The sequence below is a fragment of the Algoriphagus jejuensis genome (assembly GCF_039523455.1).
GTDB lineage: Bacteria > Bacteroidota > Bacteroidia > Cytophagales > Cyclobacteriaceae > Algoriphagus > Algoriphagus jejuensis.
The window spans coordinates 1-57,142 of the sequence record NZ_BAAAFI010000036.1 but is presented as its reverse complement, the minus strand read 5'-3'; the positions used below and the strand labels follow the sequence as shown (position 1 = coordinate 57,142).

Sequence of the window (57,142 nt, the reverse complement as noted above, 5' to 3'; positions counted from 1 at the left end):
TGTCGGACGTTAAAGTAGTGACGACTGAGAAAGGACTGATCTACCAGCTTTTTGGCGACGATTTGGGTGATTTTGGTGCCAGGAGCGTCGAGCAAGTCTCCATTTACCAGAGTGATCCGCTCCGGTTCGGGGAAGCCGAAAACCACACAGGGAGGCGGAGGAGTGTTAAAAGGATTTGGGAAAAAAGTCAGATCCCAGTAGTACGCATTATCCACCATCCAGCGCAGGTAGTAGTCCCCCACCTGATCCGGTAGCGTTGCTTCAGTTCGAATCACCACTTGCGCCGCATCGGGATTGTCCTCTGAGCGGGTCCGCTCAAAGGAAAAACTCAATTCATCGGAACCAATCACTTCAGGGATAGCCTGTGGCACCGACCTAAAGTCCCAGCCTCCTGACGATACCTCCAAATAGTACCGGGCATCGGGCGACTCGTGCCGAAAGCCCTCCAGTACATATACCCCTGGATTGGGCTGTTGGTAGTACCACGTGCTTCCGGTAGTCTCATCCACCAGTTTAACCTGGGCTGCTGGAAATGGTCTTGGCTTGTCGTCCAGCGTGTAATTGCCATCAACAAGCAAGGGTTCGCGGTCAATCGATGTCGTCAGGGACAAGTACACGATCTGCGGCTCATCCAGATCGGTCAGGAGTCCGGACACAATCAGCCGCTCGTTTTCTGCCTTGTCGAGCTTGAAATCAATCTGCTCCACACAGGAATTGAACGCCAATAACACGATAAATAAACCTGTGATTTTTCGCTTAGTCATTGTCACCTCCAAACTGAATGCTGTATGAAATAGAAGGAAAAATCGAACCCAAAATCGCCAGTCGATACGGTCTCAACTGCTGGGAATCTCCATCTTTTTTCCAAAAAACCGAATAGGCATTTTTCCTCCCAAATAAATTATAAATACCAAAATTCAGACTGTCTCCTTTCTTGGAAAAGACCTTCTCTACCGTGTAGGAAATATCCACTCGAAAATAATCCGGGATTCGATATTTATTTCGCGAAGAGTAATCGGGCACCACCAGACCTCCATTCAAAATATAAGAGGCATTGACCGCACTGACGGGCCTGCCGGTGGAGTAATTGACAGCGAGGTTAAATAACCCTCGCGGATACATCTTGCGACTCAGGATGAAGTTGACCTCATGAGGCTTGTCGTAGTTAGAGGGAAACTGTTCGTTGCCGTTGATTTGCTCGTCTTCAAACATGCTTTCCGAAGTAAAAAAAGACCGTGAATAGGTGTAAGCCAGCCAGCCGGTCACTTTTCCAAGATTTTTCTTGATCAAAAACTCAGCGCCGTACGCTTCTCCCTGCCCAAAAACCAGCTCGGTTTCCATGTGTGGATTCAGGAAGATTTGCGCAAAATCACGGTACTCAACCTGGTTTTGGCTCGTTCGGTAAAAGGCATCGATGGAATATTCCCAGCTGTTGTCCTTCGAATTTTTGAATATCCCGAGGGAAAAATTATCAGACCGCTGAGGCGGGATGTAGGTGGTGCTCAGCTGCCAAAGGTCAATCGGTGTCGGACCAAACGTATTGGAGATGGACTGAATGTATTGAAAAAGCCGGGCATAGCTCAGCTTGACCGAAAGTGTGGGATTTAGGTTTTGACGCAAGGAAAACCTTGGCTCTAGACCGGAGTAGGATTTTATTTTTCCAGAGGAATAAACCTTCTCCCCGATGATCTCATCTGCGCTGATTGGGGCATTTTCCTTGTATTGGTACACCGTGTCGGGTGCGAGTTGGGAGTAAGTCGAGTAGCGCAATCCTGCCACGAAGCCGGTGTTTTTTCCCAACTCATACTCCATGGTCAGAAATCCAGAAAACTCGATTCCACGCTCCTTGCCCACCTGAACTTGCTCAACTCCAGAAGCCTCGTCAAACGGCAGCATTTGCTCAGGCTTCCCCTTATAGTAGACTCCTTCCACACCGGCGGTCAAAGCAAGGATATCATCCGCCCAAACCGCAGAAAACTTACCCTGTTGATAGCGCATGCCATTTTCTACCCGCGCAGCATCGACTCCTTCCGGATCAAAAAAGGCATTGTCAAAATTGCCGTCAGCGACTAGGGCACTGACAGAAATATTTTCCGACACGACTCCTTTGTACTTCAATGAGCTGATTCGATTCGCCCAATCGTAGCCAAACTGGTCCGCAAACTGGAACTCATCACCAGTGACCAAGGTATTCGCTTCGAGCACCTGCCCTTTGCCAAGATCCCAGCTGAGGCCGATGTACCCGTCGTAGAAGTTCAGCCTGCTGTTTTGAACGTCCAAATCCCGAGCTTGCCCCAGCAGCCAGTTCACATTGGACAGGCGCCCTCCCAGGATCAGCGAAACTTTGTCAGTCACCACGGGACCTTCGAGGAGAATTTTCGCATTGGAGGTCCCTAGGCCGACTTGGCCCTGCCAACTTTCTTTGCTGCCTGGGCGCATCAGGATATTCAGCGCCGATCCAGCTCTTCCTCCAAAGTTTGCAGGCAGATTCCCCTTGTACAGCGTGAAGATCTCCGTCACGTCGGTATTGAATCCGGAGAGAAAGCCGAGCGCATGGTTGGAACTGAGCACCAGCGCTTCGTTCATCAGGAGCAGATTTTGGTCGGCTTTGGCACCTCGGACATTAATCCCAGATGTCCCTTCGCCGACCGAGCTCACACCCGGTAAAAGTTGCAGCCCTTTGAAGATGTCTGCCTCGCCGAGAAAGGCGGGAATGGCCCGCAGCTCCGTCGTCGTCAACTTGGTAACTCCGGTGATGGGGTTGCGCACATTCCGATCCGGCTCTTCGGACAGGACAACCACCCCCTCGAGTTCGTAGGATTTCTCGACCATCGCCAGGTTGACCACGCCGTTTTCATAAAGTAGGATTGTCGTAAAAATCGGAACATTGGAAACATGACGAAAGACAACCCGATGCTCTCCCGGGGCGACCTGTAAAAAATACGTCCCAAAGCGGTCTGTGCTGACTCCGGTAAACAAACCGTCGACATGAACGCCAACTCCCTGAAGCGGCTCTCCACTTTCTTTGGCTGTAATTTTACCGGTCAGTATGTAAGTCTTGGGATGTGCTCCGTCTTTTTTTCCGAAGGAAAAAGAAAGAGAATCGGTTTGGGAATAAACGGCCAGGTGACAACTCAAAAAGAATGCAAACAGGGCAATTCGCTTCATATCCTTCCAAACTACGAAATATTCTAAACTCTACTATTCCATTCAGAAAATAGAGCGGGAAAGAAAGAGTCAAGTTATCGAGAGAAACGAAGACCTCAAAAAAGCAGGTGGTGGAGATCACAAATCCCCAATTCTCCCAAAATTCAACCCTTCAGAAAGCCGCAAATTTCAGCCCCTACAATCCTTTCACCAACTCCCGGATAATCAAACTCATCGCTGGTTCGGCTTTGGCAGCTGCGGCAAGTACATCGGACAACGCTACTTTGTGAATCCTTCCTTCGACACCCAGATCAGTGATCGCAGAGATCCCAAAGACCTCCATGCCGGAATGCCTGGCCACCAACACCTCTGGCACGGTGCTCATCCCCACCACATCCCCTCCGATGATCCTAAAGTACTTGTATTCGGCGGGCGTCTCCAGATTAGGCCCTTCAACTCCCACATACACTCCGCTGTGTATTTTAAGCCCATGCGTATCAGCTATTGTCAGCGCTTTTTCGATCAAGTCCAAAGAATACGTATCACTCATGTCCGGGAATCTCGGCCCCAACTCCTCATAGTTTATGCCTCTGAGGGGATTTTCTGAAAACATATTGATATGATCATTGATGATCATCACCTCGCCCACTTCCTGCGTCGGATTCAAGCCACCACAGGCATTGCTTACAATCAGAGTCTCCACTCCGAGCTTTTTCATCACACGCACCGGCAAGGTCACTTCCTTCATGGAGTAGCCCTCGTAGTAGTGGAATCTGCCTTTCATTGCGACTACTTTCTTTCCCGAGAGGGTGCCGAAAATCAATTTTCCGGAGTGGCTTTCCACCGTGGAAAGTGGAAAATGTGGAATATCCTTGTAGTCAATCTCTAGCTCGACCTCGATCTGATCGCCCAAATTGCCCAGTCCTGTGCCCAAAATAATCCCAATGGGAACGGCTGAAGGATGTAACTTTTGGATAAATGAAGCTGCATCCAGAATTTGCTTGAGGTAGTCCATAGCTTATATTTGATTTTAGGCTAAAGATATAAGATTGGTTCTGGCGTAGAACTTTTCGATGGGCTTGCTTGTATAGGAAAAAGAAAAAATACTCCCATGATCAAAATCATCGTAGGCACAAACCGGAAAAACTCCCTCTCGAAAGTCATAGCTCTGCTCTATCAGGAGGTGCTCGTCGCCCGAGGTGCCGAATCAGAGATTTTGGAGCTGGAGCATTTGCCAGCAGATTTCATCGAAACAGCACTCTACGAAAACAACGGAAGAAATGAAGGCTACAACGCCTTTCACAGCAAAGTAAAAGCCGGGACAAAGTTTGTCTTCATCGTGCCGGAATACAATGGATCCTTTCCGGGCATCCTAAAATCCTTCATAGACGGAATGACTTATCCGAATACCTTCCGGAACAAAAAATGTGCTTTGGTGGGAATATCATCTGGAATAGGCGGGGGTGGCATCGCTTTGAGCCACCTCACCGACATCTTCCATTATCTGGGTATGCACGTCCTCGCTCTCAAGCCGAAGCTTGCTAAAATAGAGCAAAATATGTCAGATAACCTGCTCACCAACAGGCTGTATGTGGACTTGCTACATACCCAGGCAGACATGCTGCTTGAATTTTAGGACTTAGTCCACATTATCATGCAGAAATCTGTTGTTGCCTAGAATCTCATTCTCGTCGTTCAGATTATACTTGCTGACCGCAGTTTCCGAACTGTGCTGTGGCTCATTGAGAACAACATTCTTACGCTGATACGCAGGCACGCTCATTTTTTCCTTGAGATCCTCTGGGCTTGGGTTGATCGTACGTGTTCCTTTCAGTTTTTCAAACCGCTCGTGCGCGCGCTGAATCGCTTTTTGCTTCATCTGCTCGTAGAAATCGTTGGCAAATGCAGGCTGCACCGGTTCAGCTTCTCTAGGCACTGGCTTTTTACCCGGCTCGTCATCGAGATGGAACACGATCTTTTCAGGCTTTGGTTCTTCAGCTACTGGCTCCGGCGCTTCTACTTCCTTCACCGCTGCTGTAAACTCGACTTCCTGCTCCTCTTTCTCTTCTGCTATCGGCTTGACTGGAGTTGGGACAGGAGATTTTGGAAAGCTAAACGTAAAGGTAGATCCACCTGCAATCGGCTCCTCTTTCACTTGCTCGCTCTTGCCTGAATCAAGGTTAATTACCGTTTTGACCACTTCCGGAGTAATACCTTTCTTGCTCGCTACGGGATTGGCAAATGCAGAAACCGGAGCAGCATGCTCTCTGTTTCTAGGCTTGTCAGTTAGTTTGTCCATTTCGAACCCTGTAGCAATGACAGTTACGCGTATGGCTTTGCCCAATTCAGGATCGATGCCCTGACCGAAGATCACTTCAGCATTGTCACCGGCCTTTTCTTGAATGTACTCGGTGATCTCACTGAGTTCGTCCATTGACAGCTCCTCATCCTCTCCCGACATGATCGAAAGGAGGATTTTTTGCGCCCCTTTGATGTCCACATTATTGAGCAATGGAGAAGAGATCGCTGCACCGGCGGCACGGATTGCCCGGCCTTCGCCGTCCTCAGTAGCAGAGCCCATTACGGCAGCTCCAGCGTCTTTCATGACGGTCTTCACATCTTCGAAATCGACGTTGACATCCTGATGGATGGTGATGATTTCGGCGATGGATTTGGCTGCGGTGCTCAGGATGTTGTCAGCTTTGCTGAAAGCGGTACGGATAGCGAGGTTACCATAGATTTCTCTCAGCTTGTCATTGAGGATCACGAGCACCGTATCGCAATTTTCGCGAAGGGATTCGATTCCTTGCTGTGCCACGTTCATTTTCTTTTTGCCCTCAAACATGAACGGAGCCGTCACGATGCCGACGGTCAGGATGTTCAGTTCTTTGGCGATTCGAGCGACGACCGGTGCTGCGCCGGTACCGGTGCCACCACCCATTCCTGCGGTAATGAATACCATCTTGGTATTATCGGCCAACAATTCGCGGATTTCCTGTTCCGATTCGATCGCAGCATTTCTGCCTTGCTCGGGATTGGCTCCTGCCCCCAGACCTTCGGTCAGGTTGGCACCGAGTTGCAACCTCAAGGGCACTGGACTGGACTTCAATGCTTGTGCGTCTGTGTTGACCACGACAAACTCAACATCTTTGATGCCTTGGCCATACATGTGGTTTACGGCGTTGCTGCCGCCGCCTCCTACACCAATTACCTTGATAATTGATTTCTGATTTTTTGGGAGGTCAAATCTGTAATCTTTCATGTTATCTGACATATTATTTAGTTTGGTGAAATATTCTTTGGTTGTTTTTTTTAAAAAGGGTGAAAAAAAGAAATGGAATCCTGCGCTTAGTATCTCCCTGATCATAAGTTCTAGTGCTAATATTCTTCTCCGATATCGTCTGAGATAATTGTCTTCAGACGCTCTGTGATACTTTTAAAGAAACTAGTTGCGATAGCCTCCCGCTTGACCATATTCTTGGGAAGTGCCTCTTTGGCCTCTTTTTTCTTTCGGTAGATTTCCTCGCGGTCATCCAAGGCTTTGAAGCCTGCCAATACCAGACCGACGGAGGTAGCATACATCGGGCTTTTCACCTCCTCGATCACCGTCTTGCCGAGGTGCTCGTTGGGGTGACCAATGCGTGTGTCGAGTCCCGTGGTATATTCAAACAGCTGAGAAATGAACTGCAATTGCGAACCTCCGCCAGTCAGGACGATTCCTCCCGCCAGCTTTTTGTAATAGCCGCTTTGCATGATTTCATTTTGAACGATCTCGATGATTTCCTCCATTCTGGCCTGAATGATCGAGGCCAGGTTGCGGAGGGAGATCTCTTTTGGAGATCTGTTTCGCAACCCCGGAATCGAGACGATTTCATTTGGACTTGCTTCCTCTTTGATTGCCTTTCCAAATTTGGTTTTAAGCATCTCTGCTTGGTTCTGCATCAACATGCATCCATCCTTGATATCGGAGGTGATGATATTTCCTCCCAAGGGGATGACTGCTGTGTGGCGGATGATATTTTCGTAGAAAATCGCAATGTCGGTCGTGCCACCACCGATGTCCACCAGACAAACTCCTGCCTCTTTTTCCTCATCACTGAGGACGGAAAGCGAGCTTGCCAGCGGCTCCAAGATCAGCTGTTTGGACTCCAAGCTTGCTTTTCTGACGCATTTGTTGATGTTATGGATCGCCGTAGTCTGTGCCGTGATGATATGAAAATCCGCCTCCAGACGCGTGCCAGCCATACCGACGGGATCTTTGATTCCTCCCTCGTAGTCCACTGTATAGTCCTGCGGCATCACATGGATAATACTGTTGCCCGGGGGAACGACGATGTTGCGCATATCGGAGGAAAGCCTGCGGACGTCCTCCACCGTGATCTCATCTTCCGTAGGTGTACGCATGATGCTACCATGCATGATCTTGCTCTGGATATGCTGTCCCGCGATCCCGACGATTACGTCAACAATATCTACGTCAGCCATTTCCGAGCAATCATCCACGGCTTTCTGGATCGCATGAACAGTCTTTTCGATATTGGTCACGATGCCACGCTCCACCCCATCTGACACCGCTTTTCCCATTCCGAGAACTTCGAGCTTGCCGAATTCATTCTTGCGGCCGATGATTGCGCATATTTTCGTGGTTCCTATGTCCAGTCCTACGATAAGATTGTCGTTTTCCATACCCTTGCTATTATTCACAAACAATTTGATTCTTAAATTTTACGCTGATCCGCTCGTAAGCATTCCAACCTTTTCTTGGTAATATCTCTTTGTAGAGCACTTCGATCCTTCTGAACTTGCTCTCAATATCAAGCGCATCTCCCAGCTCGATCACCTGTTTTCCGACCTGCTGATGCAGGCGGATGTCGTCTTTTTTGTTGATCTCCAACTCAGTCACCTGCGCACTCCAAAACTCATCTTCTGTCACAAAGTGAATCAAGGGCATCAGCTCCGGCATCTCATCCACACTTCCCTGATCCATCAATTTCTCCGCATAGTCGCCCTCCAGAATCAGCACACGGCTGGTATAGGTAGGTGAAGTCGGAATGATCAGACCTTCCATGGTGATGTAGCCATCCGCTCCCAAGGGTCTCGCGATCCTAGCAATCGGCTCGTGCTGCTTTATAGTCACTTCCAAGATGCCTTTATGTCCAATTGAAGCCTGTACCGCTTTAATAAAAGGATGGCCGGCAAGTCTTTTTTCCACCGCTGACAAGGGGATCTCCGTAACCGGAAGCCCAGCTTTCAAGATTGGAAAAGCCGCATAGATGATCTCCTCAATCTCCTTTTCCTCTACAAAATATACCCCGCTTACAGCCTCTAGATCGATCTCCAAACCACCAAAAGATTTATGCTGGGCCTGCTTTTCCACAAAACCTATAAACCCGACCAATACCAGGCAAAGGGTCACAAATCCGAGCGCTTTCTTCAATTTTGTCCTTTTCATGCTTCATCGGGTTTTGTCCTCGAATTCATCCAAGCCGCGATACCCGGCACCAGGCGGTCAATATCTCCCGCACCCATAGTCACCAAAACCTCAGGCTGCGATTCCTTCAGGTAATCCATCACCTTTGCTTTTTCCATCATTATTTTCTTCCCCGTATGGATGCCGTCCAGCAGCATTGCTGAGTTCACCCCTTCTATGGGTTTCTCTCGTGCGGGATAAATGTCCAGAAGAACGACCTCATCGGCGAGCGAGAGGCTTTCGGAAAATCCAGCTGCAAAATCTCTCGTCCGTGAGAACAGATGCGGCTGAAATACCACCGTTAGTCGCTGTGTTGGATACATAGCCCTAACTGAGCTGAGACAAGCCTTGATTTCTTCCGGATGGTGGGCGTAGTCGTCTATGTAGATGTGGCCCGGCACAGATGAATGAATCTCGAAACGACGCTTTACCCCACGAAAGGACTTGACGCCCGCTCGGACCTGCTCCTCGGTGACACCATGATCCACGGCAATGGCGATGGCTGCCAAGGCATTTTCAACATTGTGAAAACCAGGAATGTGCAGCTCCAGACCTTTGATCTGCACCTTCAATCCCATGTAGTCAAACAGAAATATGCCCGGCTTGGCGATGATATTGTCGGCGTGAATACCAGACGATCTTAGGCCATATTCTCTGATCGCCGCAGGAATGTCCAGCCCCTCTCCCATGCGGTACCAGGCGTGGGATTGGATGTAGAGTTTTCCTTTCTTGTCCAAAAGCTTCACAAAATCCCTAAATCCGTCCAAGATGGATGACTCATCGCCATAGATGTCCAAGTGATCTGGATCGGCACTGGTGACGACGGCTTCGTTCGGAAAAAGCCGCAGGAACGATCGGTCAAACTCATCCGCTTCTACTACCACAAGGGTAGGCTCCTTGGACTTGCCTGGCAAAATCAAGTTGCTGTTATAGTTCTGAGTGATCCCGCCCAAGAATGCCGCGACCGGCTTACCTGCTGATTTCAGCAGGTGAGCGACCAAGGCGGAAGTGCTCGTCTTTCCGTGCGTGCCTGCCACCGCTATCGTGTGGTATTCCTTAGTAATCATCCCCAAAACTTCCGAGCGCTTTTTGAGGGGATAATGCGCCTGAAAGAAATTCAACAGCACACTTTCCTTCGGAATTGCCGGAGTCCAGACCACCAAAACCTCATCGGGGTTGGTGGTGAAATCAAACGGGATCTCCACGGTCGAATCCTGAAAGCTGATCATCATGCCTTCCTTCTCCAGCTCCTCGGTCAAAGGCGATGGGGTCTTGTCGTATCCCGCAACAGGATAGCCCTCGTGTCGGAACCATCGCGCCAAGGCACTCATACCAATGCCGCCGATTCCGAGGAAGTAGACCTTATTTATACCTTTGAATGTCATTTGACCAGTTTTTCCAGTTCGTTCACAATAGCATCAGCCGCATCGGGCTTTGCCAATTCCTTCATATTTTTTCCAAGTGCACCTGCCAATTCCGGCGTTTGCACCAGTTCTTCGATCTTGCTCTTCAATTGCCCTACGGCCTCGTAATCCCGAAGCAGCAAAGCTGCCTTGTGGTTCACATAAGCCATGGCGTTTTTGGTTTGGTGATCCTCGGCCACGTTTGGAGAGGGGATGAAAATCACCGGCTTCCCAACCAGGCTGAGTTCGGATACCGACAAAGCTCCGGCTCTCGACACGATCACATCTGCGGCTGCATAAGCCAAGTCCATCTCGCGGATGAATTCCCGCAACTGAATGTGCTTCAGACCGGATTGCTCGAGTTGGGCTTGCATTTCCTTGAAGTAAAATTTTCCACACTGCCAAAGCACCTGATAGCCGCCTGCTTCGAGTTTTTTCATGTCTTTCAGCACCGCTTGATTCAGTGTTCTGGCTCCCAAAGAGCCTCCCAAAACCAGGATCGTCTTTCGGCCTGAGGTTAATCCAAAATGCTCGAATGCCTTCTCTTGCTTGCCTGACAAGTCCAGGATGTCCTTTCTCACGGGATTGCCGGTGAGCTGGATTTTTTCCGCGGGGAAAAATCTGTCCATCTCGGGATAGGCCACGCAGATTGTTTTGGCTCTTTTGGCCAACAGTTTATTGGTCAAGCCTGCATAGGAGTTTTGCTCCTGCACGAGGGTTGGGATTCTTTTCTTTTGCGCAGTATAAAGCACAGGTCCACTGGCATATCCACCGACACCGACGACGGCATCCGGGCGGAAATCCTTCACGATCCCCGAAGCAATGCTCAGGCTTTTCAACAGCTTAAAAGGAAAGCTCAGGTTGTCTACCGTCAAGCTGCGCTGCAATCCGGCAACTGGCAGTCCTTTGATTTGATAGCCTGCTTCCGGTACTTTTTGCATCTCCATCTTTCCCAAGGCACCCACAAACAAAATCTCACTGTCAGGATGTTTTTCCATCCAGGCATTGGCAATGGCAATAGCGGGATAGATGTGTCCGCCGGTGCCACCACCACTGATGAGAATTCGATATGTTGACTTGGTGTTAATGGTATTTTGGGTTTATGCTGTCCTCAATCTGTTATTAGTTCTAGTCACTTCCGGTACGGCTGTAATCACCTCGTCCGAGTGATCTCCCCTGCTCACGCTCAGGATAATCCCCAAAGCAGTTCCGGTGAACACCAAGGACGTCCCTCCCATGCTCAAGAGCGGAAGTGGCAACCCGGTAATCGGCCCCAATCCGACCGCGACGGCCATATTAACCATCGCCTGAATGACCAGGGCAAAACTCAAACCTGCGGAAAGTAATCCCCCGAAGGCCTTATTGGAATTGGCGACGATGCGCATGCCGCGATAGAGCAAAGCGAGGTAAAGGAACAGAACCGTGGCGCCGCCGACCATGCCATACTCTTCGATAATTATCGCATAGATAAAATCCGAATATGGGTGCGGTAGGGAATTTCGCTGTTCGCTATTGCCGGGTCCTTTACCGGAAATCCCACCCGTAGCAATCGCGATATAGGATTGTTCCGCTTGAAAAGGGATCTTGCTGTCGTCCTCCTTGGATTCCCAAAACGTCTCGATCCGTGACGTGAAAGTATTTCCTCTTTGACCTACCAATACCGCCATCGTAAGCCCCATTATACCAACCATTACGACCAGCCCCAGGAATTTCACCGGTACTCGGCCAATAAACATGATCAGCAAGCAGGTAACCAACAAGAGGATCGCGGTGGACATATTGGCGAGGCCAATCAGACCGCAGATCACGCCGATTGCCAAGATGATTGGAAGGAAAGTCCCTGTAAAATCCTTGATGTTACTTTGACCCTTGGCCAACATAGCCGCCAAGGCTGCGATCAGGGAAAGCTTGGCCAAATCGGAAGGTTGGAAGGCTTGATTGATCACCGGGATGGTTAGCCAGCGATTGGCTTCATTGATATTGGAGCCAAACATGTAGGTGAACAACAACAGCGGAATAGACAAATACATAAACAGACGGGCATAAAGCGCATATTTTCGGTACGGCATCTTGTGCGCAAGCCACATCACAAAAAGCGAGAGGAAAACCAAGAAGGAATGACGGAACAGGTACAGCTCAGTATTGCCGCCGGCGGTCTTGTAGGCCAGCGTCCCGGTAGCGGAATACACGACCATGATGCTGAACATAGACAGCAAGATCACGATCGCCCAGATGATGGGATCGCCCTTAAAATTCTCGTCTATCCATGCTTTTACCGCTGTCATGCTTGTTGTTTTTCATTTAATTCCAAGACCGCCGCGCTAAATTGCTCCCCGCGATCTTCATAATTCTTGAATAAATCGAAGCTGGCGCATGCTGGTGAAAGCAAGACCACTTCTCCGCTTTCAGCCAATTCATTCCCCCAGCTTACCGCTTCGCGGATGTCCTGAGTTTCTTTAATTTCTGAGATGATTCCTGAGAAAGCCTTCTTCAACTTCTCATTGTTTTTGCCCAGGCAAATGAGAACTTTTACTTTGCCGGCATCCACCAGCCCATTCAAAACCGAATAGTCATTGCCCTTGTCCACGCCCCCGGCAATCCAGATCATCGGATCAGTAAAGCTCCCTAAGGCATAGAAAGTCGCTTCTACATTGGTGCCCTTGCTGTCGTTGACAAAGCGAACACCGCCTACTTCCCGGATCAGCTCCATGCGGTGCGGAGCATTTTTGAAAGTCCCAAATCCAGCGTTCAGCTGCTCCTCCGTCAGACCTGCCAGCACTGCGGCTGTGCCTGCGCAAAGTGCATTCAGTACATTGTGCTTCCCTTTGATCGAAAGCGCTGAAACTGGAATTGTGAAAAACTCCCCAGCAGCTGAAATCTCAAGGCTATCTCCATTGCTAAAGCCGCCTTTTCGTTGCCGCTCTGCCAGCGATACCCAATGAAATTCAGGCTTTAGTTTCTTCAACTCAAACCCTTTTTGCGTCAGGGGATCTTCCAGATAGACGATACCCTTTTGCTGATCAGTCATGTTTTTGAACAGACTCATCTTCGAAAGGATGTAATTCTCAATCCGATACTCGTACCGATCCAAGTGATCGGGCGTGATATTGGTCAGAATCGCTATCTCCGGCCTGAAAGCCTGAAAACCGTCGATCTGAAAACTCGAAACCTCAATCACCCACCAGTCGTGGTCACGCTGCACCAACTGGCCAGCCCAGCTTTTACCGACATTTCCGGCCAAGCCGACATCGTACCCCGCTTCTTTGAGCAAGTGATAGGTCAAAAGCGTAGTAGTCGTTTTCCCGTTAGTTCCGGAAATGGCGATTACCTTACCCGTACTGAACTGATAGGCAAATTCCAACTCATCAATCACGGGAATACCCTGTGCCATCGCAGACGTTACCAGAGGGGCTTTGTCCGGGATACCCGGACTCTTGATGATCAGATCACAAGCGAGGATCCTTGCCTCGTCATGCCCACCTTCTTCGAAGTCGATCCCAAATACCTGGAGCGTGTTTTTCCTTTCCTCAGAAATAAGACCCAAATCAGAAACCCAAACCCCATAGCCTTCCCGTCTTGCGAGCATAGCTGCTCCCAATCCACTTTCTCCGGCTCCTAGGATGGCGATCTGTTTCATAAGGTTATGATCGGTTTTTAAAGGTCACATGGATCTCATGCTTGAGTTTTATTCCATAAAGTCGTTTTTCCGACATGCTCGATTTCATTTTTTATCTCAGTTTCAAAGTGGCCAAGCTGATGACTGCCAGCAGAATTCCCACAATCCAAAACCGGGTAACGATCTTGGCTTCAGGGATTCCTTTTTTCTGGTAATGGTGGTGTAGCGGCGACATCAAGAAGATCCTTCTGCCCTCGCCGTATTTTTTTCTGGTGTATTTGAAATAGCTCACTTGGAGCATCACACTTACGTTTTCGATGACGAAGATCCCGCACATGATCGGGATGAGTAGCTCTTTGCGAAGCGTCAATGCCAACACTGCTATCACTCCTCCCAGCATCAGAGAACCCGTGTCGCCCATGAAGACCTGTGCCGGATAGGCATTGTACCAAAGGAATCCAATGCAAGCACCAATAAAAGCGGAGGCGAAAATCACCAACTCTCCCGAGTTGGGGATATACATGATGTTCAGGTATTGGGAGAAGATCGCGTTGCCGCTTAGGTAGGCGAAGATGGCAATCGCCAACCCAATGATGGCCGAGGTTCCCGCCGCCAAGCCGTCAATGCCATCGGTAATATTTGCACCATTGGACACCGCAGTGATGATGAAGATCGCCACTAAGATGTATAATACCGGCACCATGGATTCACCCAGAAAACCCAGCAAACGCTCGTAGTCCAGTTCGTTGTTTTTCAAAAAAGGAATGGTGGTCTTCAGCGCTTTGACATCCTGGAAAGAAGGCGTTTCGACCACGCCTTCCTCTATGGATACAGGTGTGGAAAACTCCCGAATGACTACGTCATCGTTGTAGTAGAGCGTAGCGCCAACGATGATTCCGATTCCGACCTGGCCGACAATCTTAAATCTGCCGGCAAGTCCTTCTTTGTTTTTGCGAAAAACCTTGATGTAGTCGTCCAAGAAGCCGATCGCCCCCAACCAGACGGTGGTGATGAGCAAAAGGAGAATGTAGACGTTGTTGAGATTGGCAAAAAGAAGCGTAGGAATCAGGATCGCTGCGATCATCATCAGGCCACCCATCGTCGGAGTGCCCTTCTTCTGCGTCTGTCCATCCAGGCCCAGATCACGGACGGTTTCTCCGATCTGCTTTTTGCGGATCCAGGCGATGATATTCTGTCCAAAAGTGATGGTAATGATCAGCGAAAAAACTGCCGCCATCCCCGCTCGGAACGAGATGTAGCGAAACACACCCGTTCCCGGGATGTCCAGCACTCGATCTAGGTAGTCAAAAATGGGATAAAGCATATCAGTTTTTAGTCATTTGTTCTAAGATCTCAGTCACTACCTCGGCATCGTCAAAATGGTGTTTCACCCCTTTGATCTCCTGGTAGTCTTCGTGCCCTTTGCCCGCGATCAGGATGATGTCGCCTTTTTGGGAAAACATCACGGCAGTCTTGATCGCTTCCCGCCGATCCTCAATCGTAAGGGTCTTTCTGGTTTCGGTCAGACTAATCCCCGCCTGCATATCCCTAAGAATATCCATCGGGTCTTCGAAACGGGGATTATCCGAGGTGAAAATCACTTTAGTGCTTTCAGCCACGGCTATCTTGGCCATGACAGGACGCTTGGTTTTGTCACGGTTTCCGCCACAGCCGACCACGGTGATCAGTTGTTCGTTTCCGGTGCGGACACCATTGATGGTTTTGAGGACATTGTCCAGCGCATCCGGTGTATGGGCGTAATCGACGATGGCGATAATCCCACCGATGGCGATCCGGTCAAAGCGTCCTTTTGCTCCACGGATGCCAGAAAGCGTGCGGAGGACCTCGTCTTCCTCTTCACCCAAAAGCACGGCGGCTCCAAGGACCCCCAGAAGATTGTAGGCGTTGAACGCTCCGATCATTCGGAACCAGATGAGCTTGTTGTTGATCTCCAGTTCGAGTCCTTCGAGGGTATTGGAGATGATCTTGCCTTTGAAGTCAGCTGAGGATTTGAGGGCAAAAGTCTGATGAGTTGCTTTGCAGTTTTGAAGCATCACGAGTCCACGCTTATCGTCGCCGTTGATCAGCGCGAAGGCATTTTTCGGAAGCTCGTCGAAGAGTTTTTTCTTAGCTTTAATATATTCGTCAAAAGTGCCGTGGTAGTCGAGATGGTCATGTGTGATGTTGGTAAAAACTGCTCCTGCAAGTTTCAACCCGGCGATTCGCTCCTGCACAATCGCATGCGAGCTCGCCTCCATGAAGCAATGGGTACAGCCTTCGTCCACCATTTTACGAAGCAAAGCCTGGACACTCACCGCATCCGGAGTGGTATGCGTAGCCGGAATCACCGTCTCGTTGATCTTATTTTCCACCGTGGATAGCAAACCCGCGCTGTAGCCCATGGCCACGTACAGCTGGTGCAAAAGTGTCACAGTGGTCGTCTTGCCGTTGGTGCCGGTGATCGCTACCACTTTGATCTGATCCGAGGGATTGTCGAAGAAATTGGCAGCCATGATACCCAATGCTTTGGCAGAATTCGCTACCTGCACGTAGGTGATCGCTGAAACGAGAGACGCTGGAAGCGTTTCGCAGATGATCGTGGTCGCACCTTTTTCGATAGCCGTGGAGATGAATTCATGCCCATCCACCTGCGTCCCGGCAATAGCAACGAAGGCACTTCCGTCTTCCACCTTTCTGCTGTCAAAGACAATACCACTCACGGCTCGCTCCATGTCACCCATGGTCGAGGTCAGCGATACTTTGTATAAGATGTCCTTAAGCACTTTCATTTATCCTAACACGAGGTTAATCGTTCCATTTTTTCCGAGCAGCGTCCCCGGCGCCATAGATTGCTGGAGTACACGCCCTTTCCCCTTATAGATCACTTTCAGCCCTTTATTTTCAAGAACAAAAAGCGCATCCCTTAGCGGCATTCCCGAGACATCGGGGACGACCGGCATCTCGGTGTTATTCAATTTCAAAGCAAATTTCTCTGCAATCTTTGCCGGCATGACCCAATCTTCGCCAGATGGGCTATCGACTTTGAGTCCAAGCGTTTCAAAAATCCCCTGCAGCTCTTCGCCCTTTCCAGCGTTGATTACAGGCATCTTATCGTCCATATTTTCTGCTTGGAAAATCTTGGACTGATCCACCGGATTGAGTTCCATGTCCAGGGCATAGATGCGATCGGCTATTTCCTTGAAAACCGGCGCAGATACATCACCCCCATAAGCGGCGAAGCCTTTGGGACTGTCGATCACCACGATCATGCTGTACTTGGGGCGATCTGCAGGGAAATAGCCTGCAAAACTCGTGTAGTACGTCTCGGTGTATTTGCCGTTTACAATCTTCTGAGCGGTACCGGTTTTACCAGCAATGCTGTAGTTATCATTTCGAATATTCTTGGCGGTTCCTTTGGTAACCACACCTTCTAGAAGCTCTTGAAGCTGCTTGACGGTTTTTTCAGAGGCGATTCGCTTACGCAAAACCTGAGGTTCATAGGTCTCCACATACATATTTCCTTTTCCGACCGCTTTGACTATAAGTGGCTTCAACATCACCCCATTATTTGCCACTGCATTGTAAAAAGCAAGTGTATGGATGGGATTGAGCTTGGATTCATATCCGATGGAAATCCATGGGAGCGAGGTACCATACCAGGTTTTCGCCCCAGGTTTTTTGAAAAAAGGCCTGCCCTCTCCTGCTAACTGAAGACCGAAAGGCTCTGCAAATCCAACCTTGTCCATGTATGCCATGAATTTTGACGGGCTGGAGCCAAAGTGCTGATCCACCAGCTTGGAGATCGCGACGTTGGAAGATTTCTCAAATGCCTCCCGTATCGTGATTGTACCGAAACCGCCATTTTTGGCATCGTACATGGTCTGATTGTAGAATCTATGTGCTCCGTTTCCGGCCTCGACCTTGTCATTCAGACTGATTTTGTTTTCTTCCAAAAGCGCCAACATCGAGAGCAGTTTGAACGTCGAGCCCGGCTCTGTATTTCCGATGTCGCCAACAGCGTAATTGTAGCTTTCGGAGTAACCAACACCGCTTTTGTTGCGCTGAAGGTTGGACATGGCCTTGATGTGGCCAGTCTTCACCTCCATCACGATCACCGAACCGAACGCTGCGTCCCGATCGGTCAGTTGTCTTCGGAGTGCAGTCTCGGCCACGTCCTGGATATTCACGTCCAAGGTGGTAAAGACGTCGTAGCCGTTGTCAGGCTTGATGTCTTCAGCGTCAAAAACCGGTTTCCAGCTTCCGCCTGCCAATCGTTGGAATAGCGCCTTCCCGTCTGTTCCTTTTAGGTAATTGTTGAAGCTGTATTCGATTCCGGCTCCGTAGTCGTCTTCATTCAAAAAACCGACAGTACGACTCGCCAGGGAGTTGAAAGGCCGGTAGCGCTTTTCGACTTTTTCGAAGATCACTCCTCCACCCAATCGACCGTCTCTGAAGATCGGCCAAGAAGTCATTTTCTGCATATCTTGATAGCCGATCTGCTTTCTATTAAGCACTAGGTAGCGCTTCTTGTCTCCTCTCGCATCTTGGATCATCCGCTTGTAGGCCGTCGCAGATTTGTCTTTGTAGAAAATAGAAAGTTGCTTGGAAAGCGAGTCGATGCCAGTCTTGAACTTGGCGTCCTTGGCCATGGTCGGATCGATCGCCACCCGATAAAAAGGCAAACTGGTTGCCAAAAGGCTACCGTCTGTTGCATAGATATTACCCCGTGTAGCGGGAACCTCACGAAACTGAAAGTTGATCTGCTCCGCTTTTGCGCGCCATTTGTCTCCTTCCTTCAGTTGTACTACAGCAATCTTGTAAGGGATAGCGCAGGCAACCAAAGCAACCAGGATGAAGACCACCCTTACACGGAGCACTATGGAGCGTTTTATATTCACTTTTCTACCTCGATTTTGATCGGCGGTTGGTTCAATTCATAGATATCGAGCTTCGCAACTCGCTTGGCCACTTCGGATTGCATGCTGCTTTGCATGTATTCTGCCTCCAGGGTAGTAACATCGGCACGCAGGTCCTCTACTTCCTGCTGGGCTTTCTCGATTTTGCGGGTCATGCTTTCAGCGCGGTGATTGCTGAAGATGTAGATCAGTGCCAGTATCACCACAAAACCCACAGGCGGCACTAATTGCACCGGCACACCTTCACCCAGAATCCCTTTGACATCGAGCTTCTCTTCGATCCAAGTGAACAGCGTCTTCGTCGACTCTCCTGTTGGAGCGCTTCCGGCCTTCAGCTTTTTCTTAAAGGTATTTTGACTCATTCGCCTGCTTTTACTGCGATTCTCAACTTGGCACTTCTAGCTCTTGGGTTGGCGGCAATCTCTGCCTCATCGGCAACGATCGCCCCTCTTGACACCGGCTCCAAAGGCCGGATCAGGTTTCCGTAGAAATCCTTCTCTACTTCGCCTTGAAACTTGCCCTTGGCGATCAGACTTTTCACCAGTCGATCTTCCAGGCTGTGGTAGCTCATCACCACCAATCTTCCTCCTGGTTTCAGCAATTCGATTGCGCTCAGGAGCATTTCCTCCAAAGCACCCATTTCGTCGTTCACGTCTATTCTCAAGGCCTGAAAGACCTGCGCGTAGTATTTGAAATCTTTGCCCCGGGGAGCGTAATTTTTCAGAAAAGCCGTGAATCCTTCCGTCGTTTCGAAAGGCCTGCTTCCGCGCTCGGAGACAATCGCCTGAGCGAGCGTTTTGGCATTCTTCACTTCTCCATACATTCCTAGAATCTTGTGAAGCGCTCCCTCATCGTAGGTATTCAACACTTCTTTGGCACTGATCTCCGCAGATTGATTCATCCGCATGTCCAGCTTGCCGCTGAATCGAGTCGAAAACCCTCTAGTCGGCTCGTCAATCTGATGCGAGGAAATGCCCAAATCAGCCAATATCCCATCGACCTGCTTCACCCCGTGTAGTCTGAGATAGCGTTTGATATCCCGAAAGTTGGCCTGCACGATTGTGAAGCGCTCATCCTGCGGCACGTTTGCAAGCGCATCTTCGTCCTGGTCAAATCCGTAAAGATGCCCTTGATCCAGATGCTTCAAGATCTCTCTTGAATGTCCGCCGCCGCCGAAAGTCACATCGACATAGACGCCGTTGGGATCTATAGCCAAGCCTTCAGTGCATTGGGCGAGCATCACTGGAATATGGTACGCTGACTCTGTCATGGCTTTTATGAGAGATGTTTTTCCATCTGTTGTGACAACTCGGCGTCGGTCAGGATGGCAGAATCATCCAACCGCTCCGCGCTCCAGATTTCGATCTGACTACCATAGCCAATGAGCACCACGTCCTTTTCCAGTCCAGCATGTTCCTGGAAAGTTTTTGGTATCAAAAAACGCCCCGTTCCATCTAACTCTACCTCTGTGATCCGGGTGAAAAAAGACCGTTTCAATCGGCGAGTCTCTTCATTGAAATCCGAAAGCGCGTTGATCTTACTTTCCAATTTTCGAAATTCCACCATCGGATAGAGCTTCAAGCATCTATCAGCAGCCTTCTGAAGCATAAGCACAGAACCATTGGCCTCAGGAATTGCCCCCTTAATCTTGGAGGGCAACACCAGACGCCCCTTGGGATCTAGCTTGCATTCGTACTGACTGTTGAACATAATTTGGACTCGGTTAAATAGCGTTTACGGTAAAGACAAAAGTAAGAAAATGAATCCCACTTCCATCCACTTTCTCCCACTTTTTGCCACTTTGAATTAAAAGTAGCCAAAAGAATCATCCATCCCAATAGATTTCTTAAAAATTCGGAGAAATTTTTCTTGATTTTCAACGGGTTAATCGAAGCTATTTGACATTGAAAAAGCCTGTATTTGAAGCAAAAAATGGGTTTTTAACAAAAGAAAAGGATGAAGTAAGCTGGCTTAAGACTTACATCCAGAAAAAGTGGGGCAATTTCCCATAAAAATGATCCGAATTGAAAATTCATTGCCATATCCCACCTATATCCACCGGAGTGAATCCATCTATCAGGACTGAAACCTCTTCCCAAAACAGGTCAAAAAAAGGCCGGACACTAGCAAAAAATCCATGATAACATAGAGCTTAGATTCGCATTTAGCTTCCAACAAGGCTATACCCCAATTATGTATTACACGTCCATTTTCGGGCTAAAATCCTACGTCTTCTCTATATTTAAAAAAACATTTTTTGTCTTAAAAATGAATAAACTCCTCTGTCTCTTTCTATTCCTGTTTAGCGTTTCTCAAAGGGCGATCAGCCAAGAAAAACAAGACACAACAGCTAAGGAATCCAAAATTCGGCATACCTCCAAAGGGTTTGAATTCAGCACCTCAGATAACAAGTTTCTGCTTCAGTTTGCCAGCCGTTTGCAATTTAGATTTGCTACGCCCGGTGACCAAAATCCAGTAACCTTCGATGACTTTGCCGAATACAATACAAAGCTGTTCAAGATCAATCGTGCTCGTCTCAAGATCGGGGGACATGCGTACGAGCCATGGATCAAGTATTATTTCGAATATGAATTTGCCCAAAGCAACCTGCTGGACTTCCGGGTGATGATCGAGAAATGGCCATGGATGAAATTTAAGTTTGGACAGTGGAAGACTGAATTTACCCGAGAGCGGTTCATCAGTTCGGGGGATCAACAGATGGTCGATCGCTCAATCATCAACCGACCATTCACGGTTGATCGCCAACAAGGTGTCACGGTGTATGGAAATCTGGCTGGTGGAGGGATAGCGAATTTTGACTATTGGGTTGCCGTCCTGACTGGTACGGGACGTGGGTCTACCGACAATGACGACGACAAGCTGATGTATTTTGGACGACTCCAATGGAATATTCTGGGTCGACCTGTGCCTTTCGAAGGGGGAGATATGGATATATCCGAAAAGCCCGCAGCGATACTTGCCCTCTCAGGAGTGACCAATACCAGCCCCTATACCCGATTTTCTCAAGATGGAGGGGGATATTTGGAAGGGTTTGAAGATGGACTTCCTGGTCAATACACCGTCAACCAATTCCAAGTAGAAACCGCCTTCAACTACAGCGGATTCTCTTGGGCCTCAGAGATCCACCGGAAATATATCCTGGACAACACCACCGGTGTGCGAACTGAACTGGGAGGCTTCTATCTTCAAGCAGGATATTTCGTCCACCAAGCATGGAACTATTGGCCTAAAAAACTTGAGGTCGCTACGCGCTATGCGCAATACCGGCCGGATGTCAGTATCTCCGAAAACCGTCAACGCGAGATTGCACTTGCTTTCAACTACTTTTTCTACGGCCACAAAAACAAGCTGACCGCCGAGCTTACCCGCTTTATCTTCCAAGATCACTCGATCCCACAAAAAGATGAAACCCGAATCAGAGTCCAATACGACATCTCATTTTGAGTTTATACTAGTGCAAAAAAACCTGCCCGTTTGGGCAGGTCTTTCGGATGCATCAACACACAATTATTAGTTATTTCCTTTTTTGAGCTCTTCCTGAAGCAGTTTCTGGAATTCCTGCATTTTAGCATGGTGTTCTTTCTGCCACACCTCCATCTTACGCTGATACTCTTCCATTTTCGGCTGTTGGGCTACTTCCCATTCTTTCATCTTTAGCTCAAACTCCTTCATCTTAGGACCCTGCGCTGCTTCCCACTCGGCCATTTTTTTCTCGAACTCTTCCATTTTAGGGCCGTTTGCGGCTTGCCACTCTTCCATCTTTGCCTCAAACTCCTTGAATTTTGGACCATTTGCCGCCTCCCATTCTGCCATTTTTGTTTCAAACTCTTTCATTTTAGGCCCGTTGGCAGCATGCCATTCCTCCATCTTCAATTCAAACTCTTTGATCTTGAGGGCAAAATCCTTTTCGAATTTGGTCTCCCATTCTTTAGCCTTCAACTCCATGTCCTTAGCCCACTTCTCCCTCTCTTCCTTGGTCATCTTGGTCGTGTCAGTCCATACCGGAAATGGCTCCATATTCATATCAAATTCGAAACCCATATCCATCTGCGGAGCAAAATTAAACTCGGCCATATCCATCGGAGGCATTGGCGGAATTGCATCCATCACGGGCATATCCACTCCAAAATCAAAGAGAGGCATTGGTGCTAGCGCTAATTCAGCGGGGAAAACCGGAGCGATTGGCATGTCCAGTTTCGGCATATTCTGATAGTCAAAAGCCTGAATATTATCCAAGGCAGCTTTAGCCTTGGGAGAGAGCTTCACTGTGTCGCCACCTGAGATCAAAAGGTCTCCTTGGATTCTATAGGTTTCTCCGTCGTCGCTGGTGAACATCATCTGGTTTTTGCCCTCGAACGCTACCGGAGTATTTGGCATGTTGTCTTTGGACTTTTTGACCGTGTCCTGGAATGCTAGAGCCGAAAATGTAGGCTCAACTTTAGCAACTTGTGCTTTTGAAACAACCGGACCGGTCTGCTGGGGGGCGTCTTGCTGGGCACTAGCCATCAGCCCGACGCTGAGAAATAGGGTAAGTAGCATAGGGATAGAAATAATAGGGGTTTGAGGATAGTTTTGCGAAGGATAGCCAAGTATCCTTTTAATTCTTTGAAGCGTTGGATTTCGCTGTTTCCCGGCCGCCAAGGCCAGTTCGGGTGGATTTTGCTTCGCAAAGTTCAACACCTCGGCGAGGCTGGTTGCGAGAGTTTTAGGCTCTACACCGGCACTCATAACCAAGTCGTCCGCGGCATTTTCGCGGAGTTCTTTGACCGTAGTATTCATCCACCAATAGCAGGGGTGAAAGAAGAAGATCACTTCTAAACCAGAGAGAAGTAGGTTGATGATGTAGTCGTTGCGCTTTACATGGGCGAGTTCGTGAGCGATGATGGCTTCAAGTTGATCCGGCGAGAGCTGAAAAAGCAGCGCTGCGGGGAACAGAATGATAGGCTTGAAGGTGCCAAAGGTCAGAGGCGATGCTCCAAACGTGCCGACTCGCAACTGGACTTCCGCATCGATCCCCATCTTGCCTGCCAATCGATAAAGGACTTTTTGAAGTTGAAAATCGGTGACCGGGCTGGATGACTTTCGAAGTCCCCTGATTTCAGACAGGCTATTCACCAAACGAAGCAAAAACAAGAGTGCGCCTAAAAGCCAGAAATTAACGAGAAAAGGGATGTTTTGCTCAATCCAAAAGCCGACTCGGCCAATACTCGAATCGACCCCGGACTCCGCTTGTATAACCGAAGGATTTGCTAGGATAAGCTGTAGCTCATTGACGGAAAGCATTGATTTGGTCGCTGACACCGGGCTATATTCATAGATGAACGTGCCGGTACATGCGATCAGAGAAACGATCAATGCACCAACTGCCAAGCCATATTTCACGGCAGGCCTAGCACGATAAGCGATCTTGAGCACCACCCAAAGCAGGGATGCGATCAATACCAGCTGCCAAAGCGAGTGAACCAATGTCCAACCCAGGGCTTGGAGCAAATTATCCGGAATCCAGTCAATCAAGATTTTCATTTCGGTTTGTTTTCAAGTTGGTCTAAAAATGCTCTTATCTCATCAATTTCGTCTTTCGACGGATTTTCCTGCCCCAGTGCTTGCATAACGAGCGATTTGGACGAACCGCCAAAAGCGGTGCTCACCAGGTTTTTCAGCAAGGAATTCTGTGTGTCTTTTTGATTCGTAGTCGGTCGGTAAATGTGTGATCGGTTTTGCTCATCCCGAATTACCATCCCTTTGGCATGCATGATCTGCATGATCTTCAGTGTCGTGGTATATCCGGTCTCCTTGGTTGCGGCGAGTCGATCATGGATCTGTCTCACGCTGGCCTCTTTCATTTCCCATAACAGGGCCAATATTTCCAATTCCGCTTCTGTTGGCTTGTTCATGTCAGTACTTACGATAGCTTTCGTACCAAAGTTATACGAAGCGAATCGTAATATCAAAATAAGTACGACAATTATCGTATTAAAATTTGTTAAGCATTGATTTCATGACACTTAATCCATATTCTAAATTTATTGAGGAGAATATTGGAATCTGGAAACGGAAAAAACCGAGTCCTAGTTACCTTTAACGGCATGTGTCTAGTAGCCTTTTCCTGGAAAGTCCATCCGGAATTCCCCCTTCTCATCTCCGCCAACCGGGATGAGTTTTTTGATCGACCGACGGCTCCACTCCATACCTGGGAAAGTGGCCTCTATGCTGGCAAAGACCTTCGCGGAGGCGGTACTTGGATGGGCTTCCACCCAAATGGAAAGTGGGCGCTGCTGACGAACTACCGGGATTTCTCCCGCCCTATGACCGGTGAAATCAGCAGAGGAAGACTGGTGTTGGATTTCTTGGAAAAGGAAATCAGTCCAGAAAACTATCTCGACGAAGTCGTGTCCTCCAAAGTCCGCTACGAGGGATTTAACCTACTGCTATCGGATGGCGACAAGCTATTTTACTACAGCAACTATGGAGATCTGCCGACAGAAGTGAAACCCGGAATCCACGCCATTTCCAATGCGCAGCTCAACGCTCCTTGGCCGAAGACGGAGCTCGCAAAGCAACAGTTGGAAAGACTAAAACCGGATGGCGCCAAGCCCGAAGAATTGCTGGCAATCCTCAAATCCTCCCAAACCTATCCTCTGGAGTCACTCCCAACGACGGGCGTGGGCGCGGAGATGGAAATCCAGCTCTCGGCACAATTGATCCGGATAGCACCGAATTATGGAACTGTTTCTGCTACATCTGTTTTAAGAAACAAGACTGGGTTTACCCAGCTCCTGGAGCGAAGCTACGGCTGGGATCCGGGAGATTATCGTGACATTTCTTTCAGCTTTCAAACCTAAACCATGCAAAAAACATACGACCTGATCATCGTCGGTGGCGGACCTATCGGCCTAGCCTGTGGCATCGAAGCCGGAAAAGCAGGCTTGGACTACCTCATCTTAGAAAAAGGAGCCTTGACCAATTCTATCTTCAACTACCCGGTCAACATGACCTTTTTTTCGACCTCTGACCGGCTGGAGATGGCCAATATCCCCTTTATGTCCGTGGGGGTCAAACCCACACGAACCGAAGCCCTGGAGTATTATCGAAGGGTTTATTCTCACTACCAGCTTAAGGTCAAGCTCTACGAAGAAGTGAAAAAACTGGAAAAACAGGAGGACTTTTTCTCGATCAAAACCTCCAAAGCTGATTACCAAAGTAAAAACATCGTGTTGGCGACCGGCTTCTATGACCTACCCAACCTGATGGATGTGCCGGGAGAAGACCTGCCCAAAGTGCTCCACTACTACAAAGAGCCCTGGCCCTTTATCAATCAAAAAATATTGGTCGTCGGCGGAGCGAATTCAGCAGTGGACGCAGCGCTGGAATGCTGGAGAAAAGGCGCGGAGGTCAGCATGGTCCTGCTACGAGACGAAGTAGACGACAACGTAAAATACTGGGTGCGTCCTGATATCATGAACCGCATCAAGGAAGGTTCGATCCAAGCATTCAAACGATCCAAAGTCAAGGAAATACGGGAAAAGGAGGTAGTAATCAGCACTCCGGATGGAGAGGTGACATTGGAAAATGACTGGGTACTCGCCATGACGGGTTATAAACCAAATTTCGGATTGCTCGACCAACTGGGAGTCAAGTTGAGTCTCGACGAAAAGCGCCAACCCTGCTACGACGAAGCCAATCAAGAATCCAATGTGCCGGGAGCCTACCTCGCGGGAGTGGTCTGCGGAGGCCTGAATACCCGGGAGTTTTTCATCGAAAACAGCATTGCCCACGCGGCTTCCATTGTAGAAGAAATCAAGAAGAAATACAAGCTATCTTAATTGAGACAATTGTTTGTTTTATTTGAGAATATTTGTAGCTTAGAGGAAAGTCTATGGGCTATGGGCAAGACTTGGAAGATCAAATTGCAAAGCGGCGATGCTATCCAGCTGGAGACGGAAGCCCGGCTTTACCATTTCTTTTCCCAGCAGCTCCTGCACGCACAAGACCAGCCCCGAGAAGCTTATGGTGGTGTGGTGTTGGATTTTCAGGAGACGAGTACTTTTTTTGATTTTCTGGATTTCACGACACATGACATCGCTGAGGTGATGGAGATCGATCCGAGCACGCTTTTCCGCTGGAAAAAAGAAGACCGAAAGCTCTCCAAAGCACTCACCAAAAACCTACTGGATATGGATCAGATCATCGCCAAGGGTGTCCGCATTTTTGGGTCAGAAGAGCTGCTGTCCCAGTGGCTACAGACTCCCAATACCTCTCTTAATGGTCAAAAGCCCGCAGCACTCCTTAAGAATCCCTACCAGATCAGCTTGGTAGATCAGGCTTTGGAGGCCATCTCCTGGGGCAATATCTTCTGATGAATGGAGTACGTTCGCCTCTATGAATCGCTTCCCGGCAGAAACGGGCTTAGCTACGGCCTGGGAACCGGGCGATGGAATCAATTTGGCACCCCGCTGATCTATGCCTGCTCGGTGAGCTCGCTCAATCTGCTCGAACTCCTCAGCATCAAAGGGCCGGTGGTCACCCAAAGTCAATGGAAGCTAGCCTTGCTGACTATTACAGAATCCATCCCAGAGCTGGACGTCGACTTCCTGCCCAATGACTGGAAAAACAGACCCTATCCCCGCTCCACCCAAGAGTTTGGATCTGCTTGGGCCAAGGGGATGATTTCTCCGGCCTTGAAAATCCCTTCCTGCCGAATACCGCTGAAAAGCTACCCCTCAGAGTACAATCTGCTGATCAATCCGCTTCATCGGGATTTTAACGGGTGGGTAAAAATTAAGGAAGAATGGGACGTGAGTTTTGAGGTGAACCAATAGAATGAAGACCTATCTATCGAATACAGTCAACGACCCACAAAAGCAGAACCTTCATCTCAGTTCTTCCCTCAATTATCCACTCAAACTTTCCAAGGGATTTGAAACCCTTGGAAAGCAAAAAAACCGGCAGAAGCCGGTTTTTATTTTATGATTTTAAGCTGTAGTTAGGAGCTTCCCGAGTCACACTCACATCATGTGGATGGGATTCTTTGACACCAGCCGCAGTGATTTTCACAAACTTGCCATCGTTTTGCAGATCTTCAATTGACTTTGTGCCACAGTAGCCCATACCAGCCTGAAGGCCGCCGACCAGCTGATACAGCACTTCGGACACCAGACCCTTATAGGGCACTCTTCCGACAATTCCCTCAGGAACCAATTTTTTGATATTGTCCTCAGCATCTTGGAAATAGCGGTCTTTGGAACCAGATTCCATGGCTTCCAAAGAACCCATGCCACGGTAGCTTTTGAATTTTCTTCCTTCGAAGATGATCATCTCGCCAGGAGCTTCTTCCGTTCCTGCCAACAAGGATCCGATCATAATCGAGGCTCCACCTGCGGCGATGGCTTTGACCAAATCACCCGAATAACGAATCCCGCCGTCAGCGATCACCGGGACACCGGTACCTTTCAATGCTTCTGCACATTCGAATACTGCTGAAAGCTGCGGTACTCCGACACCGGCGATAATTCGCGTAGTACAGATCGATCCTGGCCCAACTCCCACCTTCACCGCATCCGCACCCGCTTCAGCCAAGGCAACCGCTGCTTCAGGCGTTGCGATATTTCCAACGATTACTTCCAGATCCGGGAATGCCGTTTTTATTCTTTTACAGGTTTCGATCACCCCTTTGGAATGACCGTGGGCTGTATCAATCGAAACCACGTCAACTCCGGCGCTTTTCAGCGCTTCCACTCTTTCTTCAATATCCGCCGTCACACCAACTGCCGCGCCTACTCGCAAGCGGCCGTATTCGTCTTTGCATGCGTTAGGCTTGTCTCTTCTTTTAAGAATATCTTTGTAGGTGATCAGTCCTGTGAGTTTGTACTCATCATCTACTATCGGAAGCTTTTCAATTTTATACTCTTGGAGTATCTCCTCGGCTTGCTCCAACGAAATTCCTGACTTGGCTGTAATCAGCTTATCCTTAGTCATGATCTCCCGGATCGGACGATTTTGATCTTTGATAAATCGCAGGTCTCTGTTGGTGATGATGCCTTTTAAAACCTTGTCACCATCCACCACGGGAATACCTCCAATATGATACTCCCGCATGATAGCTTCTGCATCACGAACTTTTGAATCAATATGAAGTGTGATTGGATCGAGAATCATCCCAGCTTGGGAACGCTTCACTTTGCGGACTTGAGCAGCCTGCTTTTCGATGGACATATTTTTGTGAATAAATCCAAGTCCACCTTCCAATGCAATGGCAATCGCCAATTCTGCCTCGGTTACCGTATCCATTGCTGCAGACACGAGAGGAATGTTCAATCTGATTTTTTTGGTGAGCTGAGTGGAAGTGTTGGTCTCGCGTGGGAGCACTTCAGAATAACCCGGGACAAGAAGCACGTCATCGTAGGTGAGCGCTTCATAAAGGAACTTCGAGGAGTTTCGATTCATGGCAAATATTGGTTGTAGGTAACCCTATTTGCCCGCCAAAGGTACAAACAAAAAACTATGCCATGCCAGCGGAAAACAAAAATAAATGTGGAAACAACCTCTTTTAGCTCTTGCTTTTAAAATATGTTTTGGAAGAGATAGTTAATACAACAAGAAACCAGTCCAAAGTCCTGATTTGAATAAGTGTATCAAATCAGGACTTTAGACTGGTTTTTTATGATTTTACAAAAATTCTGATTTGAATCAGTTGGCTTTTTTCATCATTCTGGCGATGTAAAAACCGTCAAAGCCGCTTTCCTGCGCCAAGACTTTTTTATCCTCGATCAATTCAAAATCCTTTCCGGCATCGCTTTCCAAGAATTTCTGCACCTGAAGTTCATTTTCCGAAGGCAAAATACTACAGGTCGCATAGACCAACTGTCCGCCCGGCTTGAGCATGGAAGGATAGTTTTGAAGGATTTCCTGCTGAGTCGCACGGACTGTTTCGATGGATTCAAGACTCAGCTTCCATTTGGTGTCCGGATTTCTTCGAAGCACTCCCAGTCCAGAGCATGGAACATCAAGCAATAGTCGATCGGCTGTTTCCTTCAGACGCTTGATGGTCTTGGTACCTTCGATAACTTTGGGTTCAAAGATCGAAACCCCATTTCGTCTTGCCCGAAGTTTCGCTTGCTGAAGTTTCCATTCTTCGATGTCCATGGAGATAACTTTGCCTTTGTTTTCCATCAACGCGGCCAAATGAAGGGATTTCCCCCCCGCTCCCGCGCAGGCATCGATCACCCGCATGCCCGGCTCAACTGCCAAGGCCGAGGCGACCAACTGAGAACTTGCGTCCTGCACCTCAAACTCACCAGCTTTGAAAGACGGATGGCGAAATACATTTTGCCGCTCCTCCAATATCAATGCATCGGGATATCCCTTGACGATATAGGTGTCGATGCCATCAGCCAGCAATTGGTTTTTGAGCCTTTCTCTGGTAGTTTTCAGGGTATTCACCCGAAGCACAACTTCCGCTTCCTCATTGAGCGCATGGATTTCCGCCTCCCATTTTTCACCCAATTCTGCTGATCCAAGTTTTTGCAGCCAATCTGGAATGGACTCTAAAAGCGCCGGATCGGTGATCGACTCGTATTTGCCTTTGAGTTTGTCGGGATTGATGCGCGCAAATTCCTCCCACTCAGGCAAGTCATTTCCCTGCATCAACCAGTAGGTTCCAAACAGATCCCAATAGTCTTTTGACGGGCTCAGGTGATTGATCAGCCTCCACCAGCGCACCATTTCGTAGGTAGTTTCGGCAATAAACGAGCGGTCACGGGCACCCCATTTGGGATTGGATTTCAAGGTTCGCTCAATGACTTTGTCTGCGTATTGACCATCCACAAAGATGGCCTCAAGCGCGGTATGCACGCCCCGAATGGTGTTGTTATGTAGTTTCATGGGAGAAAATTCTTGCCGACAAAGGTAAGGGGATTTGTCGAGGAAAAGCCCCTCTGCCGTCCGCACCTCAAAATCCTCCCTAATTTCCGTCTGCCTCACTACCTTTGGGCATGCCGATTTCATTCCAACAGTTAATAAAAAACTGGTCCGCCCAACTGATTCAATACGATCCAAGCGAAGCCGAAAACCTTGTGTATTGGTTATTAGAACATCATTTGGCAATGAAACGCGTGGACGTGATGCTGCTGGTGAACGAAGAGAAGTTGTCGCCGATATTGCTTACCCACTTCAAACGACTGAAAACCGGCGAACCGATTCAATACATCTTGAGAAAAGCACCTTTCTACGGCAGAGATTTTTTTGTCACCCCGGACACGTTGATCCCCCGAAACGAGACCGAGGAGTTGGTCCATCTGATCATCAAAGAAAATCAAGCGCCGGGTTTGAAAATACTGGACATTGGAACTGGCACAGGCTGCATTCCGATCACCTTGGCACTGGAGATGAACGATCCCAAAGTCTATGCGCTCGACATTTCGGAACCCGCACTTCATGTGGCGGAGCAAAACGCGCAAGCGCTCAATGTGAACGTGAGCTTTGAGCGCTGCGACATATTGAAAGAAACCCCGAACTCCTGCGATTTGGATATTTTGGTGTCCAATCCACCCTACGTTTTGGAGTCGGACAAAAGTGCGATGCACACAAATGTGCTGGAGCACGAGCCTTGGATCGCCTTGTTCGTGTCCGACGAAGACCCGTTGCTTTTCTATCGCGTCATTGCAGAAAAAGGTAAACTAATGCTGCGATCAGGAGGAAAAATCTATTTCGAAATTCATGAAACCCAAGGCGAACAGATCCGAAAAATATTGGCCGGTTTGGGGTATCAGCAGGTGAACATACTTCAAGATCTCAACGGCAAAACTCGAATGTGCTCCGCGATACTTCCCTGACGCTGGTGTAAAATCTCTGGTACAAAACCCGATCGCTTGGTAATTTCAACCTAAACCCTGAGCTCCCCATATGAAACGAGACTTTCAATCCTCTCTCGCCCTACTTTTGCTTCGCGTAGGATCCGGCGCACTCATACTCACCCATGGCATCCCCAAACTGATGCGCCTATTCAGCGGTAGCGAAATCAAATTCGCAGATCCTTTTGGACTTGGTCCGGTTATTTCACTCGGACTTGCAACTTTTGCAGAAGTCGTATGCGCCATTTTGGTGATCATCGGCTTCAAAACCCGGCTTGCCGTTGTACCGCTCATCATCACGATGCTGACCGCAGCATTCTACGCACATTGGGATGATCCCTTCGGAAGAAAAGAATTGCCGCTGCTGTTTTGTATTGTATTTGTCAGTTTACTTTTGACCGGCGGAGGGAAGTATTCTCTGGACAAAGTCAAGAAACGATCACGATGAACCGACGAAAGCCTTCACCCATCCCTGAAAACACCAAACCTCTCCAAGGGATTTCAATCCCCTGGGAGAGTAATCCGAAAAAATTCCGGCCAAATGGCCGGCTTTTTTGTTGCTAGGCATTTTCAAGAGTGGCGATGTCGAATTTCTTCATCTTCATGAAAGCCGCTGCCACTCGCTGACCTTTCTCCGGATCTGACATAAGCTTTCCAAGGTTTGCAGGAACCACCTGCCAGGAGATTCCAAACTTATCCTTGAGCCACCCGCATTGACTTTCCTGTCCTCCGTCGGTCAGCTTTTCCCAGAAAAAATCAATCTCCTGCTGGTTCGCACACGGAATGACCAACGACAGTCCCTCCGAAAAATTAAACTTGTGATCAAGCGAACTGTCCATGGCAGAGAAACGCTGGCCATTGAGGAAAAACTGTGCATGGTTGATCTTGCCCGCCTGATCTCCCGCATCCTCTCCATATCTGGATATAAAGCAGGTGGAAGAATCGGGAAAAATCCCCGAATACAGTTTAATGGCCTCTTCCGCTCTGCCAAACTGATCTCCGGTAAACATAAAAGCAGGTATATACCTTTGTATTACACCGTCAGGAAAATTGCTTTCAAGCTGCCAACTCACTCCGTATTTATCCTGCAGAAAACCATACTTTTTTGACCATGGATAAGTATCGAGCGGCATCATGATCATTCCGCCGTCGGCAAGTTTGTCCCAGATCTGCTGGATTTGTTTTTCCTCCGGGAAAATAGAATAAAACGAAATACTGGGCGTAGGCTTGAACATCGGGCCGCCGTTGAGCAGCATAAACTTTTCACCACCAGAAGACCACATCGTTACCATCGGATTGCTGTCTTCAATCTTGGCGTCCGGAAATACCGAACAGTAAAACTCAGCCGCTTCGACAGCGTTATTGTTCATCCAGATACAGGGATAGAGCTTTTCCATTGCGTTAGAATTTATTGTTCGCAAATTTCTTTGAGTCGTTTGAGCGCATTGGGCCACATTTTCTCAAACATTTCCTTGTATTCTCCCCCGGATTCCATGTCCACTTTAACGATGGTCTTGTCACCCAAATCGACAAAGCTGTAATTCTCCGTGGCACCAGCAAAAGCTTCTACTTCGGGCCCTTCGGTGATTTCTTTACCGTTATCAACAATCCCCAAATGCTCAATGGAAATATATTTGTTCGTAACCCGCTCGGCGATCCGGGAAACCATTCCTCCTTCTTTTCCCTCTTCACCTGGCCCGAGGAAAAGAATCTTGGAGCCTTTCGTCCAATCTCCTTTGAAATAAGAACCCGGATGAAATGCAGTCGTCCAGTCTCGGTAAGTTTCGTCGGCGAGCATAATATCAAAAACTTTGGCGACGGGAGTGTTGATTTCGATCTCGAAGTGCATGGAGTCATGCTGAAAGCCTTCGACGTGCTTCTTAAAGTTATCCAAGATCGCCTGCCAGCCGTCGCGCTGCAATTCTTCCGAGTTCGTCTCTTCCGCATCGAAGGTGACAGTGACAAGCGTTTTCTCTCCCTTGTCTTCAAAGACCACCTCAGCCTCGCGCCCGTCACCCATCACATAGGTAAGCAATTCATTGGGCTGCACTTTTTGAAAAACTCCCTCGAAGTCAAAACCCATGGAGCCATCTTTGGCCTCCATGCGATAGGAAAAGCTTCCTCCGGGCTCGAGTTCGTTTTTGGCAGCCGGGGAATGCCAGTCGGGAGAAGCGCAGTTCCACTTGACGATATGTCTGGGGGAATTGTAGGCAGTCCACACTTGATTGACCGACGCGGCGATCTCCGCCGACACCGTGATCTTTGTTTTTGGCTTGGTAGTCATTAGAATGTCTGTTTTTTGGGTTAGCTGAACTATACAAACTTACACAACTTCCGCGGGAAGAATCGGTATGAAAAAGACAAGGAAGAGGTCAATTGCGACAGGTTTTTATAAATTGGAAGGATGAAAAAAATCAGGATATTGGCAATGGAGGGCTGTGTGGTCCAAGCCGTTGCGGGCGCGCAGTATTGCTTCAATACGGTCAATCATTTTTTGGGCCTCAGCGACCAAGAGCCGGCCTTTGATGTAAAGCTCGTCGGCCTTAGCCGGGAGGTCCACCCGGGCTTTCCGGGATTTGTTTTGCAGCCCGATGAAACACTCGAAACCGCCAGTGACGCTGACCTGATCATCATTCCTCCGCTCTTTGGCGATTTCGACCATGCTATCGAGACCAACAGCCCCTTCTCCCCTTGGTTGCGGGAGCAATACGAAGCAGGCTCCGAGATCGCTTCGCTGTGTGTGGGAGCGTTTTTCCTCGCATCCACCGGCATGCTCGACGGCAAGCGCTGCTCGACTCACTGGGGTTTTATAGATCAGTTTCGAAATCAGTTTCCTTTGGTAGAAGTCCTGGACGGAAGCATCGTGACGGAAGAGGCGGGCATCTACTCCAGCGGAGGCGCCAACTCCTATTGGAACCTCCTGCTCCATCTGGTCGAGAAATACGTGGATCGGGAGATGGCCATCCTATTGTCCAAATACTTCGCCATCGACATCGACCGGGACACCCAGTCGGCTTTTGCGATCTTTCGCGGTCAAAAAGAACATCCCGACCCTGAGATCAGAAGGGCGCAGGAGATCATCGAAAACCGATTTTCGGAGCGGATATCCGTGGACGAGCTGGCCGATGAGGTGGCTGTGGGCCGACGAAGCTTTGAGCGGCGATTCAAACGTGTCACCAACAATTCCGTCCTGGAATACGTCCAGCGGGTCAAGATGGAAGCTGCCAAAAGAAGCTTTGAAACCAGCCTCAAAAACATCAACGAAGTCATGTGGGACGTAGGCTACACCGACTCGAAAGCTTTCCGAACCGTCTTCAAAAAAGTGACCGGACTAACCCCCAATGAATACCGAAATAAGTACAATAAGCTGGTGAGGTTGAATTGAGTTGCTATTTCAGAATTTTGCAGCCAAGATCTTGATCGCCGTTTGTTCATTTGCCGTCAGCTGATCAGGATCGCGTACGCCTCTGAGTTTACGTTTTTCAAACCGCTCCAATTTCCCTTCGAGCAAAACCTGCATCACTTTGGGATGAATGTAATACTTACGGCAGACTGCTGTCGTATTTCCCAAAACTTCCGCTACCTTTTTAATGATGGTCACGTCCAGCTTTCTGTTTGGAAACTCCTTGACGATCTCCAGACTTTCCTGAAAGTGATCGAGCGCGGATACCGTGCCTCCCCAAGTTCTAAAGTCCTTCGCTGTAAACGGCTCACCGGAGATTTCCGCGAGGTATTGATTCACATCCTGAGATTGCAGGCGATGGTAAGTCCCTTCGCTGTCCTGATATTTAAAAATCTCGTAGCCTGGAAGTTCAGACATTTTTTTGATCAGGTTGATCAGCCGCCTGCTCTCTACTTTGATTTTCCTGTCTTTACCGCTTTTCGCTTTGAAATGGAGATATAGTTTCCCGTCTTCCTCCACGATGTGTTTTCTTCGCAAGGTGGTCAGTCCATAGGTCTTGTTTTCATGCTCATAGTATTTGTTGCCGATTCGGATAAAATACTCATCCAGCATCATCACAGTCAGTGCCAAAATCTTTTCCCTCGGCCATCCTTTTTTGCGAAGATCACGTTCGACAGCTTTTCGGATTTGGGGAAGTTTCTTCCCAAATTTCTCTAATCTTCCATACTTTGAATCCTGTCGGAAAGCTGTCCAATCGGGGTGGTAGATGTACTGTTTTCGTCCCCGGGCATCGAAGCCCGTCACCTGCAGATGCCCTTTCGCGTTTTTACAAATCCAGACATCTCTCCACATCGGCGGGATGACAAGCTGCTCAATTCGCTCCAACACTCTTTTCTTGGCTATTTTCTCCCCTTTTTTATCCAAATAGGCAAATCCCTTCCCTATTTTTTTCCTTACGAAACCGGGGAATCCTTCCCCAACGTAAACCAAATCTTCCGGACAGTCTGTCATACTGATTGATGCTTTGTATGCAAGACAACTCAAAAAGTGTACACTTGTTAAGGCATAATCAGCTCTTTTGTACTCAACTCCAAAGATCAGAGGTAGCGTTTTTCGCGTCCTGTTCGTTTAGTGATCGTCCACCACTTTTCCTCTTAAAAAAATCTACTCGAAGACACGATGCGCAAAATCCTGATTTTTCTCCTGTCTCTTACTTGTCTCGTCGCATGCGATGACGATTGCCTGGGATTTAAAATTGGAGAAGATTTTGAAATTGCCTTGAATGAAACCTCGGAAAACTGTCCCAAAAACCTATCTGTCTCTTTGCTGGAAATTCAGGATTCCCGCTGCCCACTGGGAGGGAATTGCATTTGGGAGGGTATGATTGTGATCGAAGGCCGACTTAGAATCGACGGGCAGGAAAATAAACTCCAGCTAAGTACCAATCAAAACGCAAGCGGTTTCCCGCAGGAATTCTCCACAGAAGATCATACCATAAAACTGATTGATGTGCTCCCTTACCCCGACACTTCAAAGCCTAATCAAACGAAAGACCAGCGGGCCATTTTACTGATTTCCAAAAGATCTAGCTGAGATTGCTTATTTTCGCATGAACCCCTTACCTCATGCGAAACAGACTTTTTATACTTCTCCTTACCCTTGTCTTGAGTTCTTGCGCCTGTGAGCCCGAAGACATTGCCTCATTTGCCTTCAAGGGAATGGAGACTTTTATGGGCGCCGGATTTATGCCCTCTGAAGAAATCCGGGCGACGGGGAGATTTCAGGGAATGAGCGTCAACCTGAGCAGCTCCTCGGTGGACGGCGAGGAAGAATCCACCATTTTCTTAAAGCTGGAAAATGGCGATCCGGTAGCTTTGGGACATCAGCCTGAGCTTTTAGCGCGAAAGTGCGCAGAACTCTACCTCCGAGATTTTGAAAAATCTGGCGAATACCAAAAAATCACCGTCCAATTTATCCAATCTGACCCTTCGAGTCCCGAAAACATCGCAATGCAGGAATACATGTTCGACACAAAAGACTTCCCACCCTAAACCTCCAGGACCATGAACTTTCCCCCCGAATTCCAAAAAGCCCCGCAATCCCTTGGCGAGTGGATCATTAACGTCATCATTTCCAAAATCCCGCTGATTGGGTTCATAATGCTGATCGTGTGGGCTGTGGACAAAGATACCGACGTCACAAAAGCCAATTGGGCCAAAGCGGAGCTGATCGTAAAATTGATCGGATTTGTGCTGGTTTTGGTATTCGTGGGCTTGATAGGTTTCGGAGTTTTCATGAATTTCGCAGATCAAATAGACTGGCAATCCCTAGACTGATGAATTTTAAAGCTTTCTGTTCCGACATCGACGGAACCCTTCTTAACTCAATTCGAGATCTTTCTCCAAGACTTAAGTCCATCGTCACCCAATTGCCGCAAGAAGTCCCCGTAATCCTGGCGAGCTCTAGAATGCCCGACGCGATGCGGCATTTGCTTAGCGATCTTGGCCGCAGCGCCCAACCGTTGATTAGCTACAATGGAGGATTTGTATTGAGCTCCATGGGAGAAGTACTGGAAGACGTGAGCATTCCAGTGGATTTGGTCGCCAAAATCTTGGCTGTCACCAAGGGAACCGACATCCATGTCAGCCTCTACCAGGGAGAAAATTGGTATGAGGAAAAGGACGATTATTGGTCACAGCGCGAAGTGAAAAACACCAAGGTAGATTATACTTGGATGCCCGCAGATGGCGTACTCGATCTGTGGTCAAAGGGTAACTCCGGTGCCCACAAGGTGATGTGTATGGGAACTTCTCCGGAAATCGCCTGGCTATTTGGCGAATTGCATCTCGCTCATGCGCCCGATCTTCACCTCTATCGATCCAGCGATACTTATCTGGAAATTGCTCCGCGTGCAATCTCCAAAGCTACCGGACTGAGGAAAATCCTTGCGCATGAATATGAATTTGGAATGGAAGACGTCATCGCCTTCGGCGACAACTACAATGATATCGACCTGCTTCAAAGCGTGGGGTGGGGGGTTGCTGTAGGCAATGCCCGTGCTGAGGTGAAAGCGGTTGCGAAAGAGGTGACGTTGCACCACAAGGAAGATGGTGTTGCAGCAACTTTGGAAAGAATTCGAAGTCTGCGCCTCTGAAATTGAAGTTTTGTCGCGAATATGCGTTAGGTAGAACTTCCTACCCAATACATTCCAGTTTCTCGTTTTCGGCTAGGCTTGAAGCCTTTGACAATTGTCAGGCGAAGCGTTTATACCGGGCAGATTGAAAAATTGACGTATTTTTGGGCAAAAATCCGAAGATGACCCTACCTAAAAACAGCCACCTCCGCCTTCTCTTTGCCACAGCAGCCCTGGTAGTTTTGATCGTGATTCTTCAGTTTGTTTTGCCCGTGATTATTCATCCCAAAATTTGGGAGATCATAGGTTTTATGGTGGTTTTGTCGTTTTTGATCAGCCTACTGAACAGCTTTTTGCTGAAAAACTTTGCAGATAGTTTCTTTCAAATCATGGTTTTGGCAATGATTCTGCGATTTATTGCATCTTTGACATTCATTGGAATCGAAGTTTGGCCTCAAATGGAAAATATTATTCTGTTTATTGCGGATTTCTTCGTAGTTTTTTTGTTCTATTTGGTTTTTGATATCTACACCTTTCTGGCTAACTTGCGGCCGATTTCGAAGTAGCCCCTCAAAAAAAGAGTTGATGACGCGTAAACTACTAGCCCTAAGTCTTTTATTTTCAGCATTTTTGCTGGGTTTCTCCAGCGCTGCTTTTGCATCTGAATCAGAAGAAGATAAGACAAGTTTCATCATGCATCACGTGGTTGATTCCCACGAATGGCACTTTGTCACGCTTGGACATACCCACGTAACCCTTCCCCTTCCTGTCATTGCTTATTCAGGAGATCGTGGTTTGGAGTTTTTTATGTCTACCGACTTCCAAGATCATGAAACCCACGCCTTCGGCAAAGAGTTCGCTCACGAAGGATATTTTATTGATGACCATGACCACTTGGGTCGTGTGGATGGCGGAAGCTTCACCGAGTTTTCGATCACCAAAAACGTGGTAATGATGTTTATCGTCATCTTCTTCGTGGCTTATGTGTCGCTTTCGGCCGCAGCCCACTATAAGAAGAACGGTCCTGTCGCTCCAAAAGGCGCCGCTGCGATCATTGAGCCGATTGTGATCTTCGTCCGTGACGAGATCGCTCACAAGTCTATCGGTCCCAAATACAAGAAGTACGTTCCCTATCTGATTACACTGTTCCTTTTTATCTGGTTTGGCAACCTATTGGGGCTATTGCCTGGTGCGGCAAACATTACCGGAAACATTGCGGTGACTTTGACTTTGGCGGTTTTGACATTCATCATCACCAATGTCAGCGGAAACAAGGATTACTGGAAGCACGTGTTTGCGACTCCGGGAGTTCCGATTCCGATGTTGTTGATTATCGTACCAGTTGAGATCATCGGTTTGTTTACCAAGCCTTTTGCCTTGATGGTTCGACTTTTTGTCGCAATCACAGCAGGTCACATCGTAATCTTGGGTTTCATAGCTTTGGCGTTCATCTTTGAGTCGATCTCCATCGGTATCGTGAGTACGATCATGGTGACCTTTATCAATATCATCGAATTGCTCGTAGCCACGATCCAAGCGTATGTATTTACGCTGTTTACAGCGATGTATATCGGCGGTGCAGTGGCCGAACACGCGCATGACGATCATCACTAATTAAGAATTTCTTTGTTCAATTTATAAATCATACACTTATGTTAATGTCTATCTTGTTGACTGCTGGTTACGCTCTAATGGGAGCTGGTATCGGTGCAGGTATTGTTGCGATTGGCGCAGGCCTAGGTATCGGTCGTATCGGTGGTCAGGCAATGGATGCCATTGCTCGCCAGCCAGAGGCAGCCGGTAAGATCCAAGGTGCAATGTTGATCATTGCGGCTTTGATCGAGGTTGTTTCCTTGTTTGCAGCAGTTATCTGTTTGTTGATCGCGCTTAATATCGCGGGCATCGCTTAAACAAATTGAGAAGGGATTGGCGCTAGGCCTTTCCCTTTTCATTATTTTCTATTGAACAATCTGAAATAAATCTCCTCTATCCATGGATTTAATAACCCCAGGTTCCGGTCTAATTTTCTGGCAGCTGTTTGGCTTCCTAGGTTTACTTTTTCTTCTCATCAAATTCGCTTGGAAGCCAATGCTTGCAGCTTTGGAAGAACGGGAAACCAGCATCGAGAATTCCCTTAAGTCTGCCGAGCAAGCAAGAATCGAAATGGCAAACCTGAAAGCTGACAACGAAAAGTTACTTCAGGAGACCCGTCTGGAGCGTGATGTTATCTTGAAGAAAGCTCAAGAAGCTTCTGTTAAGATGATCGAAGATGCCAAAGACGAAGCTTCGAAAGTTGCCGCTCAGCAAATTGCCAATGCAAAAGCCGTGATCGAAACCGAAAAGAAAGCTGCGCTGACCGAAGTGAAAAACCAGGTAGCAATGCTGACACTGGAAGTCACCGAGAAATTGCTGAGGAAAACTTTGTCAGACGAAAAGAGCCAAAAGGAACTGGTGGAGCAATTTGTAAAAGATATCAAGCTTAATTAAGCCCTCATGTCAAACCAAAGAGTAGCATACGCTTATGCCAAATCTCTGATGGAACTTGCCATCGAACGAGGTGAATTGGAAGCAGTGTATCAGGATTTTCTCCACTTGGCCAACTTGGCCCGGTCCAACAGAGATCTGGAGCTGGCGATGAGAAGCCCGATCATCAGTTCTGAAAAGAAGCTTGCGATCCTCAAAGCGCTTTTTGAAAAGAGAGGTGCGACGAAGTCCACGCTTTCTTTTTTTGAGATCATCAGCAGAAAAGGAAGAGAAGAAGTATTGGCTGATATCGCTAGAGAATTTCAAGTCCAATACCAGCTTCACAATTCCATCCAAGTAGCAGAGGTGACGACTACCTTTCCGCTGGATGATACCCTTCGGGCAGAATTTACCAAGATTATCTTGGAGATCTCCGGGATGAAGGAAGTAAAGCTGACCGAAAAAGTCAACCCGGATCTGATCGGAGGTTTTGTCCTCAGAGTCAATGACCGACAGCTCGACGAATCGTTGAGCAGTAAATTGAGAGAATTGAAAAATGAGTTTTCTCACAACCACTACGAAAGTAAAATCTAAAAAGCATTAATAGACGATAACATGGCAGAAGTAAGACCTGATGAAGTTTCGGCAATCCTGAGAGAACAACTCGCGGGTGTCAGAACAGCAGCCGAACTTGAAGAAGTAGGTACAGTCCTCCAAGTTGGGGATGGTGTAGCTCGAATCTACGGACTTTCCAAAGCTCAGGCGGGCGAATTGCTTGAATTCGACAACGGTCTGAAAGCAATGGTTCTGAACCTTGAAGAAGACAACGTAGGTGCTGTACTCTTCGGTGATTCCAAAGGAGTCAAAGAAGGTGATACTGTAAAACGTACGAAGAGAATTGCCTCTCTTAAAGTAGGTGAAGGCATGCTCGGCCGCGTAGTGGATACCTTGGGGATCCCAATCGACGGCAAAGGGCCGATCACTGGCGAATTGTACGAGATGCCATTGGAGCGTAAAGCTCCAGGTGTAATCTACCGTCAGCCAGTAACTGAGCCGCTTCAGACCGGTATCAAGTCTATCGATGCGATGATTCCTATCGGACGTGGACAAAGAGAACTCGTCATCGGTGACCGTCAGACAGGTAAGACTGCCGTGGTTATTGATGCGATCTTGAACCAAAAAGAATTTTACGACAAGGGTGAGCCTGTATTCTGTATCTACGTTGCGATCGGTCAGAAAGCATCGACTGTTGCTGGCGTGGTAGCAGCGTTGGAAAAAGGCGGTGCACTTCCTTATACTGTGGTCGTAGCAGCACCTGCTTCTGATCCAGCTCCAATGCAATTCTTTGCACCGTTTACAGGTGCATCGATCGGTGAATTTTTCAGAGACACCGGTCGTCCAGCTTTGGTGGTTTATGATGACCTTTCCAAGCAAGCAGTTGCATACCGTGAAGTATCCTTGCTTCTCAGAAGACCTCCGGGACGTGAAGCCTATCCAGGTGATGTATTCTACCTTCACTCCAGATTATTGGAGAGAGCTGCGAAGATCAACAAGTCTGATAAGATCGCACAGGAAATGAACGATTTGCCAGATTCGATCAAGCATTTGGTAAAAGGTGGCGGTTCTTTGACTGCACTTCCGATCATCGAAACTCAAGCGGGGGACGTCTCTGCCTACATCCCGACTAACGTGATCTCAATCACTGACGGTCAGATCTTTTTGGAGACCAACTTGTTCAACTCCGGTATCCGTCCTGCGATCAACGTAGGTATCTCCGTATCCCGAGTAGGTGGTAATGCGCAGATCAAATCAATGAAGAAGATTGCCGGTACCCTGAAATTGGATCAGGCAGCTTTCCGTGAATTGGAAGCCTTCTCTAAGTTTGGTTCTGACCTTGATGCGACTACCAAGCGCACCATCGAAAGGGGTCGCCGAAACCAGGAGATCCTGAAGCAAGCGCAGTATTCTCCGGTGTCAGTAGCACATCAGGTAGCGATCATCTATGCCTCTACTAAAGGCTTGATGGATTCAGTTCCTGTTGAAAAAGCGAGAGCATTCGAGAAGGAATACTACACCTTGCTGGACTCTACCTATCCGGAAGCACTTACCTTGATACTCAAGGGAGACGTGGACGGCGCAGGAAAGATCCTTGCTACCGCAGCAGCCGAATTGGCACCGAAATACGCTAAATAATTGAAAATCCCCGGTGAGGGTGACCTCACCGGATTTCTATAAGTACAACTCACTGATGGCTAACCTTAAGGAAGTAAAGCAAAGGATCAACTCGGTAATCTCTACACAGCAGATCACCAAGGCCATGAAAATGGTATCCGCCGCCAAGCTGAGAAGAGCTCAGGACAGAATCATCCAGATGCGTCCTTTCTCTCAGAAGTTGACCGCTATTCTGAACAATGTGTCTGCCGCCTCTGAAGGCGCAACGGATCTTGTTTATGCTGAAAAGCGGGAAGTGAAAAAGGTACTTTTGGTGCCGGTCACTTCAGACAAAGGTCTTTGCGGAGCTTTCAACACCAACGTGATCAAGGCTACCAACCTTGCGATCAGAACACAGTTTGCCGGAGCTGAGGTGACGATCTTGCCAGTAGGCAAGAAGGCTTTCGAGTATTATAAAAAGTCGAAGTTTACCGTCGTAGGTCAGTATTCGACCTTATTTCATGACTTGTCTTTTGAAAATATCCGAGCCGCAGCCAACTACGCCATGGATGCATTTGTGGACGGAGAGTTTGATCAGGTCATTTTGGTCTTCAACGAGTTCAAAAACGTTGCTACGCAAATCATCCGTACCGAGCAGTTCTTGCCGATGGCTTCTGCCGAAACTGAAGAAACAACTGCAACAGAAACCGATTACATCCTGGAGCCCTCTCGTGAGTTTATCATTGAGGAGTTGGTGCCAAAGGCACTCAGAACCCAGTTTTTTAAGGCAATCTTGGAGAGCAATGCTTCCGAGCACGGGGCTCGAATGACAGCCATGGATAAGGCAACCGAAAATGCCGGTGACTTGCTGAAGGAATTGAAACTGATGTACAACAGATCCCGTCAAGCGGCTATCACCAATGAGATCCTGGAGATCGTCGCAGGTGCAGAAGCACTCGGAGGAAAGTAATCACAATAGATCCCAACCTGGAACCACAGCTCGCAAGAGTTGTGGTTTTTTTGTGGTATTTGCGTGTAGCGTTCAACCCCCTCAGGGTTGGGGAAGGGTTTTGTTTTCCATTTTTCTATGGGTTGCACCCATGGCTATTCAAGGTTTGACCCTTTCAGGGTCGTATTTCAGGATCGCATTTGAAGGTGGGATTCATGACCACGAAGTGGTCGAACCTTGAATAGCCCCGTATGAAATGCGGGGATAAGAAAGGCGAGGGATGAAGAGCAACCCTGAAAGGGTTGAACTACTGGAATAGCAGCTTTGAAATTGATGAAAATTTATTTTCCGAGTTAAAACACCCGCTGTATCCACCTCTCGAAAAACCCATCATACACCTTGTAATAGATCGCTCCACTGCTGTCATATTCCTTGTAGATGAGTTCTTTTTCGAGAAAAAGTGCTTTTGTAATCAAGTAACTCTATCGTGACATTTTATAAAAAGTAATTTACAAAAAGTAAATTACTAAAAGTGAATTGATCAGTTTACGGTTCATTGGACAAAAAAAGACCTGGCAAGTTCGAAGCCTGCCAGGTCTTTTATTTTCGAAGACGAATTGAAAATCCTATCATAACCCTTCCAGATTGCAAATCGGGAAGAACCGGGAGAGTCCGAAAAATCTGAGGTGGGGCCATAGAGGTTCTTTGAACCCACCGTCGACCGTGGTCCGTCGTCTGTTGACTAGAGCCTAATCCTCCTCGCAATCACCTCAGCCATAATCGTCAACCCTTCGGGATTCGGGTGGACTCCGTCTGGCAGCAGTTCCGACTTGTCCTTTAGCGGCGTATAGAGGTCGATCACTTCGGCGCCGGACTTTTGGATGATTTCAAAGAGCATCAAGCGTTGCTCGTTATCCATGATCACGGGATTGATCCCGAAGTTTTCACGAGTGACAGGCACGGGAATGATCACATAGACTTTACCGTCTTTGGGCATCACCGCACGAAACTCCGCGATCATGTCCAAGTAGTCTTTCACAAAATCATCCTTGTGCGCCCAGTTTTGGGGTTTGGAGTCGTTGGTGCCCAACTTGATCAACAAAACGTCTGGCTGGAAATCCTTTGCTTCCTGAAACTGCGGCTCATTCCAGATCGGATGATCCCCTTTTCTCAGGAGCGTACGGCCGCTGACGCCAAAGTTTTTTACTTCATAGGATGGGCCCAAAAGCGCTCCGACCTGAAGCGGATAGCTGCCGGGATTGTCACGGCCTGGGCCTTGGGTGATGCTGTTGCCGACAAAGGCGACCTTGATTGGCATCTGAGCCAAAGCAAGGAAAGACACAAAAAGTGCTGCAAAAAAGAGTGTAAGTTTTTTCATGGGAATTGGTTTTGTCCCCAGATGAAAGTCTGAAGGAAAGTCAACTGGTTTATGGGTTTGATTTTTCCCCAAAATATAAAAAGTTGCTCAGAAACTGACCTCGTTCAGTGAACAGTCCCTTTTCGCGCGTTAATTTTAGGCAATGACTCCCCTCAAGCACTTTGCTCAATACATTTCCTGGCTATCAATCGACGTGGCAATTGGAGCAATGGCTGGGATGCTGTTTTTTGAAGAACTGTTGGGAGCAAGTTTGCACTGGCCGGCCTACGTGCTGTTGGGGATGGCGGTGTGGAGTATCTACACCATAGACCACTTGTTGGACGTCAGAAATAAGGAATTGCCGCTATCACCTCGAAGGGCATTTCACCAATCCAATTGGAAGCCGCTGACTCTTGTATTGAGTATGACAATTTTGATTGGGATGATCGGAGCTTTTTGGTGGTTCGGCTGGGGTAAGGAGCTTCAGCTGACGTTGGTACTGACAGGATTGATTTGCGGTAGCAATTTGCTGATCCGAAAAATAGGGCCAGGCTGGATGAAGGAACTTTCCATCGCTGTCTTTTATGTCGTCGGGATCGTCTGGCTTCCCCTACTCCGCTCGGCGGGGTTGGACTTGGTTTGGCAGTCGGTGATCTTTTTGCCGATGTATATGGGTATCGCCTTTTTAAATCTGCTGATGCTATCTTTTCTGGATCAGGACGAGGATCGGACAGTCGGTTTTTTCTCAGCTGCATTGACCTTATCCCCTATTTTGCTGATTCAGTTGATTCGAAGGTTGGCATTTGGGCTGATCTTCATTTCCCTCGCGGGATTTATTCTACTTTCTTCCTTTTACCGCCCTTTTGCCTGCATCATACTACTGATGGCACTGATTCATTACCTGACTTTTTTTCAGAAAGGCCTCAACACGGAACGAAAGCGCATGCAGATGGAGGTGAGTTTTTTGTTGCCTTTGCTGCTTTATTTTCTTTGAAAGTGGGATTTTACCGCAGGCGCAAGGCACGTTAAGGTTTCGCAGTTGTCCTGCTTCTCCAGAAGCTGGACTTAGCTTTTCCAGTTTAACCGAAGTGGAAAGTGGTCTGTGGGACACAGCCCACGGTAGACAAATCTCTGAGTATTTGCGGCTAATTTTCCTCGTAGATCACACAAACGCACTATGTCCGGTGATCGCCCGACCTACGATCAGGGAATTGATCTCCTTCGTCCCTTCATAGCTGTACACTGCCTCCGCATCCGCCACAAATCTGGCGATATCGTGCCGCAACAAAATCCCATTGCCGCCAAACAATTCCCGGGCGTGATCCACGATCGAGCGCATCCGAAGCGTACAAAAAACCTTGGCAAGCGACGCGTGCTCGTCCAGCAGTTCGTCGGCATCCTGCATCTGCGATAGCCGAAAAACCATCGTCTGCATTGCAGTCAGATCTCCAAGCATCGTGACCAAAAGATCCTGCACCAGCTGGAAAGAAGCAATCGGGCGGCCAAATTGCTTGCGTTCGTTCGTATAGGCAAGCGCCAATTCGTAAGCACCCCGGGCACAACCGACCGCCTGCCAAGCCACTCCGGCTCGGGTCATGCGAAGGACTTTGGAAGTGTCTCGGAAGGAATTCGCCTCCTGCAATCTATCGGATTCCGGAACCTCACAATTGGTCAGGGTAATCAGTGCATTTTGGACGGTTCTCAGCGCCATCTTGTCTTCGAGTTTTTCGGCCAAAAACCCTGGATTACCTTTTCGCACGACAAATCCCTTCACCTGCTGATCTTCCAGATCTCTGGCCCAGATTACCGTCATGTCGGAGAAGGTAGCGTTTCCAATCCATTTTTTTTGGCCGTTCAGCACCCACGTATCACCCTCACGCTTGCAAGTTGTGGTCAATCCTCCCGCCACGCCCGACCCCACTTCCGGTTCGGTCAAGCCGAATGCACCGATTTTTTCCAGTTTTTGCATCGCGGGAAGCCATTCCTGTTTTTGCTCCTCAGAGCCGCATAGATAGACAGAGCCCATCGCCAAACCACTTTGCACCCCGAAAAAAGTCGAGATGGAGGTGTCCACCCGTGCCATCTCCATGGCGATGAAGCCCTCGAGCAAGGCCGAATGTCCCGGACATCCATAACCCTCGTAGGTCAATCCAGCGATGTTGAGCTCGGCCATCTTGGGGATGATTTGCATGGGGAATTCCCCTCGGTTCCAATAGTCATTTGCAATCGGCTTGATTTCACGCTCCATAAAATCCCGGACTTTGAGCTGGATCTCCCGTTCCTCGGGATTGAGTGTTTTCCCCAATTCATAAAAATCCCCATTCACAGCCGGAATCACCTTCGGTTTGCTACCACCCTTGAGCATGCCCATCATCTTGCTGAGATCCTCCTCGCTCATCTTGGACACGAGGCCGACCATCTTTGGAAGATCGACTTTCTGCGAAAGCTTGGAGATCTGGTCCACATCCACGGATCGAAGCAACTGGCGGATTCCGGATATTTTTTTGAGAAGATTTTTCATAAAAATTGGTTTTTTGGGAGAATTGAGACACTGGGCAAGAGATTTAAGACATGATTCTCAATTTATATAAATCGTCAGCAATAGACTAAATTGGAGAATTCATCTCTTTAAACCAGATACTTCCTTGTCATCGACCATTCTTGTCTTTCACTTCTGGGTTATGATCGATGCCAAATTATCTTATTGTAACTGATGTCTGATGCCTATGGTTTTCTTGCTCCAATATACCAACCCCTTTCCAGGTTGGTTTTTGGTAAAGATCTGATTGAAGCAAACCAAGTTTTTTCAGCATTAGCCTACGGCAAAAACATCCTCATCCTAGGCGGTGGAGATGGCATGGCTTACCGGGATTGGGACGGGAATTTTTTCGGTGAATATTGGGACACTTCGTCGAAAATGGCTGATTTAGCGAGGAGGAATCTGGGAAAAAGCGAGATCAAAGTAAACTTGGGCGGATGGCCGGGCACTGGAAAATTCGACGCTGTCTTTCTCCCTTTTGTTTTGGACTCCTTGCCCGACGAAGATATCCAGATTATTCTTTCTGCAATCAGTAATGCCCTCAAGCCGGGCGGAAAGGTTGTTCTTTCGGATTTCTTTCCACCCAAGACTTTTCTCCAAAGCTCAATTCAAAAACTGATGATCTCTGGGTTTCGCACCTTTGCGAAGCATCCCCGAACAGATTTACCTGATTTCGACCGATTTTTTAGCTCGGGAGATTGGAGGCTGTTGGATGAAAAAACCTGGCGAAAAGGCTGGATACGAACTAGGGTATATGGGCGGATGGAGGATTCAGCGCACTGATCTACGAAACTGCTCCGGCGTGGCGCCGATTTTTTTTCGGAAAAGCCGGGTAAAATAGGACGGGTCGTCAAACCCAAGTTGAGCCGCAATTTCTGCAACTGTCCCGTCGGAATACGTCAGCAGTCGCTGCGATTCCAGGATCACCCGGTCGAGCAAGATTTCGGAGATAGTTTTTCCGACCGAGGTTTTGCTCAGTCGGTTGAGCTGCTTCAAGCTCATATTGAGTTGGTCTGCGTAAAAGGAAGCATGGCGGTTGGTGCCAAAATGAGCTTCAACTACCGCTTCCAGCAGCTTAAATCGATCTTCGGAGGCCAGAGCGATATCTTCTAAGCTATGAGCAGCCTTATAGATTCTTCCGAGCTTAACCAACAGAATCTCGGTATAGCTTCGGAGCATTTCCTTTTTTGCCCAGCCCGCATTCTGGGTTTCCTGTTCTATTTCGGAAAAATAAATATCCAAGCCGCGACTTTGCTCAGGTTGCAAACTCAAGTAGCAAGGATAGTTTGAAGAAGCAAAAAACGGAAAGCTGCCGAGGTTTTTGGCAGGGAATCCAAAACTGTAAAACTCCGTACCGAAGAAAAGTATGTGCCCCTCAGAATCTCCCGAAAGCTGCCAGGAATGAACCTGTCCGGGTTGGAGGAAAAAGACTGTACCGGGAGTGACTTCGTATTCTTTGAAGTCAATGGAGTGCGTTCCCGAACCCGCCGTCACAAGCAATACGATGTAAAAATCGTGCTTGTGAGGTTTCTGGATAAACTTGTGCTTTTGCAGATGGCGGCCAAATCTGGAATAGTAAAACGTCGCCGAGTCGAATCGCTCAGGTTCAAAATCCGGAATTTGGTAGATGGGAAGACTTTCCTTGGCCATGGTCGAAAGTGGCCAATTCTGGAAAAGATTGCAACAGGCAATACAATGAATTTAGGGGAGATTTTGTGCTGCTGCTTTTTGGAAAGGAACAAAGACGGCAATCCAAATCGAACGGCTCAGACGGAAAGTAAGTGGCAAAAAGACAAGCACGGAAATGCCTAATAAAACGAGTAAGGTGGTCAAGCTGTAGTCTTCGACAAGTAGTGCAAGTACCGCCCAAACAGCAATAAAAAACGCAGTATTAACCCCATAGCTGACGAACATTGCGCCGAAATAAAATCCAGGTTCGGGATCAAAGCTTTGTCCGCAGGTCGCGCAATGGGTATTCATTTGGTGAAACTTCATCGGATGAATGAGGGTGCCTGCCGGAAACATACGGCCTCTACGGCATCTGGGACATTTGCAGGTCAGGACACTGGACAGGAGGGAAGGATTGCTTGCCATTAGCTTGTACTTTGTGCAAAAGTAAGCATGCGACCTCTTGCTTCTTAGGACTCAAGTTGCTTTTAGCAGGACAAAACTGACTTCATTTCGTCAGTTTGCCTTTTCGATCGTTCGCTTGATCAAGTTGTCGAAATAGGCGCCATTGCCGGGACCGTACCAATTCATCTCACGCACCTCATGGAAATGCTCGTCATAGAGCTCGTCCGGGGTGATGTAGCCGATGTAGCCGCCATTGAACGTGGTTACGATCAATTGCAGGTTGTTTTGTCTGGCAAGCTTATCCCAAGCTTCGTAGAACACTCCTGAGAGTTCACCACTGGAAGTGATCATCAACAAATTCCCGATTTGGGTGATGTCGAGATGTGGATTGGTGTCGCCCAATAGATAGTTGAAAAGCCAGGGGCGGATCCGCAGGTTGTCGGAGATCCGCAAATGCGGTGTGCGCAGTTTCATGTCTAACCTAGAATAGACGATTCTTGGATTTTCCAGCGTGTCTGCCTGATCGGTTTCCAGCCAAATGGCAGAGTCCAAGCTGGCGGAATATTCTTGGATTTTCTCCGGGGTGTTACCGGGAGCAAGTGGGCGGTGACTACCGACTGTGCCTGCGGCAAAGAGCGAAAAATCATAGTCTCTTACTTCCAAAGCTAGGTTGAGATACTTGGGATAATCGCCGGATAGACCCATGAATTTGGAACTTAGCGTGGTGGCATGTGCGGAATAGGTGTAGAAAGTTGCCTTTTTTTCATCCTTTTTTGTGAAGATCAACTGTCGGACAAAAGGGTCAATCGGCCCATCCTTGATAAAACGGTTGGCGACAAGTTGGCCAGCATTCACTTTGCGATAGCTCAAGGAAACCGTGTCCTGAGAAGAGATTGCAGCTTGAAGTGCGGCGACGCTTTTGTCTACGAGCAGGTCTACAATCCCTTGGTCAAATCCCCCAAAGGCCATTTCACCCAGCGGTCCGGGCATGTATCCACCCATGCCGGAGTGGGTATGAGTCGCCGTGAAAATCAATTGATCGATGGTGATTCCGGCAGATTTAACCCCATCCTCCACTGCTCGTGCCAGCTCGGGATGAACGATGAGAAGCTCAAAATTGAGCCAGGCAATCCGCGTCTTTCCATTGCTCAGCGCGATCGCTTTGACATAGCTACTGTCCTGGACAAACTCGTAAGGGCCGCGAGGCGCATATCCCACCAACTCAGCAGGTTGGTCAGGGGTGACGTTTTCTTTTCCCCAGCCTGCCAGCCAATAGTCTCCCTCAGAACCTTTCCAAGGGGTGTTTTCCAGACGATCAAAGGTCTCGCGATAAAAGTCCTGTGACTCGATTGGACTTCGGTCTACCTTGGTAAGGAGTATGAGCGCCATGAGTATTAAAACAAGAAAAGCCCCCAAGGTAACCTGGAGGGCTTTTTTCAAGCTTTTGGATAAAAATGACCGGCTAGCTTTTTCCATTAAATTTTTCCAATGAGGAGATGTCTAAATCAATATGCCAAGCTTTCGACTCAGCGCCAATATCAAATCTCAGACTTCAAATCTCGAATCGATCAGTATTCAAAGGTCCCGTGCGGGCTCTTAATTGTCACTTTTTTGCCTTCATACGGTTCGACTCGCCCAATGATCTGAGCTTCGACGCCATAGGATTCGGCGATGTCAATCACCTCTTCGGCATGACGCTCATCGAGGTAGATCTCCATGCGGTGCCCCATGTTGAATACCTTGTACATTTCTTTCCAGTCTGTGCCGCTTTCTTCCTGAATAATGCGAAACAAAGGTGGGGTGTCGAATAGATTGTCCTTGATCACATGGACGTTGTTTACAAAATGAAGGACCTTGGTCTGTGCTCCACCGCTGCAGTGTACCAAGCCATGGACGTGAGGACGCATGTAGTTGAGTACGTCGACCATGATCGGCGCGTAGGTTCGGGTGGGAGAAAGCACGAGCTTGCCCATGTCCACCGAAGTGCCGGGAGCAGCGTCAGTCAGGTTGTATTTACCGCTGTAAACCAAGCTTTCCGGCACAGCCGGGTCAAAACTTTCAGGGTATTTTGTTTTCAGGACTTTGTTGAAAACATCGTGCCTTGCTGAAGTGAGGCCGTTGCTTCCCATTCCGCCGTTGTAGGCCGTTTCATAGTTGGCTTGGCCAAAAGAAGAAAGTCCGACAATGACGTCGCCTCCCTGAATCTTGTCATTGGAAATGACTTCGTCGCGGCGCATGCGGCAGGTTACCGTGCTGTCGACGATGATCGTCCGTACCAAATCCCCAACATCGGCAGTCTCTCCGCCCGTCAGGACGACATTGACGCCGTTGTCACGGAGCATCTGAAGTACCTCCTCAGTGCCTTGGATGATCGCGGAGATCACTTCACCGGGTACCAGGTTTTTGTTTCTCCCGATCGTGGAGGAAACAAGGATATTGTTGATCGCACCTACGCAGAGCAGGTCGTCGGTATTCATGATGATAGCGTCCTGAGCGATACCTTTCCAGACACTCAGATCACCGGTCTCTTTCCAATAGAGGTAGGCCAAAGATGACTTGGTGCCAGCACCGTCCGCGTGCATGATGTTGCAAAAGTCCGGGTCATTGCCCAAGGTGTCTTCTACGATCTTGCAAAATGCCTGAGGGAAAAGGCCTTTGTCCAGCTTGGAAATGGCGTTGTGGACGTCTTCTTTGGATGCGGAAACTCCGCGCTGCATGTAGCGCTCGTTCATGGCGGGGGTAAGATTTGGTTGGGGCAAAGGTAACCATTTGGAAAATCGAAAGATTGGAAAATCGGAAAATTACTGCTCGGGCAGGGGTATTTTCCAAACTTGCTCAGAGGGAAGCGCTGGAAGAGGAAAACCTTTTCAAAACCAAAAGTGAAATTTTGTCAAAAACATACACATGAAAACCAACATTGATATCGACGAAGAGCTGATCCAAGAAGCGATGAAGCTGACGGGGATCACGACCAAGAAAGCGGCTTTGGAATCCGCCCTACAGCAGATGGTATCCCTGAAAAAGCAAGAGCGGTTAAGGGAGTTAAAAGGAAAACTAAAATGGGAAGGGAATTTGGACGAATTGAGAGAAGGCCGTGATTTTGGTAGATAGCTCGGTTTGGATTGATTACTTTAACTGGCTTGAGACAATCCAAAACAACTAATAGAAATCAAAGAAAGGCCAGTTTCCCGGCGCTTTCCTGTTGGTTATTTGACCCGATTTATTTCTTCCCAACCAAGATCAAGTCCTCTTGGGGGGTGATTAGGTAGTTAGCACCGTTTTCAGTCACAACCGCCATCTCCTCGACCGAGATAGTTTTCTCGGTCCCATCGTCCTGCTTCCAGCAGTGGAATCCGTCAAAGGCGAAAACCATCCCCTCCTTCAATAGCTTTTGGGCAGCCGGTCTGGGAATGGCAATCCTGGCGCCGCCGAGGTTTGGCCCCACATCATGCGCCACATAACCGACAGGATGCCCGGTACTCCAAGGTACGTATAAGGAGCCCGCGGCGTCCATGAGATCCCGCTGGGCGCGATCTACATCCTCTCCTTTTACGCCGGGTTTCATGGCGGCGAGCGCCGCTCTGCTTCCTGCTTTTCCGTTTTCCCAGTATTGCTGAATGTCAGCAGGGGCGGCTGTTTCACCGTCTTTCAGCACATACGCAAATCGCTGGATGTCGCTCACCCAGATGCCGTATAGTTTCACTCCGAAGTCTGTCTGAATCACATCTCCGGGTTGAATGACCTTGTCCGTGGCGTGGGAATGTCCTCGATCGGGACCTGAGTTGACATTGGGATTTTGGTCGGGGTGCCAAGCGTCGGTGACTCCGCATTCGGCCATCTTGGCTTTGAGAAATTTGGCAACATCGGCATCAGTGGTCTTTCCCGGCTCGATCATCGCGTAAGCTTCTACTTGAAAATCGGCAGCCAATTGCGCTGCCTTGGTCAATATCTCGACTTCATCGGGCAGCTTGATCGAGAGCCACTGATAAACTAGTTCGTCGGAGGAGACCAACTTAGAGGCGTCTTTTCCAAGCAATTTCGACAGTTCAGCGTATTGGCTGTGCGTCAAGCCATCTGCCATTTCATTGCTGTCCGACGTATTAATCGCGACGGATTTAAATCCCTTTTGCCGGATAAAATCCACCGCATGGGCTACTGCAGATTCACCTCTGGGCACGCGCACCACTTTTTCATGAATGTCTAAATCATCCAAAGCCGTGGCCTCACCTTCCGGCGAGAAAACGAGGGAATGAAATCCGCTTTCATCCGAATAGAACAAAAAAGCCGCTGTTCCGCTCGCATTTTCTCCACCGACATGCGGCGCGAGCGGGTCGTTATAGTTTTCCCGACAGATCACAAGCCAGCTGTCCACGTTGGCATTTTTGAGAGCCTTCGGCAAAAGTTCATTGATCCTCTTTTTGCGGATTTCCGGCCAGGGATTTTCTCCCCAAAGATTTTCTGTGTTGATTTCTCCCTTTTTAGAGTCAGTGTTTTCAGCAGGCTGACAAGCGATCAACATCACCAAAAATCCATAAATCAAGTAGTAGGTTCTCATAAGGCTTTTTAAAGTCGGGATAAAAATACGCTGAATTCGGACTTCTAAAAATCACTTTTATATGAACTCATGTGACTGAAAATCAAGCAGAGGAGGAAAAAAATATATATTTTGAACAAAATTGCATCAGTAGCGTGTTAAAAAACAAATCCAAAAAAGCCCCGAAAGGCCCCCAATGAAAATAGGAATCGTTTGTTACCCCACCTTTGGTGGAAGCGGAGTGGTAGCCACGGAGTTAGGTAAAGGCCTGGCAAAAGTCGGTCACGAGGTACATTTCATCACTTACAAACAGCCGATGAGGCTGGATTTTTTCAGCGAAAATCTCTTTTATCATGAGGTAGATATCAAGAGCTACCCGCTGTTTGAGTTTGCTCCCTACGAGCTCGCTCTAGCCAGCAAGATGGTCAGCGTGGTCAAGTATGAACGCCTGGATTTACTCCATGTACATTATGCGATTCCGCACGCATCTTCGGCCTATATGGCTAAGCAGATTCTCAGGACGGAAGGAATTCATATCCCGATCGTTACGACTCTACACGGTACCGATATTACATTGGTGGGCAAAGACCCCAGCTATGAGCCTGTGGTGACGTTTTCCATCAATGAATCTGATGGGGTCACGGCTGTGTCGGCGGATTTGAGAAAAGAAACCTACGCGTATTTTGACATCAAACGGGAAATTGACGTGATCCCCAACTTCATCGATCTGGATCGATTCAAGAAGCAGCGCAAGGAGCATTTCAAAAAGGCAATTTGTCCAAATGATGAAAAGCTACTCGTTCATACTTCCAACTTCCGAAAAGTAAAACGGGTGGAGGATGTGATTCAGGTATTTTTTGAGGTGAGAAAGACCATGCCTGCAAAACTATTGCTGGTAGGAGATGGTCCAGAGCGTGACCGAATGGAACGACTTTGCCGAACGCTGGGTGTCTGTGACGACGTACGCTTCCTGGGGAAACTCGATGCCGTAGAGGAAGTGCTGTCCGTGGCGGATTTGTTTCTGATGCCTTCGGAAAAAGAGAGCTTTGGCTTGGCTGCTTTGGAAGCCATGGCTTGCGAAGTGCCGGTTTTGTCCTCTAATGCAGGAGGAATTCCCGAGCTAAATGTGGATGGGGTGACAGGCTTTGTGTGTGAAATCGGCAATGTGGCAGATTTGACAGAGAAAGCGAAGATAATTCTGGCGGATGAAAACCTCCAGGGATTCAAAGATCGGGCGCTTGCCAGGGCAAAAGAATTTGATATCGCCCAAATCCTACCGATGTACGAAGCTTATTACAAGAAAACGATAGACACGGTCATGAGTGGAGTTTGATAATTATTGATGTAAATCACTTTCCGCCTATTCCCTCAAAACTCAAAATATCGTACATTTGCACTAAGTGTAGCAGATGAAAGATTCTTGTCATCTGCTTTCTTAACCTACTATTTAGCTATGAAAAAGATTGGAAGATTGGACAAGCCCGATAATTTCGGAACGGCCAAGATGTTTTCTAATCCTCTTTTGGAGAAGATTTCCAGAACACACATTTTGGTGCCGATAACCATGTTTTTTATCATCTCTTCGGTGTCGTTTTACTATGCCACCACCGCTACCGAGATTGGATTAGCGGTTGGAGGACTGGTGTTGATTTTAGGGGTGTTCGCTTTCACTTTCGTGGAATACATGATGCACAAGCATTTTTTTCACATGGCGCCGGATACTCCTATCAAGGACAAGTTGCAGTACACTGTCCATGGCGTTCACCACGATTATCCAAAAGACAAAGACAGATTGGCGATGCCACCGTTTGTGAGTGCGGCGTATGCGGCGATTTTCTATTTGGTGTTCCGCCTGCTCATGGGGGATTATGCGCTGTATTTCCTTCCTGGATTCTTGATTGGATATGCAGGGTATTTGGGAGTGCACTATATTGTCCATGCCTACAACCCCCCAAAAAACTTCTTCAAAATCCTTTGGGTAAACCACGCGATTCATCACTACAAAGATCCGGACGTTTCCTTCGGAGTAAGTTCACCTCTTTGGGATTTCCTCTTTGGCACGCTGCCAAAGAAAGACTAACGATAGCTTTATAGGTGATACAATCCCTCAAAGAGTTTAATGCTCTTTGAGGGATTTTTTATAGATTTTACCTCATTAATCAGTTTCTAGATGCCCTTCCAGCAAATCAAAATTTAAATGAAAACTGTTTCCATTATCGGTTTGGGTTGGATTGGGACACCGACTGCTCACTTGCTGAAAGATCGATTTAAAGTAAAAGGCTCCACGACAACTTCGGAAAAGCAGGCGAGACTTTTGTCTGAAGGAATTAATGCCATCCGTTTTTCTCTAAATCCGCATCCAGAGGGAGTTGGATTCAATGAGCTGTTCCAATCCGAAATAGTGATCGTCAACATCCCTCCCCGAAGCCGAAGCGGAGAAAGTGCTTTTCACCTGGAGCAGATAAAATACCTGAAAAGTCTCCTGGACAATTCCCCTGTCAAGAAGGTCATCTTCGTGTCCAGCACGGGAGTCTATCCCAATGAAAACAGCGATCACAACTATGCCGAGGACTTTCCGATCACCTTGGAAAACGTCGGTCACGAGACGATTTTCAGAGCGGAGCAAATCATGGAGAAAGACAAAAATTACGACCTGACGATTGTTCGGTTTGGAGGGCTTTTGGGCGATGACCGGATTCCCCTGCGGTATTTTACCGGAAAGGAAAACGTCGCCGGGCATACGCGCGTCAACTTTATCCATCGCAGCGACGCAGCCAAGATGTTGACTTGGATTGTAGAAAAAGAGCTTTGGAATGAGACTTTTAACGGAGTTGCTCCCTCCCATCCACTTCGTCGTGATTTGTACGCAAGGATTTCCCAAGATTTGAATATCGCTCCGCCTGCCAGCTACCAAAATGAGCCTGAAGGGAACGACCGCTTGATCTCATCTGAAAAAATCAGGGCAACGGGATTTGAATTTGGGTTTCCTGAACCTTTGGACTTCACCTATTTGGATTAGCCATTTCGGGAAATGTTCACCGCAGAGATTCTGTGTTTAAGATCAAGAAGAAATAAGGATTTTCTTAAATTTCGTTAGTCAAGTCGGCATCAGCCAGACT

Annotated in this window: 56 protein-coding genes (1 of these 56 cut by a window edge); 26 read left to right on the top strand and 30 right to left on the bottom strand. The window is 48.2% G+C overall.

Features of this window, described 5'->3' with window-relative positions; genetic code table 11:
- The 3 genes from ABD031_RS14795 to ABD031_RS14785 all read right to left on the bottom strand — a co-directional run.
- Positions 1–764: the 5' portion of a DUF4249 family protein gene (locus tag ABD031_RS14795; protein ID WP_343852821.1), read on the bottom strand. 334 nt of this gene lie to the left of the window's left edge; only the first 764 of its 1,098 coding nucleotides appear in the window; the start codon lies at positions 762–764; its stop codon lies off the left edge, out of view.
- Entirely contained in the window at positions 757–3,168 is a 2,412-nt protein-coding gene (locus tag ABD031_RS14790; protein ID WP_343852819.1) for a TonB-dependent receptor, read from the bottom strand. Before ABD031_RS14790 ends, ABD031_RS14795 begins: the two co-directional genes overlap by 8 nt.
- A gap of 175 nt (positions 3,169–3,343) precedes the next feature.
- Positions 3,344–4,162: a purine-nucleoside phosphorylase gene (locus ABD031_RS14785; protein WP_343852817.1), complete on the bottom strand. Its 819-nt coding sequence runs from the start codon at positions 4,160–4,162 to the stop codon at positions 3,344–3,346.
- A 96-nt stretch (positions 4,163–4,258) separates the two neighbouring features.
- On the opposite strand from ABD031_RS14785, the gene ABD031_RS14780 reads away from it, so the two are divergent.
- Positions 4,259–4,783, top strand: a complete 525-nt coding sequence (locus ABD031_RS14780) for an NADPH-dependent FMN reductase (protein WP_343852815.1) — start codon at positions 4,259–4,261, stop codon at positions 4,781–4,783.
- A 3-nt stretch (positions 4,784–4,786) separates the two neighbouring features.
- Here the strand turns inward: ABD031_RS14780 and ftsZ are convergent, their stop codons facing one another.
- From ftsZ to mraZ, 13 genes are all read right to left on the bottom strand, one after another.
- Positions 4,787–6,409: a cell division protein FtsZ gene (gene ftsZ, locus ABD031_RS14775; protein WP_343852813.1), complete on the bottom strand. Its 1,623-nt coding sequence runs from the start codon at positions 6,407–6,409 to the stop codon at positions 4,787–4,789.
- A gap of 116 nt (positions 6,410–6,525) precedes the next feature.
- The gene (ftsA, locus tag ABD031_RS14770) at positions 6,526–7,833 is read right to left on the bottom strand and encodes a cell division protein FtsA (protein ID WP_343852811.1); all 1,308 of its coding nucleotides are present in this window, start codon (positions 7,831–7,833) and stop codon (positions 6,526–6,528) included.
- Between the two features lie 10 nt (positions 7,834–7,843).
- Entirely contained in the window at positions 7,844–8,599 is a 756-nt protein-coding gene (locus ABD031_RS14765) for a cell division protein FtsQ/DivIB (RefSeq protein ID WP_343852809.1), read from the bottom strand.
- Positions 8,596–10,002 (bottom strand): UDP-N-acetylmuramate--L-alanine ligase, encoded by a 1,407-nt coding sequence (murC, locus tag ABD031_RS14760; RefSeq protein WP_343852808.1) that lies wholly within the window; start codon positions 10,000–10,002, stop codon positions 8,596–8,598. Before murC ends, ABD031_RS14765 begins: the two co-directional genes overlap by 4 nt.
- Positions 9,999–11,108 (bottom strand): undecaprenyldiphospho-muramoylpentapeptide beta-N-acetylglucosaminyltransferase, encoded by a 1,110-nt coding sequence (gene murG, locus ABD031_RS14755; protein WP_343852826.1) that lies wholly within the window; start codon positions 11,106–11,108, stop codon positions 9,999–10,001. Before murG ends, murC begins: the two co-directional genes overlap by 4 nt.
- A 12-nt stretch (positions 11,109–11,120) precedes the next feature.
- Complete coding sequence (locus ABD031_RS14750; protein ID WP_343852806.1) at positions 11,121–12,305, bottom strand: FtsW/RodA/SpoVE family cell cycle protein; 1,185 nt, start codon at positions 12,303–12,305, stop codon at positions 11,121–11,123.
- Positions 12,302–13,657, bottom strand: coding sequence for a UDP-N-acetylmuramoyl-L-alanine--D-glutamate ligase (murD, locus tag ABD031_RS14745; protein WP_343852804.1), 1,356 nt, complete (start codon positions 13,655–13,657; stop codon positions 12,302–12,304). Before murD ends, ABD031_RS14750 begins: the two co-directional genes overlap by 4 nt.
- Before the next feature lie 91 nt (positions 13,658–13,748).
- A complete protein-coding gene (gene mraY / locus ABD031_RS14740) occupies positions 13,749–14,960 on the bottom strand; it encodes a phospho-N-acetylmuramoyl-pentapeptide-transferase (RefSeq protein ID WP_343852802.1) in 1,212 nt (403 codons plus the stop codon).
- Position 14,961: 1 nt separating this feature from the next.
- Entirely contained in the window at positions 14,962–16,425 is a 1,464-nt protein-coding gene (locus tag ABD031_RS14735) for a UDP-N-acetylmuramoyl-L-alanyl-D-glutamate--2,6-diaminopimelate ligase (RefSeq protein WP_343852800.1), read from the bottom strand.
- Positions 16,426–18,534, bottom strand: coding sequence for a penicillin-binding protein (locus tag ABD031_RS14730; RefSeq protein WP_343852798.1), 2,109 nt, complete (start codon positions 18,532–18,534; stop codon positions 16,426–16,428).
- Positions 18,531–18,914, bottom strand: coding sequence for an FtsL-like putative cell division protein (locus ABD031_RS14725; RefSeq protein ID WP_343852797.1), 384 nt, complete (start codon positions 18,912–18,914; stop codon positions 18,531–18,533). The genes ABD031_RS14730 and ABD031_RS14725 overlap by 4 nt, the downstream gene beginning before the upstream one ends.
- Positions 18,911–19,822 carry a 16S rRNA (cytosine(1402)-N(4))-methyltransferase RsmH gene (gene rsmH, locus ABD031_RS14720; protein WP_343852795.1) on the bottom strand — a complete coding sequence of 304 codons (912 nt, stop codon included), beginning with the start codon at positions 19,820–19,822 and terminating at the stop codon, positions 18,911–18,913. The genes ABD031_RS14725 and rsmH overlap by 4 nt, the downstream gene beginning before the upstream one ends.
- Before the next feature lie 5 nt (positions 19,823–19,827).
- Positions 19,828–20,262 (bottom strand): division/cell wall cluster transcriptional repressor MraZ, encoded by a 435-nt coding sequence (mraZ, locus tag ABD031_RS14715; protein ID WP_343852793.1) that lies wholly within the window; start codon positions 20,260–20,262, stop codon positions 19,828–19,830.
- Positions 20,263–20,820: 558 nt separating this feature from the next.
- On the opposite strand from mraZ, the gene ABD031_RS14710 reads away from it, so the two are divergent.
- Positions 20,821–22,017, top strand: a complete 1,197-nt coding sequence (locus tag ABD031_RS14710) for an OprO/OprP family phosphate-selective porin (RefSeq protein WP_343852791.1) — start codon at positions 20,821–20,823, stop codon at positions 22,015–22,017.
- A 66-nt stretch (positions 22,018–22,083) separates the two neighbouring features.
- Here ABD031_RS14710 and ABD031_RS14705 read toward each other — a convergent pair whose 3' ends face one another.
- On the bottom strand, positions 22,084–24,096 hold the full coding sequence (locus ABD031_RS14705) for a M56 family metallopeptidase (protein WP_343852789.1): 2,013 nt from the start codon (positions 24,094–24,096) through the stop codon (positions 22,084–22,086).
- Positions 24,093–24,467, bottom strand: a complete 375-nt coding sequence (locus tag ABD031_RS14700) for a BlaI/MecI/CopY family transcriptional regulator (protein WP_343852787.1) — start codon at positions 24,465–24,467, stop codon at positions 24,093–24,095. The genes ABD031_RS14705 and ABD031_RS14700 overlap by 4 nt, the downstream gene beginning before the upstream one ends.
- Before the next feature lie 192 nt (positions 24,468–24,659).
- Here ABD031_RS14700 and ABD031_RS14695 point away from each other — a divergent pair, with 192 nt between their 5' ends.
- From ABD031_RS14695 to ABD031_RS14680, 4 genes are read left to right on the top strand one after another with little or no spacing between them, the layout of a single operon-like run.
- Positions 24,660–25,415 carry an NRDE family protein gene (locus tag ABD031_RS14695; protein WP_343852786.1) on the top strand — a complete coding sequence of 252 codons (756 nt, stop codon included), beginning with the start codon at positions 24,660–24,662 and terminating at the stop codon, positions 25,413–25,415.
- Between the two features lie 3 nt (positions 25,416–25,418).
- Positions 25,419–26,396: a YpdA family putative bacillithiol disulfide reductase gene (locus tag ABD031_RS14690; protein ID WP_343852784.1), complete on the top strand. Its 978-nt coding sequence runs from the start codon at positions 25,419–25,421 to the stop codon at positions 26,394–26,396.
- 60 nt (positions 26,397–26,456) lie between these two features.
- On the top strand, positions 26,457–26,930 hold the full coding sequence (locus ABD031_RS14685; protein WP_343852782.1) for an antitoxin Xre/MbcA/ParS toxin-binding domain-containing protein: 474 nt from the start codon (positions 26,457–26,459) through the stop codon (positions 26,928–26,930).
- A 3-nt stretch (positions 26,931–26,933) separates the two neighbouring features.
- Positions 26,934–27,392: an RES family NAD+ phosphorylase gene (locus ABD031_RS14680; RefSeq protein ID WP_343852780.1), complete on the top strand. Its 459-nt coding sequence runs from the start codon at positions 26,934–26,936 to the stop codon at positions 27,390–27,392.
- A gap of 145 nt (positions 27,393–27,537) precedes the next feature.
- Here ABD031_RS14680 and guaB read toward each other — a convergent pair whose 3' ends face one another.
- Complete coding sequence (gene guaB, locus ABD031_RS14675; protein WP_343852778.1) at positions 27,538–29,016, bottom strand: IMP dehydrogenase; 1,479 nt, start codon at positions 29,014–29,016, stop codon at positions 27,538–27,540.
- A gap of 243 nt (positions 29,017–29,259) precedes the next feature.
- Entirely contained in the window at positions 29,260–30,453 is a 1,194-nt protein-coding gene (locus ABD031_RS14670; RefSeq protein ID WP_343852776.1) for an RsmB/NOP family class I SAM-dependent RNA methyltransferase, read from the bottom strand.
- 110 nt (positions 30,454–30,563) lie between these two features.
- Here ABD031_RS14670 and prmC point away from each other — a divergent pair, with 110 nt between their 5' ends.
- Together prmC and ABD031_RS14660 are read left to right on the top strand one after the other, a co-directional pair.
- Positions 30,564–31,403, top strand: coding sequence for a peptide chain release factor N(5)-glutamine methyltransferase (gene prmC, locus ABD031_RS14665; protein ID WP_343852774.1), 840 nt, complete (start codon positions 30,564–30,566; stop codon positions 31,401–31,403).
- Positions 31,404–31,473: 70 nt separating this feature from the next.
- Positions 31,474–31,869: a DoxX family protein gene (locus ABD031_RS14660; RefSeq protein ID WP_343852772.1), complete on the top strand. Its 396-nt coding sequence runs from the start codon at positions 31,474–31,476 to the stop codon at positions 31,867–31,869.
- A gap of 112 nt (positions 31,870–31,981) precedes the next feature.
- Here the strand turns inward: ABD031_RS14660 and ABD031_RS14655 are convergent, their stop codons facing one another.
- Positions 31,982–32,818 (bottom strand): VOC family protein, encoded by an 837-nt coding sequence (locus tag ABD031_RS14655; protein WP_343852770.1) that lies wholly within the window; start codon positions 32,816–32,818, stop codon positions 31,982–31,984.
- 11 nt (positions 32,819–32,829) lie between these two features.
- Positions 32,830–33,705 carry an SRPBCC domain-containing protein gene (locus ABD031_RS14650; protein WP_343852768.1) on the bottom strand — a complete coding sequence of 292 codons (876 nt, stop codon included), beginning with the start codon at positions 33,703–33,705 and terminating at the stop codon, positions 32,830–32,832.
- Between the two features lie 120 nt (positions 33,706–33,825).
- Between ABD031_RS14650 and ABD031_RS14645 the strand changes: the two genes are divergently transcribed.
- On the top strand, positions 33,826–34,806 hold the full coding sequence (locus tag ABD031_RS14645) for a GlxA family transcriptional regulator (RefSeq protein WP_343852766.1): 981 nt from the start codon (positions 33,826–33,828) through the stop codon (positions 34,804–34,806).
- Positions 34,807–34,815: 9 nt separating this feature from the next.
- On the opposite strand, the gene ABD031_RS14640 is transcribed toward ABD031_RS14645, so the two are convergent.
- Positions 34,816–35,835, bottom strand: coding sequence for a DNA topoisomerase IB (locus ABD031_RS14640; protein ID WP_343852763.1), 1,020 nt, complete (start codon positions 35,833–35,835; stop codon positions 34,816–34,818).
- A 168-nt stretch (positions 35,836–36,003) separates the two neighbouring features.
- On the opposite strand from ABD031_RS14640, the gene ABD031_RS14635 reads away from it, so the two are divergent.
- From ABD031_RS14635 to atpG, 11 genes are all read left to right on the top strand, one after another.
- Positions 36,004–36,417, top strand: a complete 414-nt coding sequence (locus ABD031_RS14635; RefSeq protein WP_343852761.1) for a hypothetical protein — start codon at positions 36,004–36,006, stop codon at positions 36,415–36,417.
- Between the two features lie 32 nt (positions 36,418–36,449).
- Entirely contained in the window at positions 36,450–36,875 is a 426-nt protein-coding gene (locus ABD031_RS14630) for a hypothetical protein (RefSeq protein ID WP_343852759.1), read from the top strand.
- A 12-nt stretch (positions 36,876–36,887) separates the two neighbouring features.
- On the top strand, positions 36,888–37,160 hold the full coding sequence (locus tag ABD031_RS14625; protein WP_343852757.1) for a hypothetical protein: 273 nt from the start codon (positions 36,888–36,890) through the stop codon (positions 37,158–37,160).
- Positions 37,160–37,978 carry a Cof-type HAD-IIB family hydrolase gene (locus ABD031_RS14620; protein ID WP_343852755.1) on the top strand — a complete coding sequence of 273 codons (819 nt, stop codon included), beginning with the start codon at positions 37,160–37,162 and terminating at the stop codon, positions 37,976–37,978. The genes ABD031_RS14625 and ABD031_RS14620 overlap by 1 nt, the downstream gene beginning before the upstream one ends.
- A gap of 161 nt (positions 37,979–38,139) precedes the next feature.
- On the top strand, positions 38,140–38,523 hold the full coding sequence (locus tag ABD031_RS14615) for a hypothetical protein (RefSeq protein WP_343852753.1): 384 nt from the start codon (positions 38,140–38,142) through the stop codon (positions 38,521–38,523).
- 19 nt (positions 38,524–38,542) lie between these two features.
- The gene (atpB, locus tag ABD031_RS14610) at positions 38,543–39,571 is read left to right on the top strand and encodes a F0F1 ATP synthase subunit A (RefSeq protein WP_343852751.1); all 1,029 of its coding nucleotides are present in this window, start codon (positions 38,543–38,545) and stop codon (positions 39,569–39,571) included.
- A 38-nt stretch (positions 39,572–39,609) separates the two neighbouring features.
- On the top strand, positions 39,610–39,867 hold the full coding sequence (gene atpE, locus ABD031_RS14605; RefSeq protein WP_343852749.1) for an ATP synthase F0 subunit C: 258 nt from the start codon (positions 39,610–39,612) through the stop codon (positions 39,865–39,867).
- Between the two features lie 82 nt (positions 39,868–39,949).
- On the top strand, positions 39,950–40,444 hold the full coding sequence (locus ABD031_RS14600) for a F0F1 ATP synthase subunit B (protein WP_343852747.1): 495 nt from the start codon (positions 39,950–39,952) through the stop codon (positions 40,442–40,444).
- Between the two features lie 6 nt (positions 40,445–40,450).
- Positions 40,451–41,014 carry an ATP synthase F1 subunit delta gene (gene atpH / locus ABD031_RS14595; RefSeq protein ID WP_343852745.1) on the top strand — a complete coding sequence of 188 codons (564 nt, stop codon included), beginning with the start codon at positions 40,451–40,453 and terminating at the stop codon, positions 41,012–41,014.
- Positions 41,015–41,035: 21 nt separating this feature from the next.
- Positions 41,036–42,613 carry a F0F1 ATP synthase subunit alpha gene (gene atpA, locus ABD031_RS14590; protein ID WP_343852742.1) on the top strand — a complete coding sequence of 526 codons (1,578 nt, stop codon included), beginning with the start codon at positions 41,036–41,038 and terminating at the stop codon, positions 42,611–42,613.
- A 55-nt stretch (positions 42,614–42,668) separates the two neighbouring features.
- Positions 42,669–43,541: an ATP synthase F1 subunit gamma gene (atpG, locus tag ABD031_RS14585; protein ID WP_343852823.1), complete on the top strand. Its 873-nt coding sequence runs from the start codon at positions 42,669–42,671 to the stop codon at positions 43,539–43,541.
- Positions 43,542–44,262: 721 nt separating this feature from the next.
- Here the strand turns inward: atpG and ABD031_RS14580 are convergent.
- The gene (locus ABD031_RS14580) at positions 44,263–44,898 is read right to left on the bottom strand and encodes a GDSL-type esterase/lipase family protein (protein ID WP_343852740.1); all 636 of its coding nucleotides are present in this window, start codon (positions 44,896–44,898) and stop codon (positions 44,263–44,265) included.
- Between the two features lie 142 nt (positions 44,899–45,040).
- Here ABD031_RS14580 and ABD031_RS14575 point away from each other — a divergent pair, with 142 nt between their 5' ends.
- Positions 45,041–45,871, top strand: a complete 831-nt coding sequence (locus ABD031_RS14575) for a UbiA prenyltransferase family protein (RefSeq protein ID WP_343852738.1) — start codon at positions 45,041–45,043, stop codon at positions 45,869–45,871.
- A 168-nt stretch (positions 45,872–46,039) separates the two neighbouring features.
- Here the strand turns inward: ABD031_RS14575 and ABD031_RS14570 are convergent, their stop codons facing one another.
- The gene (locus ABD031_RS14570; protein ID WP_343852736.1) at positions 46,040–47,398 is read right to left on the bottom strand and encodes an acyl-CoA dehydrogenase family protein; all 1,359 of its coding nucleotides are present in this window, start codon (positions 47,396–47,398) and stop codon (positions 46,040–46,042) included.
- 192 nt (positions 47,399–47,590) lie between these two features.
- Here ABD031_RS14570 and ABD031_RS14565 point away from each other — a divergent pair, with 192 nt between their 5' ends.
- Positions 47,591–48,199 carry a class I SAM-dependent methyltransferase gene (locus ABD031_RS14565; protein ID WP_343852734.1) on the top strand — a complete coding sequence of 203 codons (609 nt, stop codon included), beginning with the start codon at positions 47,591–47,593 and terminating at the stop codon, positions 48,197–48,199.
- On the opposite strand, the gene ABD031_RS14560 is transcribed toward ABD031_RS14565, so the two are convergent.
- From ABD031_RS14560 to ABD031_RS14545, 4 genes are all read right to left on the bottom strand, one after another.
- On the bottom strand, positions 48,188–49,066 hold the full coding sequence (locus ABD031_RS14560) for a helix-turn-helix domain-containing protein (protein ID WP_343852732.1): 879 nt from the start codon (positions 49,064–49,066) through the stop codon (positions 48,188–48,190). The two genes, ABD031_RS14565 and ABD031_RS14560, sit on opposite strands and share 12 nt — an antisense overlap.
- Positions 49,067–49,117: 51 nt before the next feature.
- Entirely contained in the window at positions 49,118–49,396 is a 279-nt protein-coding gene (locus ABD031_RS14555; RefSeq protein ID WP_343852730.1) for a DUF983 domain-containing protein, read from the bottom strand.
- Between the two features lie 204 nt (positions 49,397–49,600).
- The gene (locus ABD031_RS14550; RefSeq protein ID WP_343852728.1) at positions 49,601–50,878 is read right to left on the bottom strand and encodes a neutral/alkaline non-lysosomal ceramidase N-terminal domain-containing protein; all 1,278 of its coding nucleotides are present in this window, start codon (positions 50,876–50,878) and stop codon (positions 49,601–49,603) included.
- A 179-nt stretch (positions 50,879–51,057) separates the two neighbouring features.
- A complete protein-coding gene (locus ABD031_RS14545; protein WP_343852726.1) occupies positions 51,058–52,221 on the bottom strand; it encodes an AIR synthase related protein in 1,164 nt (387 codons plus the stop codon).
- A gap of 172 nt (positions 52,222–52,393) precedes the next feature.
- On the opposite strand from ABD031_RS14545, the gene ABD031_RS14540 reads away from it, so the two are divergent.
- Positions 52,394–52,600 carry a type II toxin-antitoxin system VapB family antitoxin gene (locus ABD031_RS14540; RefSeq protein ID WP_343852724.1) on the top strand — a complete coding sequence of 69 codons (207 nt, stop codon included), beginning with the start codon at positions 52,394–52,396 and terminating at the stop codon, positions 52,598–52,600.
- 109 nt (positions 52,601–52,709) lie between these two features.
- Here ABD031_RS14540 and ABD031_RS14535 read toward each other — a convergent pair whose 3' ends face one another.
- A complete protein-coding gene (locus ABD031_RS14535) occupies positions 52,710–54,044 on the bottom strand; it encodes a M24 family metallopeptidase (RefSeq protein WP_343852722.1) in 1,335 nt (444 codons plus the stop codon).
- Positions 54,045–54,219: 175 nt separating this feature from the next.
- Between ABD031_RS14535 and bshA the strand changes: the two genes are divergently transcribed.
- From bshA to ABD031_RS14520, 3 genes are all read left to right on the top strand, one after another.
- On the top strand, positions 54,220–55,356 hold the full coding sequence (gene bshA, locus ABD031_RS14530; protein WP_343852720.1) for an N-acetyl-alpha-D-glucosaminyl L-malate synthase BshA: 1,137 nt from the start codon (positions 54,220–54,222) through the stop codon (positions 55,354–55,356).
- 120 nt (positions 55,357–55,476) lie between these two features.
- Positions 55,477–56,103, top strand: coding sequence for a sterol desaturase family protein (locus ABD031_RS14525; RefSeq protein ID WP_343852718.1), 627 nt, complete (start codon positions 55,477–55,479; stop codon positions 56,101–56,103).
- 117 nt (positions 56,104–56,220) lie between these two features.
- Entirely contained in the window at positions 56,221–57,042 is an 822-nt protein-coding gene (locus tag ABD031_RS14520; protein ID WP_343852716.1) for a Rossmann-fold NAD(P)-binding domain-containing protein, read from the top strand.
- Positions 57,043–57,142: the final 100 nt, after the last annotated feature.

Bases quoted from the DNA above. Each gene is read 5' to 3' on its own strand.
- ABD031_RS14790 (WP_343852819.1), bottom strand. From the start codon at position 3,168: ATGAAGCGAATTGCCCTGTTTGCATTCTTTTTGAGTTGTCACCTGGCC.
- ABD031_RS14785 (WP_343852817.1), bottom strand. From the start codon at position 4,162: ATGGACTACCTCAAGCAAATTCTGGATGCAGCTTCATTTATCCAAAAG.
- ABD031_RS14780 (WP_343852815.1), top strand. From the start codon at position 4,259: ATGATCAAAATCATCGTAGGCACAAACCGGAAAAACTCCCTCTCGAAA.
- ftsZ (WP_343852813.1), bottom strand. From the start codon at position 6,409: ATGAAAGATTACAGATTTGACCTCCCAAAAAATCAGAAATCAATTATC.
- ftsA (WP_343852811.1), bottom strand. From the start codon at position 7,833: ATGGAAAACGACAATCTTATCGTAGGACTGGACATAGGAACCACGAAA.
- ABD031_RS14765 (WP_343852809.1), bottom strand. From the start codon at position 8,599: ATGAAAAGGACAAAATTGAAGAAAGCGCTCGGATTTGTGACCCTTTGC.
- murC (WP_343852808.1), bottom strand. From the start codon at position 10,002: ATGACATTCAAAGGTATAAATAAGGTCTACTTCCTCGGAATCGGCGGC.
- ABD031_RS14750 (WP_343852806.1), bottom strand. From the start codon at position 12,305: ATGACAGCGGTAAAAGCATGGATAGACGAGAATTTTAAGGGCGATCCC.
- murD (WP_343852804.1), bottom strand. From the start codon at position 13,657: ATGAAACAGATCGCCATCCTAGGAGCCGGAGAAAGTGGATTGGGAGCA.
- mraY (WP_343852802.1), bottom strand. From the start codon at position 14,960: ATGCTTTATCCCATTTTTGACTACCTAGATCGAGTGCTGGACATCCCG.
- ABD031_RS14735 (WP_343852800.1), bottom strand. From the start codon at position 16,425: ATGAAAGTGCTTAAGGACATCTTATACAAAGTATCGCTGACCTCGACC.
- ABD031_RS14725 (WP_343852797.1), bottom strand. From the start codon at position 18,914: ATGAGTCAAAATACCTTTAAGAAAAAGCTGAAGGCCGGAAGCGCTCCA.
- rsmH (WP_343852795.1), bottom strand. From the start codon at position 19,822: ATGACAGAGTCAGCGTACCATATTCCAGTGATGCTCGCCCAATGCACT.
- mraZ (WP_343852793.1), bottom strand. From the start codon at position 20,262: ATGTTCAACAGTCAGTACGAATGCAAGCTAGATCCCAAGGGGCGTCTG.
- ABD031_RS14710 (WP_343852791.1), top strand. From the start codon at position 20,821: ATGAATAAACTCCTCTGTCTCTTTCTATTCCTGTTTAGCGTTTCTCAA.
- ABD031_RS14705 (WP_343852789.1), bottom strand. From the start codon at position 24,096: ATGAAAATCTTGATTGACTGGATTCCGGATAATTTGCTCCAAGCCCTG.
- ABD031_RS14700 (WP_343852787.1), bottom strand. From the start codon at position 24,467: ATGAACAAGCCAACAGAAGCGGAATTGGAAATATTGGCCCTGTTATGG.
- ABD031_RS14695 (WP_343852786.1), top strand. From the start codon at position 24,660: ATGTGTCTAGTAGCCTTTTCCTGGAAAGTCCATCCGGAATTCCCCCTT.
- ABD031_RS14690 (WP_343852784.1), top strand. From the start codon at position 25,419: ATGCAAAAAACATACGACCTGATCATCGTCGGTGGCGGACCTATCGGC.
- ABD031_RS14685 (WP_343852782.1), top strand. From the start codon at position 26,457: ATGGGCAAGACTTGGAAGATCAAATTGCAAAGCGGCGATGCTATCCAG.
- ABD031_RS14680 (WP_343852780.1), top strand. From the start codon at position 26,934: ATGGAGTACGTTCGCCTCTATGAATCGCTTCCCGGCAGAAACGGGCTT.
- guaB (WP_343852778.1), bottom strand. From the start codon at position 29,016: ATGAATCGAAACTCCTCGAAGTTCCTTTATGAAGCGCTCACCTACGAT.
- ABD031_RS14670 (WP_343852776.1), bottom strand. From the start codon at position 30,453: ATGAAACTACATAACAACACCATTCGGGGCGTGCATACCGCGCTTGAG.
- prmC (WP_343852774.1), top strand. From the start codon at position 30,564: ATGCCGATTTCATTCCAACAGTTAATAAAAAACTGGTCCGCCCAACTG.
- ABD031_RS14660 (WP_343852772.1), top strand. From the start codon at position 31,474: ATGAAACGAGACTTTCAATCCTCTCTCGCCCTACTTTTGCTTCGCGTA.
- ABD031_RS14655 (WP_343852770.1), bottom strand. From the start codon at position 32,818: ATGGAAAAGCTCTATCCCTGTATCTGGATGAACAATAACGCTGTCGAA.
- ABD031_RS14650 (WP_343852768.1), bottom strand. From the start codon at position 33,705: ATGACTACCAAGCCAAAAACAAAGATCACGGTGTCGGCGGAGATCGCC.
- ABD031_RS14645 (WP_343852766.1), top strand. From the start codon at position 33,826: ATGAAAAAAATCAGGATATTGGCAATGGAGGGCTGTGTGGTCCAAGCC.
- ABD031_RS14640 (WP_343852763.1), bottom strand. From the start codon at position 35,835: ATGACAGACTGTCCGGAAGATTTGGTTTACGTTGGGGAAGGATTCCCC.
- ABD031_RS14635 (WP_343852761.1), top strand. From the start codon at position 36,004: ATGCGCAAAATCCTGATTTTTCTCCTGTCTCTTACTTGTCTCGTCGCA.
- ABD031_RS14630 (WP_343852759.1), top strand. From the start codon at position 36,450: ATGCGAAACAGACTTTTTATACTTCTCCTTACCCTTGTCTTGAGTTCT.
- ABD031_RS14625 (WP_343852757.1), top strand. From the start codon at position 36,888: ATGAACTTTCCCCCCGAATTCCAAAAAGCCCCGCAATCCCTTGGCGAG.
- ABD031_RS14620 (WP_343852755.1), top strand. From the start codon at position 37,160: ATGAATTTTAAAGCTTTCTGTTCCGACATCGACGGAACCCTTCTTAAC.
- ABD031_RS14615 (WP_343852753.1), top strand. From the start codon at position 38,140: ATGACCCTACCTAAAAACAGCCACCTCCGCCTTCTCTTTGCCACAGCA.
- atpB (WP_343852751.1), top strand. From the start codon at position 38,543: ATGACGCGTAAACTACTAGCCCTAAGTCTTTTATTTTCAGCATTTTTG.
- atpE (WP_343852749.1), top strand. From the start codon at position 39,610: ATGTTAATGTCTATCTTGTTGACTGCTGGTTACGCTCTAATGGGAGCT.
- ABD031_RS14600 (WP_343852747.1), top strand. From the start codon at position 39,950: ATGGATTTAATAACCCCAGGTTCCGGTCTAATTTTCTGGCAGCTGTTT.
- atpH (WP_343852745.1), top strand. From the start codon at position 40,451: ATGTCAAACCAAAGAGTAGCATACGCTTATGCCAAATCTCTGATGGAA.
- atpA (WP_343852742.1), top strand. From the start codon at position 41,036: ATGGCAGAAGTAAGACCTGATGAAGTTTCGGCAATCCTGAGAGAACAA.
- atpG (WP_343852823.1), top strand. From the start codon at position 42,669: ATGGCTAACCTTAAGGAAGTAAAGCAAAGGATCAACTCGGTAATCTCT.
- ABD031_RS14580 (WP_343852740.1), bottom strand. From the start codon at position 44,898: ATGAAAAAACTTACACTCTTTTTTGCAGCACTTTTTGTGTCTTTCCTT.
- ABD031_RS14575 (WP_343852738.1), top strand. From the start codon at position 45,041: ATGACTCCCCTCAAGCACTTTGCTCAATACATTTCCTGGCTATCAATC.
- ABD031_RS14570 (WP_343852736.1), bottom strand. From the start codon at position 47,398: ATGAAAAATCTTCTCAAAAAAATATCCGGAATCCGCCAGTTGCTTCGA.
- ABD031_RS14565 (WP_343852734.1), top strand. From the start codon at position 47,591: ATGTCTGATGCCTATGGTTTTCTTGCTCCAATATACCAACCCCTTTCC.
- ABD031_RS14560 (WP_343852732.1), bottom strand. From the start codon at position 49,066: ATGGCCAAGGAAAGTCTTCCCATCTACCAAATTCCGGATTTTGAACCT.
- ABD031_RS14555 (WP_343852730.1), bottom strand. From the start codon at position 49,396: ATGAATACCCATTGCGCGACCTGCGGACAAAGCTTTGATCCCGAACCT.
- ABD031_RS14550 (WP_343852728.1), bottom strand. From the start codon at position 50,878: ATGGCGCTCATACTCCTTACCAAGGTAGACCGAAGTCCAATCGAGTCA.
- ABD031_RS14545 (WP_343852726.1), bottom strand. From the start codon at position 52,221: ATGAACGAGCGCTACATGCAGCGCGGAGTTTCCGCATCCAAAGAAGAC.
- ABD031_RS14540 (WP_343852724.1), top strand. From the start codon at position 52,394: ATGAAAACCAACATTGATATCGACGAAGAGCTGATCCAAGAAGCGATG.
- ABD031_RS14535 (WP_343852722.1), bottom strand. From the start codon at position 54,044: ATGAGAACCTACTACTTGATTTATGGATTTTTGGTGATGTTGATCGCT.
- bshA (WP_343852720.1), top strand. From the start codon at position 54,220: ATGAAAATAGGAATCGTTTGTTACCCCACCTTTGGTGGAAGCGGAGTG.
- ABD031_RS14525 (WP_343852718.1), top strand. From the start codon at position 55,477: ATGAAAAAGATTGGAAGATTGGACAAGCCCGATAATTTCGGAACGGCC.
- ABD031_RS14520 (WP_343852716.1), top strand. From the start codon at position 56,221: ATGAAAACTGTTTCCATTATCGGTTTGGGTTGGATTGGGACACCGACT.